The sequence below is a fragment of the Paraburkholderia sp. AV2 genome (assembly GCF_054968425.1).
In genome coordinates this window covers 55,996-97,666 of record NZ_JBANLK010000009.1, presented here as the reverse complement: position 1 = coordinate 97,666, position 41,671 = coordinate 55,996, and the positions used below count along the sequence as shown (strand labels likewise).

Annotated in this window: 36 protein-coding genes, 1 tRNA gene and 2 pseudogenes (1 of these 39 cut by a window edge); 25 read left to right on the top strand and 14 right to left on the bottom strand. The window is 64.1% G+C overall.

The features are described from left to right. Positions 1-206: 206 nt before the first annotated feature. The 9 genes from folP to phoR all read left to right on the top strand — a co-directional run bounded on the left by folP (position 207) and on the right by phoR (position 9,741). Complete coding sequence (gene folP / locus V8683_RS09495) at positions 207-1,115, top strand: dihydropteroate synthase (RefSeq protein WP_411190515.1); 909 nt, start codon at positions 207-209, stop codon at positions 1,113-1,115. Between the two features lie 51 nt (positions 1,116-1,166). Then, positions 1,167-2,519 (top strand): phosphoglucosamine mutase, encoded by a 1,353-nt coding sequence (gene glmM, locus V8683_RS09490; RefSeq protein ID WP_411189047.1) that lies wholly within the window; start codon positions 1,167-1,169, stop codon positions 2,517-2,519. Between the two features lie 354 nt (positions 2,520-2,873). Next, positions 2,874-3,905 carry a phosphate ABC transporter substrate-binding protein PstS gene (pstS, locus tag V8683_RS09485; RefSeq protein WP_411189048.1) on the top strand — a complete coding sequence of 344 codons (1,032 nt, stop codon included), beginning with the start codon at positions 2,874-2,876 and terminating at the stop codon, positions 3,903-3,905. Between the two features lie 180 nt (positions 3,906-4,085). Then, positions 4,086-5,072: a phosphate ABC transporter permease PstC gene (pstC, locus tag V8683_RS09480; protein WP_411189049.1), complete on the top strand. Its 987-nt coding sequence runs from the start codon at positions 4,086-4,088 to the stop codon at positions 5,070-5,072. Beyond that, positions 5,069-5,965: a phosphate ABC transporter permease PstA gene (gene pstA / locus V8683_RS09475; RefSeq protein ID WP_411189050.1), complete on the top strand. Its 897-nt coding sequence runs from the start codon at positions 5,069-5,071 to the stop codon at positions 5,963-5,965. The genes pstC and pstA overlap by 4 nt, the downstream gene beginning before the upstream one ends. A gap of 21 nt (positions 5,966-5,986) precedes the next feature. Beyond that, on the top strand, positions 5,987-6,841 hold the full coding sequence (gene pstB / locus V8683_RS09470) for a phosphate ABC transporter ATP-binding protein PstB (protein WP_411190516.1): 855 nt from the start codon (positions 5,987-5,989) through the stop codon (positions 6,839-6,841). Positions 6,842-6,860: 19 nt separating this feature from the next. Then, positions 6,861-7,565: a phosphate signaling complex protein PhoU gene (gene phoU, locus V8683_RS09465; RefSeq protein WP_411189051.1), complete on the top strand. Its 705-nt coding sequence runs from the start codon at positions 6,861-6,863 to the stop codon at positions 7,563-7,565. 30 nt (positions 7,566-7,595) lie between these two features. Next, a complete protein-coding gene (phoB, locus tag V8683_RS09460; protein WP_027795211.1) occupies positions 7,596-8,297 on the top strand; it encodes a phosphate regulon transcriptional regulator PhoB in 702 nt (233 codons plus the stop codon). Positions 8,298-8,427: 130 nt separating this feature from the next. Further along, positions 8,428-9,741 carry a phosphate regulon sensor histidine kinase PhoR gene (gene phoR, locus V8683_RS09455; RefSeq protein WP_411189052.1) on the top strand — a complete coding sequence of 438 codons (1,314 nt, stop codon included), beginning with the start codon at positions 8,428-8,430 and terminating at the stop codon, positions 9,739-9,741. A gap of 123 nt (positions 9,742-9,864) precedes the next feature. Here phoR and ppk1 read toward each other — a convergent pair whose 3' ends face one another. Continuing rightward, on the bottom strand, positions 9,865-11,928 hold the full coding sequence (gene ppk1, locus V8683_RS09450; protein ID WP_411189053.1) for a polyphosphate kinase 1: 2,064 nt from the start codon (positions 11,926-11,928) through the stop codon (positions 9,865-9,867). A 216-nt stretch (positions 11,929-12,144) separates the two neighbouring features. On the opposite strand from ppk1, the gene ppx reads away from it, so the two are divergent. Continuing rightward, entirely contained in the window at positions 12,145-13,725 is a 1,581-nt protein-coding gene (gene ppx, locus V8683_RS09445) for an exopolyphosphatase (protein ID WP_411189054.1), read from the top strand. Between the two features lie 77 nt (positions 13,726-13,802). Here ppx and V8683_RS09440 read toward each other — a convergent pair whose 3' ends face one another. Both V8683_RS09440 and sixA read right to left on the bottom strand, forming a co-directional pair. Next, entirely contained in the window at positions 13,803-14,621 is an 819-nt protein-coding gene (locus V8683_RS09440; RefSeq protein ID WP_411189055.1) for a GNAT family N-acetyltransferase, read from the bottom strand. Positions 14,622-14,852: 231 nt separating this feature from the next. Continuing rightward, positions 14,853-15,317 (bottom strand): phosphohistidine phosphatase SixA, encoded by a 465-nt coding sequence (sixA, locus tag V8683_RS09435; protein WP_411189056.1) that lies wholly within the window; start codon positions 15,315-15,317, stop codon positions 14,853-14,855. Between the two features lie 148 nt (positions 15,318-15,465). Between sixA and V8683_RS09430 the strand changes: the two genes are divergently transcribed. Beyond that, positions 15,466-15,542 (top strand) — tRNA-Pro (locus V8683_RS09430). Between the two features lie 80 nt (positions 15,543-15,622). Here the strand turns inward: V8683_RS09430 and V8683_RS09425 are convergent. The 5 genes and pseudogenes from V8683_RS09425 to V8683_RS09405 all read right to left on the bottom strand — a co-directional run. After that, positions 15,623-15,841 (bottom strand): hypothetical protein, encoded by a 219-nt coding sequence (locus tag V8683_RS09425; RefSeq protein WP_411189057.1) that lies wholly within the window; start codon positions 15,839-15,841, stop codon positions 15,623-15,625. Positions 15,842-15,878: 37 nt separating this feature from the next. Further along, positions 15,879-16,190, bottom strand: a complete 312-nt coding sequence (locus V8683_RS09420) for a hypothetical protein (protein WP_411189058.1) — start codon at positions 16,188-16,190, stop codon at positions 15,879-15,881. Between the two features lie 314 nt (positions 16,191-16,504). Then, positions 16,505-16,777, bottom strand: a complete 273-nt coding sequence (locus tag V8683_RS09415; protein ID WP_462880624.1) for a hypothetical protein — start codon at positions 16,775-16,777, stop codon at positions 16,505-16,507. 133 nt (positions 16,778-16,910) lie between these two features. After that, a pseudogene (locus V8683_RS09410) lies at positions 16,911-17,882 on the bottom strand (DUF6402 family protein). 620 nt (positions 17,883-18,502) lie between these two features. Beyond that, positions 18,503-19,247, bottom strand: a pseudogene (locus tag V8683_RS09405) (IS5 family transposase); the annotation flags it as partial. Between the two features lie 11 nt (positions 19,248-19,258). On the opposite strand from V8683_RS09405, the gene V8683_RS09400 reads away from it, so the two are divergent. Next, a complete protein-coding gene (locus V8683_RS09400; RefSeq protein ID WP_411189060.1) occupies positions 19,259-19,756 on the top strand; it encodes an integrase core domain-containing protein in 498 nt (165 codons plus the stop codon). A gap of 168 nt (positions 19,757-19,924) precedes the next feature. After that, positions 19,925-20,152, top strand: a complete 228-nt coding sequence (locus V8683_RS09395; RefSeq protein WP_411189061.1) for a hypothetical protein — start codon at positions 19,925-19,927, stop codon at positions 20,150-20,152. Positions 20,153-20,182: 30 nt separating this feature from the next. Here the strand turns inward: V8683_RS09395 and V8683_RS09390 are convergent, their stop codons facing one another. Further along, positions 20,183-23,530 (bottom strand): autotransporter outer membrane beta-barrel domain-containing protein, encoded by a 3,348-nt coding sequence (locus V8683_RS09390; RefSeq protein ID WP_411189062.1) that lies wholly within the window; start codon positions 23,528-23,530, stop codon positions 20,183-20,185. A 308-nt stretch (positions 23,531-23,838) separates the two neighbouring features. On the opposite strand from V8683_RS09390, the gene imuA reads away from it, so the two are divergent. From imuA to V8683_RS09375, 3 genes are read left to right on the top strand one after another with little or no spacing between them, the layout of a single operon-like run. Further along, positions 23,839-24,672 (top strand): translesion DNA synthesis-associated protein ImuA, encoded by an 834-nt coding sequence (gene imuA / locus V8683_RS09385; protein ID WP_411189063.1) that lies wholly within the window; start codon positions 23,839-23,841, stop codon positions 24,670-24,672. Next, on the top strand, positions 24,581-26,188 hold the full coding sequence (locus tag V8683_RS09380; RefSeq protein WP_411189064.1) for a Y-family DNA polymerase: 1,608 nt from the start codon (positions 24,581-24,583) through the stop codon (positions 26,186-26,188). Before imuA ends, V8683_RS09380 begins: the two co-directional genes overlap by 92 nt. A 10-nt stretch (positions 26,189-26,198) precedes the next feature. Then, positions 26,199-29,660, top strand: a complete 3,462-nt coding sequence (locus tag V8683_RS09375) for an error-prone DNA polymerase (protein ID WP_411189065.1) — start codon at positions 26,199-26,201, stop codon at positions 29,658-29,660. Here V8683_RS09375 and V8683_RS09370 read toward each other — a convergent pair. Beyond that, a complete protein-coding gene (locus V8683_RS09370; protein WP_411189066.1) occupies positions 29,654-30,568 on the bottom strand; it encodes a dTDP-4-dehydrorhamnose reductase family protein in 915 nt (304 codons plus the stop codon). The two genes, V8683_RS09375 and V8683_RS09370, sit on opposite strands and share 7 nt — an antisense overlap. An 11-nt stretch (positions 30,569-30,579) precedes the next feature. Beyond that, entirely contained in the window at positions 30,580-30,792 is a 213-nt protein-coding gene (locus V8683_RS09365) for a heavy-metal-associated domain-containing protein (RefSeq protein WP_411189067.1), read from the bottom strand. A 161-nt stretch (positions 30,793-30,953) separates the two neighbouring features. On the opposite strand from V8683_RS09365, the gene cueR reads away from it, so the two are divergent. The 3 genes from cueR to V8683_RS09350 all read left to right on the top strand — a co-directional run bounded on the left by cueR (position 30,954) and on the right by V8683_RS09350 (position 32,404). After that, positions 30,954-31,379 carry a Cu(I)-responsive transcriptional regulator gene (cueR, locus tag V8683_RS09360; RefSeq protein WP_411189068.1) on the top strand — a complete coding sequence of 142 codons (426 nt, stop codon included), beginning with the start codon at positions 30,954-30,956 and terminating at the stop codon, positions 31,377-31,379. A 291-nt stretch (positions 31,380-31,670) separates the two neighbouring features. After that, a complete protein-coding gene (locus V8683_RS09355) occupies positions 31,671-31,817 on the top strand; it encodes a DUF3563 family protein (protein ID WP_084168922.1) in 147 nt (48 codons plus the stop codon). Between the two features lie 227 nt (positions 31,818-32,044). Beyond that, positions 32,045-32,404: a hypothetical protein gene (locus V8683_RS09350; RefSeq protein ID WP_411189069.1), complete on the top strand. Its 360-nt coding sequence runs from the start codon at positions 32,045-32,047 to the stop codon at positions 32,402-32,404. 12 nt (positions 32,405-32,416) lie between these two features. Here V8683_RS09350 and V8683_RS09345 read toward each other — a convergent pair whose 3' ends face one another. Then, the gene (locus tag V8683_RS09345; RefSeq protein ID WP_411189070.1) at positions 32,417-33,262 is read right to left on the bottom strand and encodes a 23S rRNA (adenine(2030)-N(6))-methyltransferase RlmJ; all 846 of its coding nucleotides are present in this window, start codon (positions 33,260-33,262) and stop codon (positions 32,417-32,419) included. 83 nt (positions 33,263-33,345) lie between these two features. Next, positions 33,346-34,317, bottom strand: a complete 972-nt coding sequence (locus V8683_RS09340) for a potassium channel beta subunit family protein (protein ID WP_411189071.1) — start codon at positions 34,315-34,317, stop codon at positions 33,346-33,348. 204 nt (positions 34,318-34,521) lie between these two features. Between V8683_RS09340 and V8683_RS09335 the strand changes: the two genes are divergently transcribed. Both V8683_RS09335 and V8683_RS09330 read left to right on the top strand, forming a co-directional pair. Further along, positions 34,522-35,325 carry a 3-hydroxybutyrate dehydrogenase gene (locus V8683_RS09335; protein ID WP_027797613.1) on the top strand — a complete coding sequence of 268 codons (804 nt, stop codon included), beginning with the start codon at positions 34,522-34,524 and terminating at the stop codon, positions 35,323-35,325. 13 nt (positions 35,326-35,338) lie between these two features. Then, a complete protein-coding gene (locus V8683_RS09330; RefSeq protein ID WP_411189072.1) occupies positions 35,339-36,613 on the top strand; it encodes a patatin-like phospholipase family protein in 1,275 nt (424 codons plus the stop codon). Positions 36,614-36,702: 89 nt separating this feature from the next. Here V8683_RS09330 and V8683_RS09325 read toward each other — a convergent pair whose 3' ends face one another. After that, positions 36,703-37,902: an amino acid aminotransferase gene (locus tag V8683_RS09325; protein WP_411189073.1), complete on the bottom strand. Its 1,200-nt coding sequence runs from the start codon at positions 37,900-37,902 to the stop codon at positions 36,703-36,705. 216 nt (positions 37,903-38,118) lie between these two features. Here V8683_RS09325 and uvrB point away from each other — a divergent pair, with 216 nt between their 5' ends. The 4 genes from uvrB to V8683_RS09305 all read left to right on the top strand — a co-directional run. Continuing rightward, on the top strand, positions 38,119-40,200 hold the full coding sequence (uvrB, locus tag V8683_RS09320) for an excinuclease ABC subunit UvrB (RefSeq protein WP_411189074.1): 2,082 nt from the start codon (positions 38,119-38,121) through the stop codon (positions 40,198-40,200). A 218-nt stretch (positions 40,201-40,418) separates the two neighbouring features. Further along, positions 40,419-40,967 (top strand): iron transporter, encoded by a 549-nt coding sequence (locus tag V8683_RS09315; RefSeq protein ID WP_411189075.1) that lies wholly within the window; start codon positions 40,419-40,421, stop codon positions 40,965-40,967. 28 nt (positions 40,968-40,995) lie between these two features. Further along, positions 40,996-41,340 (top strand): cupredoxin domain-containing protein, encoded by a 345-nt coding sequence (locus V8683_RS09310; RefSeq protein ID WP_411189076.1) that lies wholly within the window; start codon positions 40,996-40,998, stop codon positions 41,338-41,340. A 56-nt stretch (positions 41,341-41,396) separates the two neighbouring features. Then, positions 41,397-41,671 carry the 5' portion of an FTR1 family iron permease gene (locus tag V8683_RS09305; RefSeq protein ID WP_411189077.1) on the top strand. 568 nt of this gene lie beyond the right edge of the window, so the window shows 275 of its 843 coding nt (coding positions 1-275); its start codon is at positions 41,397-41,399; its stop codon lies off the right edge, out of view.

The following is a 41,671-nucleotide window of genomic DNA, read 5'->3' as shown; positions in this document are numbered from 1 at the left end:
GGCGGGGCGGGGGGGGGGGGGGGGGCCGGCGGGGGCGTGTCCACGCGGGGTCGCCCCCCCGCGGGGGTTTGGGGGGGGCCGGTTAATGTGGCGGCCGTTGGGGGGGGCAACCGGGCCCCGCTTCACATTTCTTTCGACATTTCTTGCCACCGCGTTCGACTGGCGCAAGCTTTGTTACCTATCTGACGTTTGTTGACGTGCCCAATATGCTTTTGCAGGGTAATCTCCCGACCGAACCGGCTCCCGAGCCTCTGAAGTGCGGCCGTTTCACGCTGACCTTCGAGCGCCCGCTCGTGATGGGGATCCTGAACGCGACGCCGGATTCATTTTCCGACGGCGGCCGCTACGAGCGCGGCGAGGCGCTGCGCCGTGCCGAGCAGATGTTGCTCGACGGCGCCGACATCATCGACATCGGCGGCGAATCGACGCGGCCGGGTGCGCCGCCGGTGCCGCTCGACGCGGAACTCGAACGTGTGATTCCGCTCATCGAGCAACTGCGGAGCGCAAACGTGCCGCTCTCGGTCGACACGTACAAGCCGGAAGTCATGCGTCGTGCGCTAGCCGCCGGTGCCGATCTGATCAACGACATCTGGGGTTTCCGGATGCCGGGCGCGGTCGATGCCGTTCGCGCGAGCGATTGCGGCCTGTGCGTCATGCACATGCTGGGCGAACCGCAGACGATGCAACTGGGCGAGCCGGCTTATGTCGACGTCGTGGGCGAAGTTCGCGAGTTTCTGACGGCGCGCGTTGCCGGGCTGGAGGCGGCGGGTATCGCGAAGGCGCGTATCAGTGTCGATCCGGGCTTCGGCTTCGGCAAAGCGGCGATCGAGCACAATTACGCGCTGCTCGCGCACCTGCCCGATACGGCACCGCGCGTGGGGCAGGGGGCGGCGCCGTATCCAGTGCTGGCAGGCATGTCGCGCAAGTCGATGCTGGGTGCGCTTGTCAACCGTCCCGCACCCGAGCGTGTCGCCGCCAGCCTGGCCGCCGCGGTGTGCGCGGCCGAGCGGGGGGCGGCAATCATTCGCGTTCACGATGTCGCACAGACTGTGGACGCGCTGAAGGTATGGGCCGCTGTGCGCGAAGCCGCGCGCCGTCCGGCCCACCGTGTATAACCTTGAACGCGGAACTGAACAGACGCCGTGCAGAAAGAGGGGAATCGAAGGATGGGACGTCGTTATTTCGGAACGGATGGAGTGCGCGGCAAGGTCGGCTCGGCGCCGATTACGCCCGATTTCGTGTTGCGGCTCGGCTATGCGGCGGGCAAGGTGCTCGCCGGTTCGGCCGCGGCCTCAGGGCCGCGCCCGGCCGTGCTGATCGGCAAGGACACGCGCATCTCGGGTTACATGCTGGAGGCGTCGCTCGAGGCCGGGCTTTCGGCGGCGGGCATCGACGTCATGCTGGCCGGTCCCATGACCACGCCCGGCATTGCCTATCTCACGCGGGCGCTGAGGCTCGCGGCAGGCGTCGTGATCAGCGCGTCGCACAATCCCTATTACGACAACGGCATCAAGTTCTTCTCCGCCGACGGCAACAAGCTGCCCGACGAAGTCGAAACGCAGATCGAGGAGCAACTGGAGTTGCCGCTCGACTGTGCGCCGTCCGCCCAGCTTGGCCGCGCGCGGCGCCTCGACGATGCGCGCGGGCGCTACATCGAATTCTGCAAGAGCACCTTCCCGCAAGCATTCAGCCTGCGCGGGCTGAAACTTGTCGTGGACTGCGCGAACGGCGCAGCCTATGACATAGCGCCGCACGTGTTCCATGAACTGGGCGCCGATGTGATTCCGATCGGCGTCTCGCCGAACGGCTTCAACATCAACGACGGTGTTGGCGCGACGGCGCCGGACGCGCTCGTGCGTGCCGTGCGCGCGAATCATGCCGATCTTGGCATCGCGCTGGACGGCGATGCCGACCGCCTGCAGGTGGTGGACTCGCACGGGCGCCTCTTCAACGGCGACGAACTGCTCTACGTGCTCGTAAAGGATCGCATCGCGACGGACGGCGAGGTGGCAGGCGCGGTGGGTACGCTGATGACGAACCTGTCCGTGGAGCAGGCCGTCGAGCGCCTTGGCGTGAAATTCGTGCGCGCCGCCGTGGGCGACCGCTACGTGCTGGAGCAGTTGCGCGAGCACGGCTGGCAGCTAGGCGCCGAGGGCTCGGGGCACATCCTGTCGCTCGATCGCCACACGACAGGCGACGGTATCGTTTCAGCGCTGCTCGTGCTGGCCGCGATGCAGCGCAGCGGGCAGACGATCGCGGAGATGCTCGATGGCGTGCAGTTGTTTCCGCAGCGGCTCATCAACGTGCGTATCGCGCAGGGTGCCGACTGGAAGGGCAACGCCACGATCCAGAAGTCGATTGCCGACGCCGAGGCCGAGCTCAAGGGCCGCGGCCGCGTGCTGATCCGCGCTTCGGGCACGGAGCCGGTGCTGCGTGTGATGGTCGAGGCACGCGAGGAGCGCGACGCCAATCAACACGCCGAAGCGATAGCCGAGACGGTCCAACGCTCCATTGCCTGAGCCGGAACTCCTTTAGTCATCGTGCGCGGCGACAACGCTACCACCGCGCACGTTGATTCTGGCCTCACAGGTGTCTTGCCCAGAGAGGTTTCAATACGCTTTCGGTGACAGGTAAATTCGCCAAAACCACCCGCGCTGCGTCCTCCCGCCGCAGGCTGCAAACCTTTGCGGCGCGTCCTCAAATGCTTGCTGTACAGGCCGCAACAGCCTTGAAGTCAGTCCCTTCTCCAGCCAAGTCCCGCCTTTCATCCGGTAATCGTATTGTCATGTTCAATTCATGAATCGTCACGGTACTGTCACATAGAGACCCTAAGCTTCGCGGTGTCGTTCATCCGCTCACACACTGGAGGTCTCATGAAATTGATGCAAACCGCGCTCGCTGGCGTTGCTGGCGCGCTCTTCGCGATTGCAGCGCAGGCAGCCGATATCACCGGCGCGGGCAGCACCTTTGCAGCACCGATCTACACGAAATGGGCGGACGCCTATCAAAAGTCGGGCGGCGGCAAGGTGAACTACCAGGGCATCGGCTCCTCGGGCGGTATCAAGCAGATCCTCGCCAAGACCGTCGACTTCGCGGGCTCGGACGCTCCGCTGAAGGACGACGATCTTGCCAAGGATGGTCTGTTCCAGTTTCCGACGGTGGTGGGCGGCGTCGTGCCGGCGATCAACGTGCCGGGCGTGAAGGCCGGCGAAATCACGCTGTCGGGCCCGGTGCTCGGCGACATCTATCTCGGCAAGATCAAGAAGTGGAACGATCCGGCCATCGTCGCGCTGAACCCGAAGGTCAAGCTGCCTGACCTCGACATCGCCGTGGTCCGCCGCGCCGACGGTTCGGGCACGAGCTTCATCTGGACGAACTACCTGTCGAAGGTCAACCCCGACTGGAAGAGCAAGATCGGCGAAGGCACGACCGTGAACTGGCCGACGGGTACGGGCGGCAAGGGCAACGACGGCGTCGCGGCCTTCGTGCAGCGTCTGCCGGGCGCGATCGGCTACGTCGAGTGGGCGTACGCGAAGCAAAACCACATGGTCTACACTGCCATGAAGAACGAAGCGGGCGCGGTCGTTCAGCCGGATACCGAGACGTTCAAGGCTGCTGCAGCCGGTGCCGACTGGAAGAAGTCGTTCTACCAGATCCTCACGAACGAGCCGGGCAAGGACGCATGGCCGGTCGTGGGCGCGACTTTCGTGCTGCTGCACACCGCGCAGGACAAGCCGGACCAGGGCAAGGAAACGCTCAAGTTCTTCGACTGGGCGTTCAAGAACGGCGGTGCCGCGGCGAGCGACCTCGACTACATCTCGCTGCCGCAATCGGTCGTGGACGAGATCCAGTCCCAGTGGAAGACGAAGGTCAAGGACGCGAGCGGCAAGCCGATCGCTGAATAAAAGGCAGGCTTGACGCCAAGCCGGACGGGGCCGTCGCGAAAATCGCGCGAGCCCCGTTCGGCCGTTTTGAAAGAGACCGTTCGTTATCCGGTTGTAAGGCCGGAGAATGGACGGGCTGCAGTCCCCAGCTGCATGACGGCCGCCAGGCTCGCACCTGACGGCATCTGGAAACAGGTCACCATGTCCGACTTCCCGCTCGTGTCGAATCCGTCCGGCAACGCGGCGCAACAAAAAGCGCCCAGTCCGGTCGGCGACATCATTTTCGGCGGCCTTGCGCGCCTCGCCGCTATCGTCACGTTATTGCTGCTCGGCGGCATTATCGTGTCGCTCATCATTGCTTCGCTGCCGACGATCCAGAAGTTCGGCTTCGCATTCCTCTGGACTGCCGACTGGGATCCACCCAGCGAGCAGTTCGGCGCGCTCGTGCCCATCTACGGCACGATCGCCACCTCGATCATCGCGCTCATCATCGCCGTGCCCGTGAGCTTCGGCATCGCGCTCTTTCTCACCGAGCTTTCGCCCGCGTGGCTGCGCCGTCCCCTTGGCATCGCCATCGAACTGCTGGCCGCGATCCCGTCGATCGTGTACGGCATGTGGGGTCTGCTCGTGTTCGCGCCGATCTTCGCGCAGTGGTTCGAGAAGCCCATCGGCCAGGTGCTCGGCGGTATTCCGTTCGTCGGGGCTCTGTTCCAGGGTGCGCCTATCGGCATCGGCATTCTGTGCGCCGGCGTGATCCTCGCGATCATGATCATTCCGTACATTGCTTCGGTGATGCGCGACGTGTTCGAAGTCACGCCCGTGCTGCTCAAGGAGTCGGCCTACGGCATCGGCTGCACGACCTGGGAAGTGATGTGGAAGATCGTCCTGCCGTTCACGAAGACCGGCGTGATCGGCGGCGTGATGCTCGGCCTCGGCCGCGCGCTTGGCGAGACCATGGCTGTCACGTTCGTGATCGGTAACACGAACCTGCTCGACAACGTGTCGCTCTTCTCGCCGGGCAACAGCATCACCTCGGCGCTCGCCAACGAGTTCGCCGAAGCGGAACCGGGCCTGCACACTTCCGCGCTGATGGAGCTGGGCCTGATCCTGTTCGTGATCACGTTCATCGTGCTCGCGATCTCGAAGGTCATGCTGCTGCGCCTCGAAAAAGCGGAGGGCGCACGATGAGCGAGCCGCGGATGTTGATTCCGGGCGCCACCTACGGCGCCGAACTGGAGAAGATGCGCGGCAAGCTGCAGCACCGCCGCCGCGTGGTCAACGCGATCGCCCTGACGTGCTCGCTCGCCGCCATGGCGTTCGGTATCGTCTGGCTCGTGTGGATTCTCTATACGACGCTCTCGCTCGGCGTGGGCGGACTTTCCGTGCAGCTCTTCACGCAGTCCACGCCGCCGCCGAACACCGATGGCGGCGGTCTGGCCAATGCGATCGTCGGCAGCCTGCTGCTCGTCGGCATTGCTACGCTCGTGGGCACGCCGATCGGCATTCTCGCGGGCGTCTATCTCGCCGAGTACGGCCAGAAGGCGTGGCTCGCCAGCGTGACGCGCTTCATCAACGACATTCTGCTGTCGGCGCCCTCGATCGTCGTGGGCCTGTTCGTCTACGCGCTCTTCGTTGCGAAGATGGGGCACTTCAGTGGCTGGGCCGGTGCGATCTCGCTCGCATTGCTGCAGATCCCCATCGTGATCCGCACGACGGAGAACATGCTCAAGCTCGTGCCGAACGCGCTGCGCGAGGCGGCTTTCGCGCTCGGCACCCCGAAGTGGAAGATGGTGATGTCGATCACGCTGAAGGCCTCCGTGGCGGGCATCGTGACGGGCGTGCTGCTGGCCGTGGCGCGCATTGCCGGCGAAACCGCGCCGCTGCTTTTCACGGCGCTGTCGAACCAGTTCTTCAGCGTGAACATGAATCAGCCGATGGCGAATCTGCCGGTCACGATCTACAAGTTTGCGATGAGCCCGTTCGCGCAGTGGCAATCGCTCGCCTGGGCCGGTGTTTTCCTGATCACGCTGGGCGTGCTGGGGCTGAATATTCTCGCGCGCGGCATCTTTTCGAAAAAGTAAGGGCGGAGTCATCCGATGAACATGGCAGAAAGTCACATCAACACCGCCGGCCACGCCAGTGTGCCGGCTGCGGGTTTCGAACCTGCGGATCCCGCCCAGGGTGCGCATGAGCAAACGCTCGGCAAGCCGAAGATCGAGGTGAAGGACCTCAACTTCTTCTACGGCAAATACCATGCGCTGAAGAACATCAACCTGCAGATTCCCGAAGGCAAGGTGACGGCGTTCATCGGCCCGTCGGGCTGTGGCAAGTCCACGCTGCTGCGCACCTTCAACAAGATGTATGCGCTCTATCCGGAGCAGCGCGCGGAAGGCGAGATCCTCATGGACGGCGAGAACCTGCTGACCTACAACAAGGACATCTCGCTCCTGCGTGCGCGTATCGGCATGGTGTTCCAGAAGCCGACCCCGTTCCCGATGTCGATCTACGACAACATCGCGTTCGGCGTGAAGATGTTCGAGACGCTTTCGCGCCCGGAGATGGACGACCGCGTCGAGTGGGCGCTGACCAAGGCCGCGCTCTGGAACGAAGTGAAGGACAAGCTGGGCCAGAGCGGCTACGGCCTCTCGGGCGGCCAGCAGCAGCGCCTGTGCATCGCGCGCGGCATTGCGATCCGCCCCGAAGTGCTGTTGCTCGACGAGCCGTGCTCGGCGCTCGACCCGATCTCGACGGGCCGTATCGAAGAGCTGATCGCCGAGCTCAAGAGCGACTACACGGTCGTGATCGTCACTCATAACATGCAGCAGGCCGCGCGTTGTTCGGACTACACTGCATACATGTATCTCGGCGAGCTGATCGAGTTCGGCGACACCGAGAAGATCTTTATCAAGCCGGTCCGCAAGGAAACGGAAGACTACATCACGGGCCGTTTCGGCTGACCGGGAGAGGGAGGAAATTATGTCCGACAAGCATCTGTCCAGCCAGTTCGACGCCGACCTCAACCTCATTTCGTCGAAGGTTCTCGAAATGGGCGGCCTCGTGGAATCGCAGATCATCACGGCGATGCAGGCGCTCAACGAATTCGACGGCGAAGCCGCCGAGCGCGTGATCGTCGCGGAAGACCGCCTCAACACGATGGAAGTCGAGATCGACGAAGAGTGCAGCAACATCATCGCGCGCCGCCAGCCGGCCGCGCGCGACCTGCGTCTCGTGCTCGCGATCTCGAAGACCATCACGAACCTCGAGCGCGCCGGCGACGAAGCCGAGAAGATCGCGAAGCGCACGAAGCGTCTGCTCGAAGACGGTGCCTCGCGCAGCGTGAACATCGCCGAGATCAAGGTCTCGGGCGAGATGGCTGTCTCGATCCTGCGCCGCGCGCTCGACGCGTTCGCACGCCTCGACACGGTTGCCGCCGCGCAGATCGTGCGCGACGACAAGGCCATCGACGAGGAATTCCGCGCGTTCGTGCGCAAGCTCGTGACGTACATGATGGAAGATCCGCGCACGATCTCGGTGGGACTCGACTATCTGTTCATCGCCAAGGCGATCGAGCGGATCGGCGACCACGCGAAGAACATCGCGGAGTTCATCATTTACATCGTGAAGGGCACCGACGTGCGGCACAAGTCGCGCGACGCGCTCGAACGTGAAGCATTGAGCTGAGTTAACTGGATAAAAGGTCAAGAGGTGCCGATGCCTAGCAGCATTCTCGTCATCGAAGATGAGCCCGCGATTTCGGAGCTGATTTCCGTGAACCTGCAGCACGCGGGGCATTGCCCGATTCGTGCATACAACGCGGAACAGGCGCAGAACCTGATCAGCGACGTGCTGCCCGATCTCATCCTGCTCGACTGGATGTTGCCGGGCAAGTCGGGTGTGTCGTTCGCGCGCGATCTGCGCAACAACGAGCGCACGAAGCACATCCCGATCATCATGCTGACCGCACGCGGCGACGAGCAGGACAAGGTGCTTGGCCTCGAAATCGGCGCGGACGACTACGTCACGAAGCCGTTCTCGCCGAAAGAGCTGATGGCGCGCATCAAGGCGGTGCTGCGCCGCCGTGCGCCGCAGCTTACCGAGGACGTCGTCGCGATCAACGGCCTGAAGCTCGATCCGGCCACGCACCGCGTCGCCGCGCATGCCGAAGGCAGCGAGATCAAGCTCGACCTCGGCCCGACCGAGTTCCGGCTGCTGCACTTCTTCATGACGCACCCCGAGCGCGTGCACAGCCGCACGCAGTTGCTCGACCAGGTGTGGGGCGACCATGTGTTCGTCGAAGAGCGCACCGTGGACGTGCACATCAAGCGGCTGCGCGCCGCGCTCAAGCCGGCGGGGTGCGATGCTATGATCGAAACGGTGCGCGGTAGCGGCTACCGTCTCGCGAAGAGCGCTTGACGCACGACTTGCTTTAGCCGCGCTGCACGCCGCGGCGCGGATCTGTGTGATTGCGTGCCGCTCGCGCATCGATGCAGCGCGCCCCGACCAGGCGTCCCCGTTCGGACTGTCTCTTTCAGATCAACGGAACATGAACATCATCTGGGCGCGCTCCTTCGTTTCCATCGTTTTGCTCGCGCTCGTGTGCACGGGCGTCAGTGCGCTATTCGGCGTCAAGGTCGCGCTTGCGCTGGCGGTCGCCGCGCTGCTCGCGCAAATGCTCTTCAGCACGTTTCACAAGCAGCGTCTCTGGCGCCTGCTCGATGCGCCGGTCTACGGCGAAGTCCCCAGCGCTCCCGGCGTCTGGGGCGAAATCTATTACCGTCTGCACAAGCTCGCGAAACGCTGGCACGCCCAGGTGCGCCAGGTCGAGCAGCAGCATTCGCGCTTCATCCAGGCGATCCAGGCCTCGCCCAATGGCGTCGCGATGCTGGACGACCATGACCAGATCGAGTGGTGCAACGCCATTTCCGAACTGCATTTCGGGCTCGATGCGAAGCGCGACCTGCGCCAGCACATCACGCACCTCGTGCGGCAGCCGGACTTCGTGCGCTACCTGAACTCCAACCGCTACGAAGACATGCTGATCATGCGCGGCATGGGCGCAAAGCGGCAGAACGTGATTTCGGTGCAGGTGTTTCCGTATGGCGATAACCGCAAGCTCGTGCTCTCGCAGGACATCACGGAGCTCGAACGCACCGACGCGATGCGCCGTGACTTCGTCGCGAATGTTTCGCACGAATTGAAGACGCCGCTCACCGTGCTGTCGGGCTTCCTCGAAACGATGCACGAGTTGCCGCTTTCGGAGAGCGAGCGGGCGCGTTACCTCGAACTCATGGAGCAGCAGGCGGCGCGCATGCGCCACATCGTGACGGACCTGCTGGTGCTCGCGCAGCTCGAAGGCGAAGGGCAGCAGCCCGGCGATCACATGGTCGACATGCGCGCGGTGCTCTGCCATGTGTGCGAGGATGCGGAGAATCTTTCGGGCGGTCATCATCGCATCACGGCCGACTTCGACGACAGCCTCAGCGTGACCGGTTCGGAAACCGAAGTGTTGAGTGCGCTCGGCAATCTCGCGACCAACGCGGTGCGCTATACGCCGGAAGGCGGCACGGTGCACCTGTCGTGGCGCGAGGAGGGCCACAGCGCCGTGTTCTCGGTGACGGACAGCGGCCTTGGCATTCCGTCCGCGGACATTCCGCGTCTGACTGAGCGCTTCTATCGCGTGGACCGCAGCCGCTCGCGCGACACGGGCGGCACGGGGCTGGGCCTCGCGATCGTCAAGCACGTGCTGCAGCGCCACGATGCGGCGCTCGAGGTGAAGAGCGAGGAGGGGCGCGGCAGTACGTTTACGGTGCGCTTCCCGGTCGGGCGTACGGCGCGGCGGCAGCCGACGCCGGCGTGAGACGGCACGCTTTACGGCACGCTTCGTCCGGGCGATAAAAAGGCCGCGCAATTCGTAATTGCGCGGCCTTTTTGCTTGCGGCGCGCGTCGCACGAAACGACGCGGCGCGATAACGTTACGGCGTCACGGGCAGAACTTCGCGAGCAGGCTCAACTGCGCATTGCGCACCGACTTGCCCGCGCGGCGGCGCCGGTAGTGACCATCGCTCTGCATGAGCCATGCCGACTGGTTGTCGCCGAGGAAGGTCGACAAACCTTCGGCGATCACGCGGCGCTTCAGGCGCCGGTCGTCGATCGGGAAGGCCACTTCGACGCGGCGGAACAGGTTGCGGTCCATCCAGTCGGCGCTCGACAGATAGACGTTCTCCTCGCCCCCGGCATAGAAGTAGTAGATGCGGTGATGTTCGAGGAAGCGCCCGACGATCGAGCGCACCGTGATGTTCTCGGAGAGGCCCGGTACGCCGGGTTTCAGCGAGCAGACGCCGCGCACGATCAGATCGATCTTCACGCCAGCCTGCGAGGCCTCGTAAAGCTCGTCGATCACGGTGGGTTCGAGCAGCGCGTTCATCTTCGCGACGATGCGCGCCTTCTTGCCGGCACGCGCCGCGTGGGCCTCGGCGCGTATGGCTTCGACCAGCTTCGGATGCAGCGTGAACGGCGACTGCCACAGCTCGTGCAGCGGCAGTTCGCCACCGATGCCGGTCAACTGCTGGAAGACGTGATGCACGTCCTCGCAGATCTTCGGCTGGGAAGTCAGGAGGCCGAAGTCCGTATAGAGGCGTGCCGTGCGCGGGTGGTAGTTGCCGGTGCCGAGGTGCACGTAGCGACGCAGCACCATGCGGCCGTTCTGGGACACGCGGCGCACGATCAACATCATTTTTGCGTGGCACTTGTGGCCCACCACGCCGTAGACCACGTGTGCGCCCACGGCTTCGAGCTGCGAGGCCCAGTTGATGTTGGTTTCCTCGTCGAAGCGCGCGAGCAGTTCCACCACTACCGTCACTTCCTTGCCGTTGCGCGCGGCCTGCATGAGCGCGTCCATCAGCGGCGAGTCGGTACCAGTGCGGTAGATGGTCTGCTTGATCGCGACCACGTTCGGATCGTTTGCGGCCTGCAGCAGCAGTTCCAGCACGGGCTGGAAGCTTTCGTACGGATGATGCAGCAGCACGTCGCCCTGATCGATCACGTCGAACAGATTGCTGTTCGCGGCGATGCGCTTCGGAATCGCGGGGACGTGCGGCACGAATTTGAGGTCGGGGCGGTCCACCATCTCGGGCAGTTGCATGAGGCGCACGAGATTCACGGGGCCGTCGACGTAATAGCAATCCTTTTCGGTGAGGCCGCTTTCGTCGAGCAGACGCTTCACGAGCTGCACCGGCGTGTCGGCCGATACTTCGAGGCGCACGGCATTGCCCAGGTGCCGCGCGGGCAGTTCGCCCTGCAGCGCGACGCGCAGATTCGTGATTTCGTCTTCGTCGACGAAGAGCTCGCTGTTGCGCGTGATGCGGAACTGATTGCAACTGCGCACGACGAGCCCCGGGAACAGTTCGCCGATGAAGCGCTGCAGGAGCGAGCCGAGCAGCACGAAGCCGTGCTGGAAGCCCGAGAGTTCCTGCGGCATGCGCACGAGACGCGGCAGTGCGCGCGGAGCCTGTACGATGCCCATGACGGCTTGACGCCCGAAGGCGTCTTTGCCTTCGAGCTCGACGACGAAGTTCAGGCTCTTGTTGAGCACACGCGGGAACGGGTGCGCGGGGTCGAGCCCGATTGGCGTGAGAACGGGTAGCAATTCGTCGAGGAAGATGCGGCGCGCCCATTCGGTCTGCGCTTCGTTCCAGGCGTCGGTGCCGTGGAAGTAGATGCCTTCCTGCTCGAGGGCCGGCAGCACGGTATCGTGCAGCATGCTGTACTGACGGTGCACGAGCCGCTGCGCGCGCTCGACCACGAGGTCGTACACATGCTGTAGGGACATGCCGTCAGGCGAAAGCGCGCCCGGGTTGTCGCGTATTTGTTCCTGAAGCCCGGCCATACGGACTTCGAAGAATTCGTCGAGGTTGCTGCTGGTGATACAGATGAAGCGCAGGCGTTCGAGCAAGGGGACCGAAGGGTCGGCCGCTTGCGCGAGCACGCGCTCGTTGAATCCCAGAATGCCCAGCTCGCGATTGAGTAAGGGGTAGCGGATGGACATCGGCAATGAAAACTGAATGTCAGGGTTGGATTCGAACGGACGCTCGGAAATTCGCACAGTTTGGTGACTTTATTGTGACATTCGCGGTGTCATAAATTTTACGCTGCATTTTCACGAAAAAGACAACGCGGTTCGTAATGATGCACAGTGGTTCATGCTCACTAGTTCATCCTTGCTGGCATGAGGAGCGACATTGTGAAAGCGGGTACGCTTAAAATGACACATTTGAACAGCGCGGCCGCCGCCCGAATGGCCGCGCTCGCACGCATGGAGCCCGCCCCCTCGATGGTCACCAACCCCCAACTGCTTGCTGCCGTTGATCTTGGTTCCAATAGTTTTCGCCTGATCGTTGGCCGGGTCGAAGAGACCGAAGCCGGCAGCCAGATCTATCCCGTCGACGCCCTGCGCGAGCCGGTCCGCCTTGCCGCCGGTCTCTCCAGGGACAAGATGCTCGACCGCGCCTCGCAGGTGCGCGGCTGGGACGCACTCAAGCGCTTCGGCGAACGTCTGCGCGACTTCCATCCCGATCACGTGCGCGCGGTTGCGACCAACACGCTGCGCGTCGCCAAGAATTCGCGCGAGTTTCTTGTCGAAGCCGAAAACGCGCTGGGTTTTCCGATCGAAGTGATTGCGGGGCGCGAAGAAGCGCGCCTTATTTATGCCGGCGCCGCGCATTCGGTGCCGGCGAGCGCGGGCAAGCGGCTCGTTGTCGACATCGGCGGCGGTTCCACCGAGTTCATCATCGGCGCGCACTACACGCCGATCCGCATGGAGAGCCTCTATATCGGCTGCGTGAGCCACAGCCGCCAGTTCTTCCCGTCGGGCAACGTCGACGAATACACGATGCGCCAGGCCGAACTCGCGGCCACGCGCGAAATCCAGATCATCTCCGGCGACTACCGCAAGACCGGCTGGGAGCAGGCGATCGGCTCGTCGGGCACCGCGCGCGCGCTCGCCGAACTCGTCGAGGCCAACGGCTTCAACGACCCGGGCATCACGCACGGCATTACGCGCGGCGGCCTCGAACGGCTCAAGCGCGCGCTCATCAAGGCCGAGAACGTCAACCGCCTGAAGCTCGTCGCGCTCAAGCCCGACCGCATTCCGGTGCTGGCGGGCGGCCTCTCGATCATGATCGCCGTGTTCGAGGAACTCGGCATCGACTATGCCGACACCACCGACGCCGCACTGCGACTCGGTGTTCTCTACGACCTGCTCGGGCGCTCGCAGCACGAGGACATGCGCACGATCACGGTCGAGGGCTTCATGCGACGCTATGGCGTCGATCGCGCGCAGGCGGGGCGTATCGGCGAACTGGCCATACGCTTCTACGACCAGCTTGGCGAGTCCGACGAGGAGCGTCTTGAGGAAAGCCGCATGTTCCTCGGCTGGGCCGCGTCGCTGCACGAGATCGGTCTTTCGATTTCTCACAGCGCCTATCACAAGCACTCGGCCTATATCGCCAGCAACGCCGACATGCCCGGTTTCTCGCGCACCGACCAGGCGCGGCTCGCGGCGCTCGTGCTCGGCCACGTGGGCAAGCTCGGCAAGCTTTCGCAGACGCGCGACGTGCAATGGCCGCTGTTGGCCTGTCTGCGCCTTGCGACGCTGCTGTGCCGCCGGCGTGCCGACGTGGGGCTGCCCGAGATTACGGTGGCGCTGGATGGCAATGGCTATGAAGTGCGCCTGCCCAACTCGTGGGTTCAGAACAATCCGCTTACCGATTACAACCTCGTGCAGGAAGCGGCGGAGTGGGGCAAGATCGGCATGCCGTATCGCGTGGTTTATACGGAGGACTGATCGTTTTTTGCGGTGCCCGCAATGAGAGCGCCCGGCCTGCGAGCCGGGCGTTTGTATTTCGGTTTTGCGGCTTGTGCTCAGTGCCCGGCTGCTTCGCCGAGGAAGTGGCGCGCGTAGCGTTCGTTGATCTCCGAAAGACGGAACAGCGTGAGGAAGTCGGCGCAGTTGAAGTCGGGATCCCAGGCGGGCGCGCCGCAAATCTTCGCGCCGAGGCGCAGATAGCCTTTGACGAGCGGCGGCGGTACGGCCGGGGCGCCCGTGCGCAGTTCCTCGACCGGCAGCGGCGTGTGGGGGAACGCGCGATATTCGGGCGCGGTCAGCGCATTCGCACCGAGCGCGGCGTAGAGGTTGGCGGCGTAGTGCCCGCCGTCGGCCATCGAGACGCTTGCGCAGCCGAGCATCGTTTCGTAGCCGTTGTGCGTCATGTAGGCGCCGAGCCCGCCCCACAGCGACATGATGACGCCGCCGCTGCGGTAGTCGGGGTGCACGCAGGAGCGGCCCACTTCGACCATCTTCGGGCGCAGGTGGGCCAGACGCGAGATGTCGAATTCGCTCTCGGCGTAGAGGCGGCCGACACGCGTGGCCTCGTGCGGCGGCAGCACGCGGTAGGTACCGACGACCTTGAGCGTGTCGAGATCGCGCACGAGCAGGTGGTCGCAGTAGTGGTCGAACGCGTCGACGTCGAGGCCGGCCGGGCCCGTGAGACGCGCGCCCATTTCCTCGGCGAACACGCGGTAGCGCAGGCGCTGGGCTTCGCGCAGCTCTTCGTCGCTGCGAGCCCAGGCCACCTGCAGACGATGCTGCGCGGTGATCGTTTCTTCGGCGCGCGGCAGGCGGCGGTTCGTCTCGAACAACGTCGAGGCGAGCGGCAGGATGGGCGTCGGCAGATCTCGCATGGGTCGTCCTGGTCGGGAGGTAACGGAACTTTTCCGGCAAATGTAGTAAGGCGCGGTTACGGTTACATGGCAGCGCAATGACGATTCGGTGACTGGGCGTAAGGTGGGTGTAGGTGGGAAGAGGGCTGCGCTGGATGCCTGGGCAGCCGAAGTGGCCGTTGCCGTCGTAGCGGGTGGCAAGGGCCTGGGTGGCGCGCCCGCGGAGGGCGGGCGGCTGTGATGGCGTTGCTGCTAGATCAGGTCGGGTGTGATCGCGGCGTGCAGGACGGCCTGCTCGTCGCCGTTGCGCTCGCGGCTGGCGAGCCAGACCACGGCGCCCTTCTTGAGCGCCCAGCTACGCGGGTCCTGTCCGCTGGAAAGGAGGCGCGCCGCCACTTCGCCGAGCGTGGGCTGATGGCCGACGATGAGGACCGTGGGCGCGGCGCCTTGCGGCCAGCCTGCTGCGGCGAGAACGGCATCGACGCTCGCATTGGGCGCGAGTTCGCGCACGACGCGATACTGGTCGGTCAGCGCTTCGGCGGTCTGGATCGTGCGGGCCGCGGGGCTCGCGAGGATAAGGGTGTCGTCGGGCAGGCGGGCGCGCAGCCACTTCGCCACGTTCTGCGCCTGCTTGCGCCCGCGCGTGGTGAGCTGGCGTGCGAGATCGCTGGCGGCAAAGTCTTCGGCTTCGGCGTGGCGCCAGAGGATGAGGTGCATTGGCGTTTCCTGGATCGGATCGGGCAGCGTAGGGTGGCGTAGGGCGATTGCCCTGTCTCCGCATCTTGCACGTCCGGGGTGGCAGGAGCAAGGCGAGGCGGCGCAGTTTGACGGGGGAGGGTGAGAGCCGCTACAATCTCTGATTCGTCGGAGCGTAGCGCAGCCTGGTAGCGCATCTGATTTGGGATCAGAGGGTCGTAGGTTCGAATCCTATCGCTCCGACCAATAGTTTCAAGCACTTAGCCCAGCCTTAACCGGCTGGGCTTTTTGCTTTCTGGGTCCGTGTAGGCACTGTGTAGGCAAATTCAATCAACGCCGGAAGGGTTGCTGGCGGAGAAATCCTGATTCGCGGCCTTCACCACCCCATAGCGGCTTAGCCATTCTTCGGGTGCGCCATCAACGCTCGCGGCTGACGGGTGCATCAGTACGGCTTCGGCTTCGTCCCGTGCGTCGGTATACAGCACGATTTCCCTTCGCGGCACCTCCGCCGCCAGCACAAGGGGCTCCGGGCCTGCGAAGCGCATGGCGAACCAGCAGGCGATATCGCGGTCGAGTGTCCAGCTATAGCCGGTTCGCGCCAGGCATCTCCGATGCGCCGCATGCGCCGCGCCAGACGCGCACGGTTGGCCCCATGAAATCCGGCAGGGGAAACGCGGCATAGCGAAACATGGTCGCGAGGCGGCGGCGCGTCCCGGCAGCGCCAATCACCCTGGCGTAGTCATGTTCCCAAACCGCCTCCAGGTACTTGCGAAACGCGGGCCGGGGTATCTTTGCATCCCACATTGCCACGGCCACCGCGCCGCGCTTGGGGTTGTCGAGCGCAACGGCCAGTTCCAGAGCCGCGTTAGGATCGCCGGAGAACGCCGCTTCCACGTACTCCATTGCCTAGGGGGCCGCATACCGCAGCACGACATGCATGGCGTGCTGCCAAAAAAAGGACTTCGCGCGGTGCATGGCCCATGCCTGGGTGCGGACCTCCGCGCCCCTCAGGTATCACGTTGACGGAAGTAGGAAGGATAGAACGATTGCAGAAATGCGGGGCAAACTATCGACGCGGCAGCGCCGCCCGATGATGGAAGCGTGGGCGGCGCATGTATGCGGGCTGGCGGGTTGGCCCCATAGACAAAGCCGCCACAAGGGCGGCCTTCTGGTGCACCGAAATGGGGGCGCTCAGGGAACCTAACCAACTAGCGGCCCCAAGGCAACCGGGGCCTCATTGCCCGTATTTTTTCCCAAGAAGAAGGTGGAAGATCAATGTATGTTTGGTCATCGCCACCATCGCCTTTTATGAACATTACAGATTTATTGTAGTGTTTTTCTTCCTCACCAAATCCAGTCCATAATACTTGGATGTCATCTGCATAGGCAACGAAAGTATGTTGAGCGAGCAGTCTCCCGTTTTTTTCATCATATAATCTGCCAACATAATCATTACCCGCCCGGCCTTCCATACCAAACATGCATCGTTCGGCTATAAATTTCCCATCTGGTGAGTTAGATCGCTCACACTTGGTACCATGTGGAGTATCGTCGAACATTAACCAGTACCCTATAATAAGAAGGATACAAAAAAAGTAATCTTAACTGACCGCTTCATAGTGGCACCCGGATGGGATTTTGCAGTCGAATAAATTTCCTATCAGAAAAACTGATAAAATCGCCACCACGATTATGTTTTTTCTGCTAATCCCGGAAATCAGAATTGTGAACCGGAGAATATAGATTCGATTTTACACGCACATTACCAATCGCAACGGGGTAATCGAGATAGGGGAGCCGAGATGTTTTTGATTCGACGAACGCGTAGGGAACAAGCGCAACTCCATTCACCCCCCAATGCCCCAAATAGGTTGATCGCGCCCCGCGTTCATCGGTGAATGAGAAAGGGTTTTTCACATACATCCATATTCCGGTCACCTTGGCAATACGATCCCCTGATGGGTTTTTTTCAATGTTGCCTTGCGCTATCGCCGCATAGAACGCAAATCCGCCCAACGCCGCATAAAGATCATCGGGAATTCCACGGTTATCCATATTGAAGCGTAGGAAATCTTCCAACTTCTCAGAAAGTACCGCATCAACGGTACTTACCTGGAATTCAAAAGAATTATGCAATTCCCTGATACCATGACCGCAAATGTCGCTTGTGAAAAACAATCCGTAGTAGTTTCGATAATAACTTAATTTTTCGGATATTTCATGCATCGCCTTTGGCCGATAAATCATTTCACTAACAAGCTCGTCAAATTTAACCTTTGCCCGGTCGTATTTGAGCACCCAATCCAGTTTTATGTCGTCGTAAGCATACATATCGTCAGCATAGGGATTCCCATTCTGGTCAATGCCATTATTGTTCGGCGAATAATTAAGCCTTCCTGCAAACCACCGCTCCATCATCTTGGCCCCAACCGGCATATGTTCCTTGCGCATGGCGTTCGGTATTTCCTGAATGTCGAACGGCGGCACCGTCTCCACCTTTGGCTCAGGCGTGGCCTTGAGCGGTTTGGGCGGATCGGGGGTATCCAGCCACTTCTTGAACCGTCCCAGCGCTTCGAATGCGTCCATGACACCGTTAATTGTATTGGCCGTACGGTTCGGTGGTGGTGCGGGCGGCGGCGGGGCCTTCGGTTTGGGTTGTTTCGGCAATGCTGGCGGAGCCTTGTCCATCGACAAGCGGACCTCATGCACGATGCGAGCGCCGTCTTTCTTGCTCCAGCGCCACAACAGCTTGTTAATCTCGTAATACGGGAGTTCATTACCTGCCATAACCTACCCATCCAGATTGAGCTTGAATCCCCGCCAAGGGACACGGAACAGTAGACTCGCCGCGCATCCTGGCGACCCAGTTTATGCGCTCCAAGGGGACGCACTAACCCAAGGCCAATCGTTGGCAAGGCAGAGGAAAAGCGATATCAGACATATCCGAAAAAACGGATCGCCAGAAATGCGAAAAGCCGCCCTTGTGGGGCGGCCATGCTATCGGGTGCGCCGTCCTGCTGTATCAATGCATTACGGTCCAGCGTCCGCCCGCTGCATCAAGGCGGCGCGCGCATCGGCAAGCCGAAGGGCTCTTCCGGGTCGTCTCACACCTGTTGCATTAAGCGTGCGCCCGAAGCGATCGTTGTACTTGGTCGTGGGGCGTAGCGCGGCCAGGTGTGGACACTGGTTGAACCGACTAAGAGTCGCTAACACAAGTCATCCACGAAGCGGGAACAAATGACAGCCGCAGTCAGGGAGAGCAACGCAACATGAATGTCGAGACGACGCTCGAAACGAATGCGCAGTTTGCCGAATCCGGCGAACCAGGTATGCGTGCGCTCGACGACCCAGCGATGCCGTCCAGGTCGCTCGTTGCTCTCTACGCCTCTGCGGGCGATACGAGCCGTGATTCCGCGCTGCTTCAGGTAGCGCCGGCACCGGGCAAAGCATAGCCCTTGTCCGCATGCAGTTTGCTCGGGCGTTTGCGAGGCCGGCCATTCAGTCCCGACACCGACGGGATGGCATCGACTGTCCGCTCGAACGCAATCGAGTCGTGCCGGTTGGCCCCCGTGACCGTGACGGCAAGCGGAATTCCTCGCGCATCTACGACGATGTGCCGCTTCGACCCGAGCTTGCCTCTGTCCGTCGGGTTGGGGCCGGTTTCCTGGCCCCCCGGGGGCTGGAAACGCTGGCTGCATCAAGGCTCGTCCGTTCCCACTCAATCTGGTCATGTTCACGCAGTCGGCGCAGCATTGCCAGATGCAGCCGGGCCCATACGTCTGCGGCGTGCCAATCGCGTAGCCGGCGCCAGCATGTCATGCCGCTGCCGAAACCGAGTTCCTGCGGTAGGTCTTCCCATGGGATGCCCGTCTGCAAGACATACAGGATGCCGTTTAATGCTGCGCGGTCATCGACCGTACGGCGCCGGCCACCTTTGGGCGACGGCGTGGGCGATAGACTTCGTGTTCGATTCGCTGGCCAACGGGCGGCACATGCGTATGCTGACGATTATCGACGCATGGAATCGGGAGTGTCCGCGCATTGAAGTGGGCTTCTCGCTAACCGGCGCGCGTGTTGCCCGCGTACTGGAGCAGTTGCGATTGCAGGGGCGTTGCCCGAGGCCGATTCAGGTCGATAACGGGCCGGAATTCGTGAGTCGCGCGTTGGATGCGTGGGTGCACGAGCACGGCGTGCGATTGCAGTTCATCCGTCCCGGCAAGCCGGTGGAGAACGCGCATATCGAGAGCTTCAATGGGCGACTACGCGAGGAATGTCTGAATCAACACGCGTTCGTCAGCATCGATGACGCACGCCAACGCATTGAAGCCTGGCGAATCGATTACAACTTGGTCCGGCCGCACAGTGCGCTGGGGCAACTGGCGCCGGACCAATTCCGGCAATTGCATCAATCAAAAACCGGCGAGACCACTAATTTACGAATGATGTACTCGGCGGGGTAAGGTCAGCGCTATTAACACTCGTACCGATATCAATGCCGCGTTGAAGGCGACGGGCCATAAGCCGTTTGCTTTGCGCTGACTCTGGAGATCGGGCTGTACGAAACGCAGATCCCATAGCCCGCCTCGTGCTAATTTATTGGTTCCGCAACCACAAGAGACGGAGACGGAATGAACATCGACATCCATATCAGGTACTCCGAGAGAGCCATTGCAGCCGCTGGGCCGCTGCCGCCCACCCGGTTCTCCTATTCGGTTGGTATCCCCTTTCCTCAACCTGGCGACTTCATCGAAACGGAAACCGACTCCGGACCCCTGGCGTTCAAGGTGGTCGAGCGTGTGTTTTCGTATGGGAATCGCTCGGTCGATATACGCGTATTGCTCGACCTTCCGTCCTGAGTGGATCGTTGCCCCCGGTTGGGCGTGTCCTCACCACGCCCACCGCACCCCGGCATTCCCGGTGATCGTGCGTTGATGCTCGCCGCCGAGATTCGCAAGATAGCTTCCCGTCGCATACACGCTGCCGCGCTTCGTCAACTGGGCGACCACGCCCACGCCAATCTGTCCCAGCGTTTGTCCAACTGGTGTGCCGAGCGTCGTCGTGCCGCCGAAAGTCGTCTGGTCGTCGGCGCCGAACGTGCGCAGCACGTTCAGGCGCAGCCAGGGCTTCCAGTCGATGCCGTTCGTCGAGGTCGCCCACTGCAGGCGGGCGCCGATTCGCGCGAGGAACGTGTTGCCGTTGTTCCAGGTCACGTTGGACACGCCGTCATTGAACGCGTCGAGTGACAGCCACTGCCATACCATCTGCGCCTGCGGCTCCAGCGTGAAGCCGTCGCCGAGCGCGATCGGCAATCCCGCTTCGAACGAGCCCGTGAATGCATTGCCGTCCGTCGAGCCGTTCACGCCATTGTTCGAGTTCGTGCGCACCGTGAGCACGCTGCCCATCGCGACGGCGTCCGTGTACCAGCCGCCGGGGCCGATGTGCGTCCAGTAGCCTGCGAGGTTATACGCGTTGACCTGGAGCGAACCGACACCCAGCCCGGGTTGTCCCAGTGCGAAACCGTTCACGTCGCCCACGGCCCGTGAGAAGCCTGCGAAGAAGCCGTAGTGATTGTGCTGCCCGCTGACCGTGCTGTCCGCATACAGGTCCTGGCCGATCTGCATGCCCCACATGGTGCCGTCGAACGACGGCGCGACGTCGCCCCCCTGGTGCAGATTGCTGTAGCCGCCCCAGGCACGCGCCCAGGCCGCCGGCACGGATTCGTCTCCCGTCAGCAGCGATTGTTCGCCTTGGCGATCGTGGAACGTGTCGATCTGCAGGAGTCCCAATTGCCGTGCGACGCTGGGCGCTTCCGTATAGAGCGGCACCTCCGGCCGATAGACCGGCACGGCGGACGTGTCGGAGCCGGCGTTCTCGACGGCTTCGGTGATCGGCGCGGGCGTGCCTTCCGCCGGCGTGATCTGCGGCCCGGCCGGAGGCGGTACCGTGGGTGATGTCGACGATGTCGGCGGAGGCGTCTCCGTCGTCGGCGGTGCGATCGTATTGCGCAGATACCAGTTTTCGCCGCTGCCGGCCGTCACGCCGCCCTTCACGAGGTAATAGGCATAGGCACCGGCCTCAACCGTGCCTCCCGACAGCGTGAACGTGCCCGCGTTCGTCGTCGCGCCATTCGTGGCCTGCACGACCTCGATGCCGTCGCTGACCGTCTGCGCGCCGGGTCCGTTCACGTTCGTGACCTTCAACGTGTTCGTGCCGCTCGCGTTTCCGCCGCTGACGATCAACCGGTCCGAAGCGGCGCCGTCGCCGGCCAGGTAAGTGTTGAGCGCGATCGTCGCGTTCTGGCCGATGTAGTTGCCCACGACGGTCAGCGTGTTGCCCACGCCGCTGCCGCCCAGTTGCACGAGTCCCGCGTTGGTGAGGTTGCCGTCGATCTGGAAGTTGCCGGTCGTGCCGCTCGCAAGGCTCGCGAGCGCGTTGGCGACCGAGATCGTGCCTTCGTTCGTCACGTTGCCTGTCACGCTGCCGTAGCCGCCGAGCGTCGCACCCGACGCGACGAGCACCGGCCCGCCGCCTGCGAGCGACGGCGGATCGCTGCTGCCGTCGCCGACGATCAGCGTGCCCTCGTCGACATTCGTGCCGCCTGTGTAGCTGTCCGTACCATTGAGCGTCAGCGTGCCGGAGCCGATCTTGGTCAGCGCTCCCGCGCCCGTGATGTTTTGCGCGATCGTCGAGTCGTAGCTCTGCGTGTCGATCGTGCCGTTGTTCGACGTGATCGATATCGCGCGGCTTGCCGCGAGATCGAAGGCGCTGCCGAACTGCAGCGTGCCGCCGTTGAAGGTCAGCCCGCCCGACGAAGTGCCGAGCGCGTTGTCGGCCGCAACCGAGAGCGTGCCCTCCGTGATCGTCGTGCCGCCCGAATACGTGTTGCCGCCAGAGGCGGAAGGCGCGAGCGTCAGCGTGCCAACGCCGGTTTTCTCCACCGCGCCCGTGCCGCCAATGAGGCCTGTGTAGGTGCCCGCGCTGTCCTGCTGGAAGCGCACGAGCCCGTTGTCGGTCACGGAGAGCGGCAGGTTCGAGGCATTCGCCTGCAGCGTCGCGCCGCTGTTGACCGTGGCGACGACCGTTGCGGTGGTCGTGCCGAGCGTGCCGGTCAGGTTCAGCGTGCCGCTTTGCACGAGTGCGGTCGAGAACGTGCCCGTACCGGCCCAGGTCCAACTGTCGCCTTCCATCGTCAGGCTCTGGTAGTTCACGAACGCGTTCGACGCGGTGCCCGTGCCCTGCAGCAGCACGGCGTTGTTGCCGCCGCCGCCGTTGGCTATGCCAACGATCTGAGAACCGGTCTGCAGGATCAGCGTGTCGTTGCCGTTGCCGTTCTGGATCGCGGTGCCGCCGCCGCCTTCGATCAGGCCGGCATTGGTGATCGTAGTGCTGCCGTTGGTCGAGCGCACGCCGATCCCGCTGTTGCTGATGATCTGGCCGCCGGCCTCGTTGGTGATCGTCGCGGTAAACGAACTGCCGACCGTGTTGGACACGACCGCGTCGACGTTGCCGCTGCTCGATGCGGTGCCGGTGGTCTGGATCGTGCCGCTGTTGATCAGCGTGTCGTTGTTGCCCTGCATGTAGACGGCGGTACCGTCTTTGCCCGACGCCGTCAGCGTGCCGCTGTTGCTGATGGTGCCGCTGCCGCCCAGCAGCGAGGCCGTGCGAGCGTTGCTGCCCGAGGTCGTGACCGTTCCCGTGTTGATGAGCGTATTGCCCGACGCACCGGTGTTGCTTTGTCCCCAAGCGGCCGTCATGCCATACGAGTTGCTGCCGCTCGTCGTGATCTTGCCGTTGTTGATGAGCGTGTTGTTGTTGCCGTTTGCCGCGATGCCGTCGTTGTAGGCGCCCGTCGTGGAGATCACGCCCGTTGCGCCGTTGGTGATCGTGTTGCCGTTGTTCATGCCGATCAGCATCGCGCCGCGGTTCGCCACCCCCGTACCGTTGCCGGAGAGCGCAAGCGTGCCGCTGTTCGTAATTGCGCTGGAGGTGTCCACGGAGAACGGCGTGGGTGTGCTCGAGAGCGTATAGCTACCCGTCGCTCCCTGCGCGATGTCGAGGGTGACGCCGGTGCTGCCGCTTGCGGCGACGACCGAAGGAATGCCCGCGCCCGTGCAGGTCACGGTCGTATTGCTGGGCGGCGCCGTTGCATTACAGGCCGCGTGGCCCGCGGCCGGCGCCGCACCCGTCAGGATTGCCAATCCTCCCAAACGCAACTTCCACGCTTTGTTTTTCATGGTCTGTTTGCCTTTTTAGTGAAACTGGCTGCACAAACGAGCTGCAAGCGGGCGCGTGATTCGCGTTATAGCACCGATCTCAAAAATGGCTCCGGCTGTCGTTCCTGGTCTCTCGTCATTCCGGTCTCCCCCAGGGCGTGCGTGGGTGCTCCTGCATCCACTTTCCCAAATCCCATGAAATACTGTATAAATATACAGGTTATGGCGTGCTACGGCGCCAGGTAGCCATCCCGTCATGCCCCCTTTTTCTGGCCGGGCAGGGGGATCTATTTCCCTTTTGATCTGAGCCTTTTTGACCGAGCGCACTCATGGCAGCAGCACTCCAGCTTGCGGCGACACATCTGCCGTCCCGGCTGCAAAGCCGGATCTGGCAAGGCGATCAGCTTGCGCACGCGAGCGAGCGCACGGTGCGAAGCGGTCACGCCGCGCTCGATGCGCTCCTGCCCGGTGCGGGCTGGCCCGCGGGCAGCCTGACCGAGCTGCTCGTCGAGCAGGGCGGCATCGGCGAGATGCGGCTCGTCGCCCCCGCGCTGCGCACGCTGACGGCCACGGCCAGCCAGCACGTGCTCTTCGTCGCGCCGCCGTGGCAGCCGTATGCGTGCGCGCTCAAGACTTGGGGTCTCGCGCTCGATCGCGTGATCTGGGTGCGCGCGGGCGAAGCCGAGGCGCCCTGGGTCGCCGAGCAGGCGCTGCGTCAGGAGGGCGTTGGCGCGGTGCTGCTCTGGCAGGCGAAGGCGCGTGCCGACGCGGTGCGGCGCCTGCAGGTCGCCGCCCAGGATTCGCGCACGCTCGCGTTCCTGATCCGGCCGCCCGCCGCGCGCAACCAGTCGTCGCCGGCGCCGCTGCGCATGGTCTGCACGCCGGTGCCGCCGCCTGTCGACGCGAATCTCAACCGGCGCCAGTGGATGCAGCTTACCGCCGTGTCCGTCGATATCTTCAAACGCCGCGGGCCGCCGCCCGCCCAGCCACTCGTCGTTACGCTGCCGCTGCAGGATGCCGTGCTGCCCCCCACGGGGCCGGCATCTGTCATGCCGCCGCCCGGGGTCAATCATGTTGTGGATCGCCGTTACCTTGCCGCTTTTGCCGCTGGAGGCCGTGAAGCCGCCGCTCCTGTCGGACCCGGTATCGCCTCGTCGTCCTGATGCGCCGCCGCAGGACGCGCGCTGCTACGCGCTGGCGGATTCCCTGCGTGTCCTGATCCCCGATCTCGATGCCTTGCGCTTCGGCGTAGACGCGGGCAGCACGCGCGCCCATGCGCTTGCCCTCGCGCCGGGCCTCGTGCTGCTCGCGCCCGATCCGTCACGCGAGAGCCGCGCGGTCGAGGCGCTCGCGCTCGCGCTGCTCGCCTACACGCCGAAGGTGTCGTTCGCGCCTTCGCATACGCTGCTGCTGGAGGTGGGTTCCGGGCTGCGCCTCTTTGGCGGCGTGCGCGCGCTGCTCGCAAAGGTGGCGGCGACGGTGGCCGGCTGCGGCCACGCCGCCCGCATTGCCTGTGCGCCCACCGCCTGGGGCGCGTGGACGCTCGCGCAGGCGCGCGCCACGCAGCGCAGTTCGGGTACCCTGCGCCGCTGGCGCGTGCTCCAGGCAGCGACGCTCGCGCGCGTGCTCGACGCGTTGCCGGTCACGCTCGCGCCGTTCGCCGCGCCGCACGAGCACGCGCTCACGCAGATCGGCTGCGCGACGTTTGCCGATCTGCGTCGCTTGCCGCGCGACGGCATCGTGCGACGCTTCGGCGACGGTGTGCTCACCTGGCTTGCGCAGGCGCGCGGCGAGGCACCCGATCCGCGCGCTTCGTTCAGCGCGCCGCCGTCGTTTTGTGCCGGACTCGAATTGCAGGCGCGCGTGGAAAGCGCCGAAGCGCTGCTCTTCGCCGCGCGGCGGCTCGTGATGCAACTGACGGGCTGGCTCTGTGCACAGCACGCGGCGCTGACGGCCTTCGAGCTGCGGCTCGAACACGAGTTGGCGTCGCGGCACGCGCCGCGCACGTCGAGCCTCACGCTCGCATGGGCGGCGCCCTCGCGCGATGCCGATCATCTGCTCTGGCTGTTGCGCGAGAAGCTGAACCAGACCGAGCTGGCCGCGCCGGTGATCGGGCTTGCGCTCGTCGCCACCGGGGTGAGCGAGTACGCGGCGCCTAACGACACGCTGTTCCCGATGCCCGAGGCTTCGGAAGCCTCGCTCGCGCAACTGTTCGAACGCATTGGCGCGCGGGTGGGGGAGCAGAACGTGCTGCAGCTTTTCGTCGAGGACGATCACCGGCCCGAGCGGGCGATGGCGGCGCGTGCTTATCGCGCTTCGGGAGGCAAGTCGGGCAAGGCCCGCAGTCCGCACAAGCCGCGCAATCCGCAGCCGAAGGAAGCGCAAACGTCGGCCTCCACGCAGTGCATGCTCGATCTGCCCGACGTGCCGCTACCGTCACAGCCGCGCCCGGCATGGCTGCTCGAAAAGCCGCTGAAGCTGGCCGTGCGCAACGACCGTCCCGTGTACCGGCGGCCGCTGAAGACGCTCACGCGCGCCGAGCGCATCGAAACCGGCTGGTGGGACGGCAAGGAGGTCGGGCGCGACTACTACGTTGCCGCCGACGACCAGGGGCGCATGTTCTGGCTTTATCGCGAGCGCATGGGCGGCGAGTGGTATCTGCAAGGGCTCTTCGGTTAAAGCGGCGATCATGTCGACGTTGCCCACGCAGTCGCCCATGCATTTGCCCGAATATGCGGAGCTGCACTGCCTGACCAATTTCACGTTCCTGCGAGGCGCCTCGCAGCCGGGCGAACTGGTCGAGCAGGCGATCCAGCACGGCTATCGGGCGCTTGCCATCACCGACGAATGTTCGTTCGCCGGTGTCGTGCGCGCCTTTAGCGCCTTGAACGAGCACGACGAGCCGCTCAGGAAGGCGCACGAAGAAGCCGTGCGCGCAGCGCGCGAGCGCGGCGGGGCGGAGGCTGAGGCGAAACTGGGGTCGTTCGTGCCGTCGCTGCACCTGCTGATCGGCAGCGAGTTGAATCTCGTCGAGAAGCGCGGCGACGACCCGGATAAGGGGGAAGAAAAGCCGTTCTGCTCGCTGGTTGCGCTCGCGATGAACCGCGAGGGCTACGGCAATCTCTGCGAGCTGATTACGCTTGCGCGCGCGCGGGCGGACAAGGGCCACTATCGCGTGTATCCCGATGACTTCGTCGATCCCGAGCCCGGCTTCGAACATCTGAAGTATCTGCGCGATTGTGTGCTGCTGCTGGTGCCGCAGCGCACGGCGACGCTGGCACAGACGCTGCGCGCCGCACACTGGCTGGCGGGTTTCGCGGCGGAGCGTGCATGGCTCGCGCTCGAACTCTGGCGCACGGGCGGCGACGATACGCAGATCGAAGCCTTGCGCCATGTCTCGCAGGAAACGGGCTTGCCGCTCGTCGCGGCGGGCGGCGTGCTGATGCATGCGCGTTCGCGCAAGCCGCTGCAGGACACGCTGAGCGCCATTCGCATCGGCCAGCCGCTCGCGGCATGCGGACGCGTACTGGAGCCGAACGCGGAGCGGCATCTGCGCTCGCGCGTGCGCCTGGGCGCGCTGTATCCGCGCGATACGCTCGACGCGACGCTCGATGTCGCGCGCCGCTGCACGTTCTCGCTCGCCGAACTGGCCTACGAATATCCCGAAGAACTGGTGCCTGCAGGCGAGACGCCATTCACGTGGCTGAGCCAGCTCGTGATGCAGGGCGCGCTGGAGCGTTGGCCCGACGGGTTGAACGAGAAGCGATCGGAGCAGATCGGAGAGGAACTGAAGCTGATCGCCGAACTGAAGTACGAAAAGTACTTCCTGACCGTTCACGACATTGTCTGCTATGCGCGCTCACAGGGCATTCTGTGCCAGGGGCGCGGCTCGGCGGCGAACTCGGTGGTCTGCTACTGCCTGGGGATTACCGAGATCGACCCGGTGCAGATGAACATGCTCGTCGCGCGTTTTCTGTCACGCGCGCGCAACGAACCGCCCGATATCGATGTCGATTTCGAGCATCAGCGGCGCGAGGAAGTCATTCAGTATGTCTATCGAAAGTACGGTCAACGCCGCGCGGCGTTGGCCGCGACGCTCATCACGTACCGTTCGCGCAGCGCGCTGAGGGATGTCGGCAAGGCGCTCGGGCTCGACGTGGCGCTCGTCGAAAAACTTTCGGGCGCGCAGCAATGGTGGGACGGTCCCGATTCGATCGCGCATCATCTGAAAGAGGCCGGCTTTTCAGAAGACTCGCACGTCACGCAGCAACTCATTCGCCTCACGCGCGAGCTGCGCGGTTTTCCGCGCCATCTCTCGCAGCACGTGGGCGGCTTCGTGATTGCGAAGGACAAGCTCTCGCGCCTCGTGCCTATCGAGAACGCCGCGATGAAGGACCGCTATGTGATCGAGTGGGACAAGGACGATATCGATACGCTGCGGCTTCTGAAAGTCGATGTGCTCGCGCTCGGCATGCTTTCGGCGATCCGGCGTTCGCTGGAATTCGTCGCGCTGCGGCGCGGGTTGCCGCAGTTTCGCGTGCAGGACATCCCGCGCGAAGATCCCGCCGTCTACGAGATGTGCTGCCACGCGGATACGATCGGCGTGTTCCAGATCGAATCGCGCGCGCAGCAGAGCATGCTGCCGCGTCTCAGGCCGCGCAAATACTACGACCTTGTGATTCAGGTGGCGATCGTGCGGCCCGGGCCGATCCAGGGCGACATGGTGCATCCGTATCTGAAGCGCAGGCGCGGGGAAGAGAAGGTCGAATATGAGAAGGAGAACTTGAAGCCGGTGCTCGAGCGCACGTTCGGCGTGCCGATCTTCCAGGAACAGGTGATGCATCTGGCGATGGTGGCCGCCGGCTATAGCGCCGAGGAAGCCGACAGGTTGCGCCGCGCGATGGCCGCATGGCGGCGTCACGGCAACCTGCGGCCGTATCAGGACGATCTCAAGCGCCGGATGATGGAGAAGGGCTATGAGGCAGCATTCGCGGACCGCATCTGCAAACAGATCGAGGGCTTCGGCGACTACGGCTTTCCGGAGAGCCATGCGGCGAGCTTCGCGATGCTCGTCTACACGAGTTCATGGCTCAAGCGTTACGAGCCGGCCGCTTTTTTGGCAGGATTGCTGAACAGTCAGCCGCTGGGGTTCTATTCGCCGTCGCAGCTCGTACAGGACGCGAAGCGCCACGGCGTGGAGGTATTGGCGCCCGATATCGTATTGAGCGACTGGGAAGCGGTACTGGAGAGTCGTATGCGGCCGGGCGTGCGGCTCGATGCCGACGCGACACGTGCTCGCCGGGCCAGGGTGGAGCGGCTCCAGCAGCGGCTGCGCGCCGCGTGGCCGCCGGACCGGCCGAGGCTCGCGTGCTGTTTCCTGCGCCGCTTTGCGCGCAGGTTGCGTGCGCGAATCGAGTTGCCGCCGGATCTCTATGGCCGCGGCGGCCCGGCCGTGCGGCTCGGTTTCAGCCTCATCAAGGGGTTTTCCGAAGACGCCGCGCAGCGCGTGATGAAGGCGCGTGCGCAGGCGCCGTTCGCGGACGTGGACGATCTCGCGCGGCGCGCCGCGCTCACGCGGCGTGAGCTGGAAGCGCTTGCGGCGGCGAATGCGCTCGCGAGCATCGCGGGGCACCGGCGCGAGGCGTGGTGGGCCGTGACCGCGCAGCATGCGGTGCCGGCGCTGCTGCGCGACGCACCGCTCGCCGAAGCGCCGCTCGCGCTGCCGCGCGCGTCCGAGGGCGCGGAGATCGTCGCCGACTACGCCAGTTTGCGGCTGACGCTGAACCGCCATCCGCTCGAACTGCTGCGGCCGGGGCTCGCGAAGCAGCGCTTCCGCACGGCCGCGCAACTGACGCAGTGTCTTGACGGCAGACTTGCGCGCGTGTGCGGCATCGTCACGGTGCGGCAACGGCCGGGAACGGCGAAAGGGACGATCTTTGTTTCGCTGGAGGACGAGACCGGCACGATCAACGTGATCGTGCACGCGGCGCTCGTGGAGGCGCAACGCAAGGAATTGCTCGGGTCTTCGCTGATGGCGGTGGCAGGCGTCGTGCAGCGCGAAGGCGAAGTGATCCACCTCGTCGCGCAACGGCTGGAGGATCATAGCCGGCTGCTCGGTCGGCTGGCGACCGAGAGCCGGAATTTTCATTGAGCGGGACGTGCCTCGAAGCCGCCGAGCACGCCGCCGATCGCCGCATCGAACGGCGTGCGCCGGCCGATGCCGAGGCCTTCGAGGCGGCTCGAATCAAGGTGGCAGTCGCGCGGGCGCGGTGTCGCGTCGGCGGGCGTCGTCTGGGCGAGAAGCCGCGCGTCCACGCCGAGTGCCTGTGCGAGATGCTGCGCGATCCGATACTTCGTCATCGGCTCGTTGCCCGACCATTGCGCGATGCCGCAGACCGCCTTGCCGTCCGCGTGCCGCGTCAGCAGTTCGCGGATCACGAACGCGACGTCGGGGGTGAACGTCGGATAACGCGTGGCCCACGCATCCATCGCGGCCGGCTGCGCACCTGGCTGGGCCGAGGCCAGCACGGCCGGCACGAGACTCGTCACGGCCGATTCCTGCCAGTCCACGACCGGGCCGTAGAGCAGCGGCAGACGCAGCACGAGCGCATTGTCCGTTGCCTCGAGCAGCGCGCGCTCGCCTTCGAGCTTGCTATGGCCATAGGCGTTGAGCGGATTTGGCGTGTCGTCGCAGCGGTAGGGCGGCGTGGTGCCGTCGAACACGTAGTCGGTGGAGATCGACAGCACCCACGCGCCGCGCGGGCGTGCCGCCTGGGCGATGGTGCGCACCGCATCGACGTTCAGCGCGCGCGCCGTAACGGGGTCGTTTTCGCACACGTCGGGACGACGCTCCGCGGCGGCGACAACAATCGCATCGGGGGCTTCGCGCGCGACGAAGGCCGCGACGGCATGCTTGTCGCGCACGTCGAGCGAAACCTGTTGCGGCCCGGCGTGGCGGAAGGCAGTCGGTACGATCCGCCAGTCCGTCCCGGCGCCAAGCTCGCGCATCACGGCGCGTCCGAGCAGCCCCGACGCACCAATCACGGCAACCTTGAACATGGCGCGGCGCGTCACGCGTTCGCCGTGCCGGCGTTCTTTACCGTATAGCCTGCCTCGTCGATAGCCGCTTTCAGCACGTCGGCGCTCTGGTTCGATTCGACCGTCACGTGGCCCGCGGCCAGATCGACTTCGACCTTCGCGGTGGCGTCGTGCTCGTGAATCGCGCGGGTAACGGCACCCACGCAATGCTGGCAACTCATGCCTTCTACGTTGAACTGGATCATCGTGTCTTCCTTTTCTGAACTGAAGGGGGAACTCAACTGCTGCTTGCTGCGGACAGGAGGCCGTCGCCGGATTATGCCAGCCGGCCCGGTGACGGACGCTGGACCTTCCCACAATGGGAAGGTGTACGATCGACCCATCGATCGAATGCGGGAAGGGACCCATGAATATTGGCGAAGCGGCGCGCGAATCGGGCGTCACGGCGAAAATGATCCGCTACTACGAGAGCGTCGGACTGCTCGCGCCCAAGGGGCGCACGGAATCGGGCTATCGCGTGTACGGCACGGAGGAGGTGCACACCCTGCGCTTCATCCGCCAGTCTCGACGACTGGGTTTTCTCGTCGAAGATATCCGCCGGCTGCTGGCACTCTGGCACGATCGCTCGCGCGCCAGTGCGGAGGTCAAGTCCATCGCGCTGGCGCATGTGATCGAACTGAACCAGCGCATTGCCGAGCTGACCCAGATGCGGGACACACTCGCGCATCTGGCCGACCACTGTCACGGCGACGACCGGCCGGACTGCCCGATTCTCGAAAATCTCGCCGACTCCAGGCCGTCGATCGGCGAAGCCGGCGCCTGCCATCACTGACGCCGCTGTGGTTGCGCCAGGCAAATTGTCGCAACTTGTTTCAGGATGAGCCCTGAAATGGTGCATTTCAGGGTCCTGTCGAAACAACTGCTGGCGACGAGAAAAAATACGCCGATAAATCATGGTGTTGTGGATTCCTTGAATTGATGCATTCCAGTTTGGAATGCACGGCATTCGGGCAATTCACTAGCAAAGTTCCCAAAGATCGCTATAATGCGGGTTATCCCTTACTAGGGTAATCCCTGATGCAAATCCACCGGGGATACATACCGATCCTTGGAGAGCACCATCATGTTTGCGTACATCCTCGAAGCCCTGAGCAACTGGTTTGAAGTCAGCGAGCGTACCCGCCGCGAAGCCTATCTCGCATCGTCGACGGACATCGTGCAACTCGAACAGCGCATCCGCTCGCTCGAATCGACCGGCTACTCGAACTAAGCCAGCGTTTTCCGGCGTCTGCCGGTACCAGCCGGCACTACGCCAAGGCTGTTTCAAGCCCCGCATTGCGGGGCTTTGTCGTATCTGGCGCCCGCGTTGTCGGTGCTTGCGTTGCAGGCCACACGCACAGTCTGAACCTTGACACTGCGGTAAGGTAAAGTCCTTTTTGAGATTGGCCGACATACGAGTGAAGCAGCAAGTGAAGCCACTCATTTCGGGGACCGTTCATGGTGTCAGACCGCATATTCCGCAAGTCTTTGATCGTCTGGTTGCCCGCCGCCGCGCTGGCGTGCGGGCTGGCGCTGGGACACGCCGCCGCCTGGGCGGACGGCCCGCCGTTGATACTCGATACGCAAAAGGGCATCAGCGACGGCCAGAAGGGGATCGTGCTGCAAAACGCGCCGCTTTCGCACGAGCCGATAGTCACGGCCCGCCAGCCTGCGGAGACCACGACGAACTCGTCGCAGTCGTCGCAGCCTTATATCGTCGCGCCGTACATCGAGGTGCCGGGCGGCGGCGGTTCGCGGCCCAATCCGCCGCGCCCACCGTACCCCAGGCCGACGCCCCAGCCCGCGCCGGCTCAATAAGGGCGCCGGCGATCAATCGCCGCGCGACTCGATCTTGAACTGCGCCGCCTGATCCTGGCCCAGTGCTTTCACGAGCCAGGGCAACGTTTCCTTCATGGATGCCACCAGCGTGTAGGGCGGATTCAGGATGAACATGCCGCTGCCGAAGAGCCCGTAACCGTCCGCGGGCGGCTGGCTGACCGTGAGCGTGACGTGCAGCCAGTTCTTGTCCTGCAGGCGCTTGAGCTGATCCGGGAAGCGTTGCGATTCCGGCCGCGTGACCTGCGGATACCAGATCGCATAGGTGCCCGTGGCGAAGCGTTTGAGACTTTCCTCCGCGCAAGCGATCGTGCGCGCGTAGTCGCGCTTGTCCTCGAACGACGGGTCGATCAGAACCAGCGCGCGGCGCGGCGGCGGGGGTAGCAGCGCCTTGACGCCTTCGAAACCGTCGCCGTCGTAGAGCATCACGCGGCGGCCCGCGTCGCGAAAGCGATGGCGCAGCACCTCGATTTCGGTGCTATGCATCTCGAAGAGCCGCATGCGATCCTGCTCGCGCATCAGCCGCCATGCGAGATAGGGCGACCCCGGATAGAACTGCAGCCCGCCGTCCGGATTGAGCGCCGCCACTTCGTCCACGTATTCGGCCAGCGCCGCCGGCAGGTCGGTGCGCCCCCACAGTTTGCCGATACCCGTTTCGAACTCCGCGGTCTTCGTGGCATAGCCTTCGCGCAGCGCGTAGGCGCCCGCGCCCGCGTGGGTGTCGATGTACCAGTAGGCTTTGTCCTTTTTGCCGAGATAGCGCAGGAGCTGCACGACCACGGTGTGTTTCAGGACGTCGGCATGGTTGCCTGCATGGAAGGCGTGGCGGTAACTCAGCATGATGGGTGGGACGGAAAGTCGGAAGAAAACGGGCGGCGGATCGGGGTCGCGTATTGTACGCGGCCCCGGTGCTGCCGCGAACCTCAGTCGTGCTCGTCGCCGACGATCGCTTCGATCTGCGCCTTGATTTCCGGCGTGATCTTTTCGGCAATGTCGCTCGCCAGCATGTTCTGCCCGATCTGCTCCACCCGCGAGGCGCCGGTGATCACGGTGCTCACGTGCGGGTTCTTCAGGATCCAGGCGATGGCCAGTTGGCCGACCGTGCAGCCCAGCTCCGCGGCCAGATCGGCGAGCTTCGCGACGATGGCGTTGCGGTTCGCGTCGGTGAGCGATCCGCGCAGCCAGTCGTAGCCCTGCAACTGGGCGCGGCTGTCCGCCGGCACGCCGCTCTTGTACTTGCCCGTTAGCAGGCCCGAGGCGAGCGGGCTCCAGGTGGTGAGCCCGAGGCCGATGTCCTCGTAGAGCCGCCGGTATTCGTCTTCCACGCGGCGCCGATGGAACAGGTTGTATTGCGGCTGCTCCATGACCGGCTTATGAAGGTGATGCCGCTCGGCAATCTCCCACGCGGCGCGGATTTCGTCGGCGCTCCATTCGGAAGTGCCCCAGTACAGCGCCTTGCCGCGCGTCACCATATCGCTCATCGCCCAGACCGTTTCCTCGATGGGCGTATTCGGGTCCGGCCGGTGGCAGAACGCGAGATCGACGTAATCGAGCTGAAGGCGCTTGAGCGAGCCGTCGATGGCGTTCAGCAGGTACTTGCGGTTGAGCGTGTGGTACTGGTTCGGTGCCTCGTTCAAGCCCCAGAAGAACTTGGTCGAAACCACGTAGCTCACGCGCGGCCACGCCAGTTCCTTGAGCGCGGTGCCCATGATCGTCTCGGACTCGCCGCCCGCGTAGGCCTCGGCGTTGTCGAAAAAGTTGACGCCCGCGTCCCGCGCCGCGGCGAGCGATTCGCGCGCCAGGTTGCGATCGACCTGGTTGCCGTAAGTGACCCACGAGCCGATGGACAGTTCGCTGACCTGCAGGCCCGAGCGGCCCAGTCGCCGATAGTTCATGAATGTCTCCAGAAGGGAAGAAGCCCGATATTAGCGCCAGCGCAAGCGGCTTGTGCCGGACTCGATGCGTGAGATTGCCGGCTTCATGCACAATAGCGCGGTTGGCCGCGGTGCAGCATTCTGCCGAATGGCATACGCCGTCCGGTCAGTTTGACAGTGTCCGCGAGTCGAGGTCTGATTTCATCTACAACCTGGAGGTGCTCGATGTCGTCTCTTTCCCTCAACACCAAACTGGACGGCAAGGTCGCCGTCGTTACTGGCGCGGCTAGCGGCATCGGCAAGCAGATTGCCCTCACGCTCGCGCAGGCGGGCGCGGCGGTCGCCATTGCCGACCTGAACCAGAGCGGCGCGGACGCCGTGGCCGAAGAGATCAAGGGCGCGGGCGGCAAGGCCATCGGCGTGGCCATGGACGTCACGAACGAAGACGCCGTGAACCAGGGGATCGACCGCGTGGCGGCCGAACTGGGTTCGGTGGACATCCTGATTTCGAACGCCGGCATCCAGATCGTGAATCCGATTGAAAACTACGCGTTTTCCGATTGGAAGAAAATGCAGGCCATCCACGTGGACGGCGCGTTCCTCACCACCAAGGCCGCGCTCAAGCACATGTACAAGGACGATCGCGGCGGCGTCGTGATCTACATGGGTTCGGTCCACTCGCACGAGGCCTCGCCGCTCAAGTCGGCCTACGTCACCGCCAAGCATGGGCTGCTCGGTCTCGCGCGCGTGCTGGCCAAAGAAGGCGCGAAGCACAACGTGCGCTCGCACGTGGTTTGCCCTGGCTTCGTGCGCACGCCGCTCGTCGACAAGCAGATTCCCGAACAGGCGAAGGAGCTCGGCATTTCCGAAGAGGAAGTGGTCAAGCACGTGATGCTGGGCGGCACGGTGGACGGCGTGTTCACGACCGTCGAAGACGTCGCGCAGACGGTGCTGTTCCTCTCCGCGTTCCCGACGGCCGCGCTCACGGGCCAGTCTTTCATCGTCAGCCACGGCTGGTTTATGCAGTAAGGGAGACGCGGCCATGGCGCAACGCAAGAAAGGGCAGGTCCAGTCCAGCGCGGTCGACGAACAGGCGGGCGTGCATACCGGCGCCGCGCCGCGGCCGCATCCCCGCCACTGCGGCGAAGAGACCGCCCAATGGGAAACCGTCGCGCTGACGCTGCAGGGCGGCGGCGCGCTCGGTGCCTACCAGGCTGGCGTGTATGAAGGTCTCGCCGAGGCCGGCATCGCGCCGAACTGGCTCGCGGGCATCTCCATCGGCGCGCTCAACACGGCGATCATCGCCGGCAACGCGCCCGAGCACCGCGTGGCGCGGTTGCACGAGTTCTGGGAAACGATCTGTCAGCCCGCCTACACGCCGCCGCTGCCCGGTTTCGTCGAACATGCGTTCTTCAACTCGGGCGATGCGATCCGCAAGACGTTCACCGCGATGCAGGCGGCAGGCGCAATCGTGGAAGGCCAGAAGGGCTTCTTCGTCCCGCGTTTTCCTCCGCCGTTGCCGCACGGCTCGGGGCATCCCGAAAAGGCCAGCTACTACGACACGCGGCCGCTCAAGGCCACGCTCGAGCGGCTATGCGACTTCGACCGGATCAACTCGAAGGAGATTCGCGTTTCGGTTGGCGCCGTCAACGTCGGCACCGGTAACTTTGCCTACTTCGACAACACCACCATGAAGCTGCGGCCCGAGCATTTCATGGCTTCGGGAGCGCTGCCGCCGGGCTTCGCGGCCGTGGAAATCGATGGCGAGTACTACTGGGACGGTGGCCTGATGTCGAACACACCGCTCTACGAGGTCATCCAGACCACGCCGCGCCGCGACACGCTCGCGTTTCAGGTCGACCTCTGGAGCGCGCGCGGGCCCGTGCCCGACAACATCACGGACGTCCAGGGCCGGGTGAAGGACATCCAGTATTCGAGCCGCACGCGTCTCGTGACCGACATGCTGCAGCGCTCGCAGCGCTTCCGTCATGTGTTGCGCGAGGTGCTGGAGCGCGTCGCGCCCGAGCATCGGCAGGATGCGTGGGTAGAAGTGGCGAATGAGCTGTCGTGCTCGAAGAAGTACAACGTGGTCCACCTGATCTACCGGCAGAAGGAGTACGAGGGGCACTTCAAGGACTTCCAGTTCGGCGTTTCGACCATGCGCGAGCATTGGGCGAGCGGTCTGCAGGACATTCGGGCGTCGCTTGCGCAGCCGGGGTGGCTGGAGAAGCCCAACAACGACGCCGGCTTCGTCACTCACGATATTCATCGAGACGCGCGCGGCGGCCGTCGAGTGCCGGGGGAAGGCAGCACGTGACTTGACGTGGACTGGCGTTAAAACACAAACGGCGTCCGTTCATCTTGAACGGACGCCGTTTCAACTTGCTCGTTTGCGAGCGGCTCTGCTTACTTCAGCACTTGCGCGACGGCGCTCGCGACCACGTCGAGGTTGCGCGTGTTGAGCGCGGCCACGCAGATGCGGCCGGTGCTCACGGCGTAGATGCCGAACTCTTCGCGCAGGCGGTCCACCTGAGCGGCCGTGAGGCCCGAGTACGAGAACATGCCGCGCTGCACGTTGATGAAGTTGAAGTCGCGGTCCACGCCGGCAGCCGTCAGGCGCTCGACGAGGCCCGTGCGCATCGCGCGGATACGGTTGCGCATCTCGCCCAGTTCGTTTTCCCACATGGCGCGCAGTTCCGGCGAGCCGAGCACGGCGGCGACCACCGAACCGCCGTGCGTCGGCGGGTTCGAGTAGTTCGTGCGGATCACGCGCTTCAGTTGCGAGAGCACGCGGGCCGATTCTTCCTTGCTGTTCGTGATGACCGACAGCGCGCCCACGCGCTCGCCGTAGAGCGAGAACGACTTCGAGAACGACGACGAAACGAACACGTTGAGTTCCGAAGCGGCGAACAGGCGCACGACTTCGCCGTCTTCCGCGATGCCGTCGCCGAAACCTTGATAGGCGATGTCGAGGAACGGCACGAGGTTGCGCGCCTTCACGACTTCGACGACCTGCTTCCACTGGTCGATCGTGAGATCGACGCCGGTCGGGTTGTGGCAGCACGCGTGCAGCACGACGACCGTGCCCGCGGCGTAGCTGTTCAGCGCGGCCAGCATGCCTTCGAAGTTCACGCCGTTGGTTTGCGCGTCGTAGTACGGATAGGCCGCCACTTCGAAGCCGGCGCTCTCGAAGAGGGCGCGGTGGTTTTCCCAGCTCGGGTCGCTGATCGCGACCTTCGCGGTCGGGTTCACGCGCTTGAGGAAATCGGCGCCGATCTTGAGCGCACCCGTGCCGCCCAATGCCTGGGCCGTCACCACGCGGCCTGCCGCGATCAGCGGCGAGTCGTCGCCGAGCAGCAGCTTCTGCACGGCGGCGTCGTAGGCGGCGAGGCCTTCGATCGGCAGGTAGCCGCGCGGCAGACCGGCTTCGACGCGGGCCTTTTCCGCCTCGCGCACCGCGCGCAGCAGCGGGATCTTGCCTTCCTCGTTGGTGTACACGCCCACGCCGAGGTTCACCTTGGAGGTGCGCGCATCGGCGTTATAGGCTTCGTTCAGGCCCAGGATGGGGTCGCGAGGGGCGAGTTCGACGGCGGAAAAGAGGGACATGATGGTTCGGCTATAGTCAAGGATGGACAATCCGGTTGGCCGGTGCGCTGGCTTGAACGCCGCCGCGCGGTTGCCGCAGGCGACGCAGCCGGCCGGCCACGCAACGCGCTATTGTAGCGAATCTGGGGGGCGTTTTCGCCTGCCAGGACCACCCCCGGCTCGCCGGGGCGCAAGACGCTAGAATAGTCGCTTGCTCAAGGCACAGGATGCCGCCCCATGTCCGACCATATCGTGGCCGATGCGCCCGCGCTCGACGAGTCGAAGTTCGTCCAGTACGAGGGTTCGCCGTTCCAGCTCTATCAGCCATACTTGCCGGCCGGCGACCAGCCCACAGCCATCGAAACGCTCGTGGAGGGCGTGGGCGACGGCCTCTCGTTCCAGACCCTGCTCGGCGTGACCGGCTCGGGCAAGACCTACACGATGGCGAACACGATCGCGCGCCTGGGGCGCCCGGCCATCGTGTTCGCGCCGAACAAGACGCTCGCCGCGCAGCTCTACTCCGAGTTTCGCGAGTTCTTTCCGCGCAATGCGGTCGAGTACTTCGTCTCGTACTACGACTACTACCAGCCGGAAGCCTACGTTCCGCAGCGCGACCTCTTCATCGAGAAGGATTCGTCGATCAACGAGCACATCGAGCAGATGCGGCTCTCCGCGACCAAGAGCCTGATGGAGCGGCGCGACGTGGTGATCGTCGCGACGGTCTCGGCCATCTACGGTATCGGCAATCCGTCCGAGTATCACCAGATGATCCTCACGCTGCGGCACGGCGACAAACTCGGCCAGCGCGACATCATCGCGCGCCTCATCGCGATGCAGTACACGCGCAACGAGCAGGACTTCCAGCGCGGCACGTTCCGCGTGCGCGGCGACACCATCGACATCTTTCCGGCCGAACACGCGGAGATGGCCGTGCGCGTCGAACTCTTCGACGACGAAGTGGAGACGCTGCAGCTCTTCGACCCGCTCACGGGCCGCGTGCGGCAGAAGATTCCGCGCTTCACCGTCTATCCGTCCTCGCACTACGTCACGCCGCGCGATACCGTGCTGCGCGCCGTCGAGACCATCAAGACCGAACTGCGCGACCGGCTCGAGTTCTTCCATACCGAAGGCAAGCTCGTGGAGGCGCAGCGGCTCGAGCAGCGCACGCGCTTCGACCTCGAGATGCTGCAGGAGCTTGGCTTCTGCAAGGGCATCGAGAATTACTCGCGGCACTTCTCGGGCGCGCTGCCCGGCGAGCCGCCGCCCACGCTCGTCGACTACCTGCCGGCCGACGCCGTGATGTTCCTCGACGAATCGCACGTGCTGATCGGCCAGCTCAACGGCATGTACAACGGCGACCGCGCGCGCAAGGAAAATCTCGTCGATTACGGCTTCCGGCTGCCTTCGGCGCTCGATAACCGGCCGCTCAAGTTCAACGAGTTCGAGCACAAGATGCGCCAGGTGATCTTCGTCTCGGCCACGCCCGCCGACTACGAGAAGAAGGTGACGGGTCAGATTGCCGAGCAGGTCGTGCGCCCCACGGGTCTCGTCGACCCGGTGATCGAGGTGCGGCCCGCCTCGACGCAGGTGGACGACGTGCTAGGGGAGATCAACGAACGCGTCGCGGCCGGCGAACGCGTGCTTGTCACCACGCTCACGAAACGCATGGCCGAGCAACTGACCGAATTTCTCGCCGATCACGGCGTGAAAGTGCGCTATCTGCACAGCGACATCGACACGGTCGAGCGCGTGGAGATCATTCGCGACCTGCGACTTGGCACTTTCGACGTGCTCGTGGGCATCAACCTGCTGCGCGAGGGGCTCGACATTCCCGAGGTCTCGCTCGTGGCGATTCTCGACGCCGACAAGGAGGGCTTCCTGCGCGCCGAGCGCTCGCTGATCCAGACCATCGGCCGCGCCGCGCGCAACGTGAACGGCAAGGCGATTCTCTATGGCGACCGCATCACCGACTCGATGCGTCGCGCGATCGACGAGACCGAGCGCCGCCGCGCCAAGCAGATGGCCTTCAACGAGGCGAACGGCATCGTGCCGCGCGGGGTGGTCAAGCGCATCAAGGACATCATCGACGGCGTCTACAACGTGGACGAAGCGCGCGCCGAGCTGCGCGAAGAACAGGAGCGCGCGAAGTTCGAGGACATGTCGGAAAAGCAGATCGCGAAGGAGATCAAGCGCCTCGAGAAGCAGATGATGGATCACGCGAAGAATCTCGAATTCGAAAAGGCTGCGCAGACGCGCGATCAGCTGGCGCTGCTGCGCCAGCGCGTGTTCGGGGCGAACGTGGGCGATCATCCGGCCTGACCGAATCAACTTACGTTTCCTTCATCATGTAAGGCGCCGCCCGGCGCCTTTTCCTTTATGGGCAAAGCCCTTTCCCCAATAGACCTGTCGCCGACTTTCAATTGTTACGAATCCCTATCGGTGCTACACTCCTGCAATATTGAGAATTGTTCGCATTAACGTTTCCGTTGTTGTTGATGCGCTGTCTTGGTGTCTCTCATAAAAAAACAGGAGTTTCGATGCGGATTCACTCTCTCTTGCGCGGCACGGCGCTGATTGCCGCCGCGGCAGCGGCGTGCTCGGCCAGCGCGGCCGAATACCCGATCGGCAAGCAACAGATCCAGGGCGGCATGGAAATCGGCGCGGTCTATCTGCAGCCGATCACCATGGAACCCGAAGGCATGATGCGCAAGGCGTCCGACTCGGACGTCCACCTCGAAGCCGACATCCACGCGGTCAAGAACAACCCGACCGGTTTCGCCGAAGGCGACTGGATGCCTTATCTGCAGGTCCACTACGAACTCTCGAAGCCGGGCTCGAACTACGTGCAGAAGGGCGATCTCATGCCGATGGTCGCGAACGACGGGCCGCATTACGGCGACAACGTCAAGCTGGCCGGCCCCGGCAAGTACCACCTGAAGCTGATCGTCGAAGCGCCGATGCAGACCGGTCACATGGCATTCGGCCGTCACGTCGACAAGGAAACGGGCGTGGGCCCGTGGTTCAAGCCGTTCACGCTCGAATACGACTTCCCGTTCGCGGGCATCGGCAAGAAGGGCGGCTACTGATCGCGCGGAACTCAGGCAGGAACAACGGATGACTGGAATCAGAAAGATGGCGGCGCTCGCATTCGCCGCGGCGCTCGTTGCGCCGCTGGCAGGCGTCGTGCATGCCGAGGATCTGCCGACGTTCAGGCTGGAAATGGCCGACGGCAAGCTGAACCCCGCGCGCATCGACGTGCCGGCGGGCAAGCGCGTCAAGATCGAGGTGCGTAACACGGGCAAGGGCGCGGTGGAGTTCGAGAGCGTCCAGTTGCGCAAGGAAAAGGTGCTGGCGCCTGGCGCGGAATCGTTCGTCGTCATCGCACCGCTCGATCCGGGCGAATACAAGTTCTTCGACGACTTTCATCAGCAGGCGCAGGGCGTGATCGTTGCCAAATGAGCGTTGCCCGATGAGCGTTGCGGCATGACCGGCGGCGCCGGTTGCAGGAGAGTGGAATGGGTCAGGTGATGTTCATCGTGTGGCGGGAGAGCGTCGAGGCGCTGCTCGTCGTCGGCATCCTCTATGCGTGGCTGAAGAACGGGGACGCCGACGCGCGGCGCGGCCTGCCCTATCTGTGGGGCGGCGTGGCGCTCGGGATCCTCGCGGCGGTTGCGCTGGGCGCGGCGCTGGTCGGGTTCACCGAAGTGCTTTCCGGTGATGCGCAGGACGACTTCCAGATTGCGATGGTGCTCGTCGCTTGCGTACTGATCGTGCAGATGGTGCTGTGGAT

Bases quoted from the DNA above. Each gene is read 5' to 3' on its own strand.
- folP (WP_411190515.1), top strand. From the start codon at position 207: ATGCTTTTGCAGGGTAATCTCCCGACCGAACCGGCTCCCGAGCCTCTG.
- glmM (WP_411189047.1), top strand. From the start codon at position 1,167: ATGGGACGTCGTTATTTCGGAACGGATGGAGTGCGCGGCAAGGTCGGC.
- pstS (WP_411189048.1), top strand. From the start codon at position 2,874: ATGAAATTGATGCAAACCGCGCTCGCTGGCGTTGCTGGCGCGCTCTTC.
- pstC (WP_411189049.1), top strand. From the start codon at position 4,086: ATGTCCGACTTCCCGCTCGTGTCGAATCCGTCCGGCAACGCGGCGCAA.
- pstA (WP_411189050.1), top strand. From the start codon at position 5,069: ATGAGCGAGCCGCGGATGTTGATTCCGGGCGCCACCTACGGCGCCGAA.
- pstB (WP_411190516.1), top strand. From the start codon at position 5,987: ATGGCAGAAAGTCACATCAACACCGCCGGCCACGCCAGTGTGCCGGCT.
- phoU (WP_411189051.1), top strand. From the start codon at position 6,861: ATGTCCGACAAGCATCTGTCCAGCCAGTTCGACGCCGACCTCAACCTC.
- phoB (WP_027795211.1), top strand. From the start codon at position 7,596: ATGCCTAGCAGCATTCTCGTCATCGAAGATGAGCCCGCGATTTCGGAG.
- phoR (WP_411189052.1), top strand. From the start codon at position 8,428: ATGAACATCATCTGGGCGCGCTCCTTCGTTTCCATCGTTTTGCTCGCG.
- ppk1 (WP_411189053.1), bottom strand. From the start codon at position 11,928: ATGTCCATCCGCTACCCCTTACTCAATCGCGAGCTGGGCATTCTGGGA.
- ppx (WP_411189054.1), top strand. From the start codon at position 12,145: ATGACACATTTGAACAGCGCGGCCGCCGCCCGAATGGCCGCGCTCGCA.
- V8683_RS09440 (WP_411189055.1), bottom strand. From the start codon at position 14,621: ATGCGAGATCTGCCGACGCCCATCCTGCCGCTCGCCTCGACGTTGTTC.
- sixA (WP_411189056.1), bottom strand. From the start codon at position 15,317: ATGCACCTCATCCTCTGGCGCCACGCCGAAGCCGAAGACTTTGCCGCC.
- V8683_RS09425 (WP_411189057.1), bottom strand. From the start codon at position 15,841: ATGCGCTTCGCAGGCCCGGAGCCCCTTGTGCTGGCGGCGGAGGTGCCG.
- V8683_RS09415 (WP_462880624.1), bottom strand. From the start codon at position 16,777: ATGTTTGGTATGGAAGGCCGGGCGGGTAATGATTATGTTGGCAGATTA.
- V8683_RS09395 (WP_411189061.1), top strand. From the start codon at position 19,925: ATGAACATCGACATCCATATCAGGTACTCCGAGAGAGCCATTGCAGCC.
- V8683_RS09390 (WP_411189062.1), bottom strand. From the start codon at position 23,530: ATGAAAAACAAAGCGTGGAAGTTGCGTTTGGGAGGATTGGCAATCCTG.
- imuA (WP_411189063.1), top strand. From the start codon at position 23,839: ATGGCAGCAGCACTCCAGCTTGCGGCGACACATCTGCCGTCCCGGCTG.
- V8683_RS09380 (WP_411189064.1), top strand. From the start codon at position 24,581: ATGTTGTGGATCGCCGTTACCTTGCCGCTTTTGCCGCTGGAGGCCGTG.
- V8683_RS09375 (WP_411189065.1), top strand. From the start codon at position 26,199: ATGTCGACGTTGCCCACGCAGTCGCCCATGCATTTGCCCGAATATGCG.
- V8683_RS09370 (WP_411189066.1), bottom strand. From the start codon at position 30,568: ATGTTCAAGGTTGCCGTGATTGGTGCGTCGGGGCTGCTCGGACGCGCC.
- V8683_RS09365 (WP_411189067.1), bottom strand. From the start codon at position 30,792: ATGATCCAGTTCAACGTAGAAGGCATGAGTTGCCAGCATTGCGTGGGT.
- cueR (WP_411189068.1), top strand. From the start codon at position 30,954: ATGAATATTGGCGAAGCGGCGCGCGAATCGGGCGTCACGGCGAAAATG.
- V8683_RS09355 (WP_084168922.1), top strand. From the start codon at position 31,671: ATGTTTGCGTACATCCTCGAAGCCCTGAGCAACTGGTTTGAAGTCAGC.
- V8683_RS09350 (WP_411189069.1), top strand. From the start codon at position 32,045: ATGGTGTCAGACCGCATATTCCGCAAGTCTTTGATCGTCTGGTTGCCC.
- V8683_RS09345 (WP_411189070.1), bottom strand. From the start codon at position 33,262: ATGCTGAGTTACCGCCACGCCTTCCATGCAGGCAACCATGCCGACGTC.
- V8683_RS09340 (WP_411189071.1), bottom strand. From the start codon at position 34,317: ATGAACTATCGGCGACTGGGCCGCTCGGGCCTGCAGGTCAGCGAACTG.
- V8683_RS09335 (WP_027797613.1), top strand. From the start codon at position 34,522: ATGTCGTCTCTTTCCCTCAACACCAAACTGGACGGCAAGGTCGCCGTC.
- V8683_RS09330 (WP_411189072.1), top strand. From the start codon at position 35,339: ATGGCGCAACGCAAGAAAGGGCAGGTCCAGTCCAGCGCGGTCGACGAA.
- V8683_RS09325 (WP_411189073.1), bottom strand. From the start codon at position 37,902: ATGTCCCTCTTTTCCGCCGTCGAACTCGCCCCTCGCGACCCCATCCTG.
- uvrB (WP_411189074.1), top strand. From the start codon at position 38,119: ATGTCCGACCATATCGTGGCCGATGCGCCCGCGCTCGACGAGTCGAAG.
- V8683_RS09315 (WP_411189075.1), top strand. From the start codon at position 40,419: ATGCGGATTCACTCTCTCTTGCGCGGCACGGCGCTGATTGCCGCCGCG.
- V8683_RS09310 (WP_411189076.1), top strand. From the start codon at position 40,996: ATGACTGGAATCAGAAAGATGGCGGCGCTCGCATTCGCCGCGGCGCTC.